The 56,147-nt window shown below is 62.8% G+C and carries 54 protein-coding genes (2 of these 54 running past the window's edge); 30 read left to right on the plus strand and 24 right to left on the minus strand.

The genetic code is table 11. The features are described from left to right. From FNU76_RS07410 to FNU76_RS07430, 5 genes are all read right to left on the minus strand, one after another. Positions 1 to 399: the 5' portion of a lytic transglycosylase domain-containing protein gene (locus FNU76_RS07410; protein ID WP_144277597.1), read on the minus strand. The gene continues 228 nt to the left of window position 1, outside the view; only the first 399 of its 627 coding nucleotides appear in the window; the start codon lies at positions 397 to 399; its stop codon lies beyond the left edge, outside the window. A gap of 17 nt (positions 400 to 416) precedes the next feature. Further along, positions 417 to 2,132, minus strand: coding sequence for a proline--tRNA ligase (locus tag FNU76_RS07415; RefSeq protein WP_144277598.1), 1,716 nt, complete (start codon positions 2,130 to 2,132; stop codon positions 417 to 419). A 96-nt stretch (positions 2,133 to 2,228) separates the two neighbouring features. Then, positions 2,229 to 3,314, minus strand: a complete 1,086-nt coding sequence (locus FNU76_RS07420) for a hypothetical protein (protein ID WP_144277599.1) — start codon at positions 3,312 to 3,314, stop codon at positions 2,229 to 2,231. A 3-nt stretch (positions 3,315 to 3,317) separates the two neighbouring features. Beyond that, positions 3,318 to 3,755 carry a DNA polymerase III subunit chi gene (locus tag FNU76_RS07425; RefSeq protein WP_144277600.1) on the minus strand — a complete coding sequence of 146 codons (438 nt, stop codon included), beginning with the start codon at positions 3,753 to 3,755 and terminating at the stop codon, positions 3,318 to 3,320. 1 nt (position 3,756) lies between these two features. Then, entirely contained in the window at positions 3,757 to 5,445 is a 1,689-nt protein-coding gene (locus tag FNU76_RS07430) for a leucyl aminopeptidase (RefSeq protein ID WP_144277601.1), read from the minus strand. 184 nt (positions 5,446 to 5,629) lie between these two features. On the opposite strand from FNU76_RS07430, the gene lptF reads away from it, so the two are divergent. Then, on the plus strand, positions 5,630 to 6,721 hold the full coding sequence (lptF, locus tag FNU76_RS07435) for an LPS export ABC transporter permease LptF (protein ID WP_179958386.1): 1,092 nt from the start codon (positions 5,630 to 5,632) through the stop codon (positions 6,719 to 6,721). Then, positions 6,718 to 7,794, plus strand: coding sequence for an LPS export ABC transporter permease LptG (lptG, locus tag FNU76_RS07440; protein WP_144277603.1), 1,077 nt, complete (start codon positions 6,718 to 6,720; stop codon positions 7,792 to 7,794). Before lptF ends, lptG begins: the two co-directional genes overlap by 4 nt. 4 nt (positions 7,795 to 7,798) lie before the next feature. Here lptG and FNU76_RS07445 read toward each other — a convergent pair whose 3' ends face one another. The 5 genes from FNU76_RS07445 to FNU76_RS07465 form a co-directional block, all read right to left on the minus strand. Further along, positions 7,799 to 8,287 carry a DUF456 domain-containing protein gene (locus FNU76_RS07445; protein WP_144277604.1) on the minus strand — a complete coding sequence of 163 codons (489 nt, stop codon included), beginning with the start codon at positions 8,285 to 8,287 and terminating at the stop codon, positions 7,799 to 7,801. 179 nt (positions 8,288 to 8,466) lie between these two features. Further along, a complete protein-coding gene (locus FNU76_RS07450; RefSeq protein ID WP_144277605.1) occupies positions 8,467 to 8,664 on the minus strand; it encodes a hypothetical protein in 198 nt (65 codons plus the stop codon). Positions 8,665 to 8,769: 105 nt separating this feature from the next. Continuing rightward, positions 8,770 to 9,075 carry an MGMT family protein gene (locus tag FNU76_RS07455; protein WP_144277606.1) on the minus strand — a complete coding sequence of 102 codons (306 nt, stop codon included), beginning with the start codon at positions 9,073 to 9,075 and terminating at the stop codon, positions 8,770 to 8,772. Positions 9,076 to 9,094: 19 nt separating this feature from the next. Then, the gene (gene ilvD, locus FNU76_RS07460) at positions 9,095 to 10,948 is read right to left on the minus strand and encodes a dihydroxy-acid dehydratase (RefSeq protein WP_144277607.1); all 1,854 of its coding nucleotides are present in this window, start codon (positions 10,946 to 10,948) and stop codon (positions 9,095 to 9,097) included. A 250-nt stretch (positions 10,949 to 11,198) separates the two neighbouring features. Next, a complete protein-coding gene (locus FNU76_RS07465) occupies positions 11,199 to 12,095 on the minus strand; it encodes a LysR family transcriptional regulator (RefSeq protein WP_144277608.1) in 897 nt (298 codons plus the stop codon). A 128-nt stretch (positions 12,096 to 12,223) separates the two neighbouring features. On the opposite strand from FNU76_RS07465, the gene FNU76_RS07470 reads away from it, so the two are divergent. Together FNU76_RS07470 and lgt are read left to right on the plus strand one after the other, a co-directional pair. Then, positions 12,224 to 12,988: an SDR family oxidoreductase gene (locus FNU76_RS07470; RefSeq protein WP_144277609.1), complete on the plus strand. Its 765-nt coding sequence runs from the start codon at positions 12,224 to 12,226 to the stop codon at positions 12,986 to 12,988. A gap of 81 nt (positions 12,989 to 13,069) precedes the next feature. Further along, entirely contained in the window at positions 13,070 to 13,855 is a 786-nt protein-coding gene (gene lgt / locus FNU76_RS07475; protein WP_144277610.1) for a prolipoprotein diacylglyceryl transferase, read from the plus strand. A gap of 4 nt (positions 13,856 to 13,859) precedes the next feature. On the opposite strand, the gene FNU76_RS07480 is transcribed toward lgt, so the two are convergent. The 3 genes from FNU76_RS07480 to FNU76_RS07490 form a co-directional block, all read right to left on the minus strand. Beyond that, on the minus strand, positions 13,860 to 14,543 hold the full coding sequence (locus tag FNU76_RS07480) for a GAF domain-containing protein (RefSeq protein WP_144277611.1): 684 nt from the start codon (positions 14,541 to 14,543) through the stop codon (positions 13,860 to 13,862). Positions 14,544 to 14,604: 61 nt separating this feature from the next. Continuing rightward, complete coding sequence (locus tag FNU76_RS07485) at positions 14,605 to 16,689, minus strand: putative bifunctional diguanylate cyclase/phosphodiesterase (protein ID WP_144277612.1); 2,085 nt, start codon at positions 16,687 to 16,689, stop codon at positions 14,605 to 14,607. A gap of 124 nt (positions 16,690 to 16,813) precedes the next feature. Further along, on the minus strand, positions 16,814 to 17,419 hold the full coding sequence (locus FNU76_RS07490) for an arylesterase (protein WP_223879260.1): 606 nt from the start codon (positions 17,417 to 17,419) through the stop codon (positions 16,814 to 16,816). Between FNU76_RS07490 and FNU76_RS07495 the strand changes: the two genes are divergently transcribed. Both FNU76_RS07495 and FNU76_RS07500 read left to right on the plus strand, forming a co-directional pair. Then, a complete protein-coding gene (locus tag FNU76_RS07495) occupies positions 17,409 to 18,134 on the plus strand; it encodes an ABC transporter ATP-binding protein (RefSeq protein ID WP_144277613.1) in 726 nt (241 codons plus the stop codon). The genes FNU76_RS07490 and FNU76_RS07495 overlap by 11 nt on opposite strands. Beyond that, positions 18,131 to 20,596, plus strand: a complete 2,466-nt coding sequence (locus FNU76_RS07500) for an ABC transporter permease (protein ID WP_144277614.1) — start codon at positions 18,131 to 18,133, stop codon at positions 20,594 to 20,596. Before FNU76_RS07495 ends, FNU76_RS07500 begins: the two co-directional genes overlap by 4 nt. A gap of 58 nt (positions 20,597 to 20,654) precedes the next feature. On the opposite strand, the gene FNU76_RS07505 is transcribed toward FNU76_RS07500, so the two are convergent. The 3 genes from FNU76_RS07505 to FNU76_RS07515 form a co-directional block, all read right to left on the minus strand. Beyond that, positions 20,655 to 22,526 carry a S9 family peptidase gene (locus tag FNU76_RS07505; RefSeq protein ID WP_144277615.1) on the minus strand — a complete coding sequence of 624 codons (1,872 nt, stop codon included), beginning with the start codon at positions 22,524 to 22,526 and terminating at the stop codon, positions 20,655 to 20,657. A gap of 101 nt (positions 22,527 to 22,627) precedes the next feature. Then, the gene (xth, locus tag FNU76_RS07510; protein WP_144277616.1) at positions 22,628 to 23,398 is read right to left on the minus strand and encodes an exodeoxyribonuclease III; all 771 of its coding nucleotides are present in this window, start codon (positions 23,396 to 23,398) and stop codon (positions 22,628 to 22,630) included. Positions 23,399 to 23,610: 212 nt separating this feature from the next. Next, a complete protein-coding gene (locus FNU76_RS07515) occupies positions 23,611 to 24,159 on the minus strand; it encodes a glutaredoxin family protein (RefSeq protein WP_144277617.1) in 549 nt (182 codons plus the stop codon). A gap of 223 nt (positions 24,160 to 24,382) precedes the next feature. Here FNU76_RS07515 and FNU76_RS07520 point away from each other — a divergent pair, with 223 nt between their 5' ends. Genes FNU76_RS07520 through recG form a run of 3 tightly spaced genes read left to right on the plus strand, consistent with a single transcriptional unit; the run spans position 24,383 to position 28,000 of the window. Next, positions 24,383 to 25,249, plus strand: coding sequence for a Rossmann-like and DUF2520 domain-containing protein (locus FNU76_RS07520; protein WP_144277618.1), 867 nt, complete (start codon positions 24,383 to 24,385; stop codon positions 25,247 to 25,249). Then, complete coding sequence (gene tsaA, locus FNU76_RS07525) at positions 25,246 to 25,947, plus strand: tRNA (N6-threonylcarbamoyladenosine(37)-N6)-methyltransferase TrmO (RefSeq protein ID WP_144277619.1); 702 nt, start codon at positions 25,246 to 25,248, stop codon at positions 25,945 to 25,947. The genes FNU76_RS07520 and tsaA overlap by 4 nt, the downstream gene beginning before the upstream one ends. A 22-nt stretch (positions 25,948 to 25,969) precedes the next feature. Next, positions 25,970 to 28,000, plus strand: a complete 2,031-nt coding sequence (gene recG, locus FNU76_RS07530; protein ID WP_144277620.1) for an ATP-dependent DNA helicase RecG — start codon at positions 25,970 to 25,972, stop codon at positions 27,998 to 28,000. Positions 28,001 to 28,016: 16 nt separating this feature from the next. Here recG and xseA read toward each other — a convergent pair whose 3' ends face one another. Next, positions 28,017 to 29,372: an exodeoxyribonuclease VII large subunit gene (gene xseA / locus FNU76_RS07535; RefSeq protein ID WP_144277621.1), complete on the minus strand. Its 1,356-nt coding sequence runs from the start codon at positions 29,370 to 29,372 to the stop codon at positions 28,017 to 28,019. A gap of 493 nt (positions 29,373 to 29,865) precedes the next feature. Here xseA and FNU76_RS07540 point away from each other — a divergent pair, with 493 nt between their 5' ends. The 12 genes from FNU76_RS07540 (at position 29,866) to FNU76_RS07595 (ending at position 39,174) form a co-directional block, all read left to right on the plus strand. Then, positions 29,866 to 30,903, plus strand: a complete 1,038-nt coding sequence (locus FNU76_RS07540; RefSeq protein WP_179958388.1) for a leucine-rich repeat domain-containing protein — start codon at positions 29,866 to 29,868, stop codon at positions 30,901 to 30,903. A 312-nt stretch (positions 30,904 to 31,215) separates the two neighbouring features. Continuing rightward, positions 31,216 to 31,824, plus strand: coding sequence for a MotA/TolQ/ExbB proton channel family protein (locus FNU76_RS07545; RefSeq protein ID WP_144277623.1), 609 nt, complete (start codon positions 31,216 to 31,218; stop codon positions 31,822 to 31,824). A gap of 3 nt (positions 31,825 to 31,827) precedes the next feature. Further along, complete coding sequence (locus tag FNU76_RS07550) at positions 31,828 to 32,241, plus strand: ExbD/TolR family protein (RefSeq protein WP_144277624.1); 414 nt, start codon at positions 31,828 to 31,830, stop codon at positions 32,239 to 32,241. 62 nt (positions 32,242 to 32,303) lie between these two features. Further along, positions 32,304 to 33,344 carry a tetraacyldisaccharide 4'-kinase gene (gene lpxK / locus FNU76_RS07555; RefSeq protein ID WP_144277625.1) on the plus strand — a complete coding sequence of 347 codons (1,041 nt, stop codon included), beginning with the start codon at positions 32,304 to 32,306 and terminating at the stop codon, positions 33,342 to 33,344. Then, complete coding sequence (locus FNU76_RS07560) at positions 33,325 to 33,510, plus strand: Trm112 family protein (RefSeq protein WP_144277626.1); 186 nt, start codon at positions 33,325 to 33,327, stop codon at positions 33,508 to 33,510. Before lpxK ends, FNU76_RS07560 begins: the two co-directional genes overlap by 20 nt. Further along, positions 33,507 to 34,274, plus strand: coding sequence for a 3-deoxy-manno-octulosonate cytidylyltransferase (gene kdsB, locus FNU76_RS07565; RefSeq protein WP_179958389.1), 768 nt, complete (start codon positions 33,507 to 33,509; stop codon positions 34,272 to 34,274). The genes FNU76_RS07560 and kdsB overlap by 4 nt, the downstream gene beginning before the upstream one ends. A 78-nt stretch (positions 34,275 to 34,352) precedes the next feature. After that, a complete protein-coding gene (gene adk, locus FNU76_RS07570) occupies positions 34,353 to 35,009 on the plus strand; it encodes an adenylate kinase (RefSeq protein WP_144277628.1) in 657 nt (218 codons plus the stop codon). A 110-nt stretch (positions 35,010 to 35,119) separates the two neighbouring features. Next, a complete protein-coding gene (gene trhA / locus FNU76_RS07575; RefSeq protein WP_144277629.1) occupies positions 35,120 to 35,740 on the plus strand; it encodes a PAQR family membrane homeostasis protein TrhA in 621 nt (206 codons plus the stop codon). A gap of 62 nt (positions 35,741 to 35,802) precedes the next feature. Next, positions 35,803 to 36,375, plus strand: coding sequence for an SRPBCC family protein (locus FNU76_RS07580; protein ID WP_144277630.1), 573 nt, complete (start codon positions 35,803 to 35,805; stop codon positions 36,373 to 36,375). 23 nt (positions 36,376 to 36,398) lie between these two features. Beyond that, the gene (locus FNU76_RS07585; protein ID WP_144277631.1) at positions 36,399 to 37,658 is read left to right on the plus strand and encodes a 6-phosphofructokinase; all 1,260 of its coding nucleotides are present in this window, start codon (positions 36,399 to 36,401) and stop codon (positions 37,656 to 37,658) included. Then, positions 37,655 to 38,041: a hypothetical protein gene (locus FNU76_RS07590; protein WP_144277632.1), complete on the plus strand. Its 387-nt coding sequence runs from the start codon at positions 37,655 to 37,657 to the stop codon at positions 38,039 to 38,041. The genes FNU76_RS07585 and FNU76_RS07590 overlap by 4 nt, the downstream gene beginning before the upstream one ends. A gap of 293 nt (positions 38,042 to 38,334) precedes the next feature. Further along, a complete protein-coding gene (locus FNU76_RS07595; RefSeq protein WP_144277633.1) occupies positions 38,335 to 39,174 on the plus strand; it encodes a leucine-rich repeat domain-containing protein in 840 nt (279 codons plus the stop codon). Positions 39,175 to 39,299: 125 nt separating this feature from the next. On the opposite strand, the gene FNU76_RS07600 is transcribed toward FNU76_RS07595, so the two are convergent. The 4 genes from FNU76_RS07600 to mutL form a co-directional block, all read right to left on the minus strand. After that, positions 39,300 to 41,123 carry a phosphoenolpyruvate carboxykinase (GTP) gene (locus FNU76_RS07600; RefSeq protein WP_144277634.1) on the minus strand — a complete coding sequence of 608 codons (1,824 nt, stop codon included), beginning with the start codon at positions 41,121 to 41,123 and terminating at the stop codon, positions 39,300 to 39,302. 377 nt (positions 41,124 to 41,500) lie between these two features. Continuing rightward, on the minus strand, positions 41,501 to 42,445 hold the full coding sequence (miaA, locus tag FNU76_RS07605) for a tRNA (adenosine(37)-N6)-dimethylallyltransferase MiaA (protein WP_144277635.1): 945 nt from the start codon (positions 42,443 to 42,445) through the stop codon (positions 41,501 to 41,503). Continuing rightward, the gene (locus FNU76_RS07610) at positions 42,442 to 43,212 is read right to left on the minus strand and encodes a hypothetical protein (protein ID WP_144277636.1); all 771 of its coding nucleotides are present in this window, start codon (positions 43,210 to 43,212) and stop codon (positions 42,442 to 42,444) included. The genes miaA and FNU76_RS07610 overlap by 4 nt, the downstream gene beginning before the upstream one ends. Then, positions 43,212 to 45,068, minus strand: a complete 1,857-nt coding sequence (gene mutL, locus FNU76_RS07615; protein WP_144277637.1) for a DNA mismatch repair endonuclease MutL — start codon at positions 45,066 to 45,068, stop codon at positions 43,212 to 43,214. Before mutL ends, FNU76_RS07610 begins: the two co-directional genes overlap by 1 nt. Before the next feature lie 67 nt (positions 45,069 to 45,135). On the opposite strand from mutL, the gene FNU76_RS07620 reads away from it, so the two are divergent. Further along, positions 45,136 to 45,528, plus strand: coding sequence for a response regulator (locus FNU76_RS07620; protein WP_144277638.1), 393 nt, complete (start codon positions 45,136 to 45,138; stop codon positions 45,526 to 45,528). A 10-nt stretch (positions 45,529 to 45,538) separates the two neighbouring features. Here the strand turns inward: FNU76_RS07620 and FNU76_RS07625 are convergent, their stop codons facing one another. Continuing rightward, positions 45,539 to 46,816 carry an N-acetylmuramoyl-L-alanine amidase gene (locus FNU76_RS07625; protein WP_144277639.1) on the minus strand — a complete coding sequence of 426 codons (1,278 nt, stop codon included), beginning with the start codon at positions 46,814 to 46,816 and terminating at the stop codon, positions 45,539 to 45,541. Next, positions 46,768 to 47,265 (minus strand): tRNA (adenosine(37)-N6)-threonylcarbamoyltransferase complex ATPase subunit type 1 TsaE, encoded by a 498-nt coding sequence (gene tsaE / locus FNU76_RS07630; RefSeq protein ID WP_144277640.1) that lies wholly within the window; start codon positions 47,263 to 47,265, stop codon positions 46,768 to 46,770. The genes FNU76_RS07625 and tsaE overlap by 49 nt, the downstream gene beginning before the upstream one ends. Here tsaE and queG point away from each other — a divergent pair. From queG to FNU76_RS07660, 6 genes are all read left to right on the plus strand, one after another. Continuing rightward, positions 47,260 to 48,366, plus strand: coding sequence for a tRNA epoxyqueuosine(34) reductase QueG (gene queG, locus FNU76_RS07635; protein WP_144277641.1), 1,107 nt, complete (start codon positions 47,260 to 47,262; stop codon positions 48,364 to 48,366). The genes tsaE and queG overlap by 6 nt on opposite strands. A gap of 48 nt (positions 48,367 to 48,414) precedes the next feature. Further along, on the plus strand, positions 48,415 to 49,230 hold the full coding sequence (gene murI / locus FNU76_RS07640; protein ID WP_144277642.1) for a glutamate racemase: 816 nt from the start codon (positions 48,415 to 48,417) through the stop codon (positions 49,228 to 49,230). Between the two features lie 92 nt (positions 49,231 to 49,322). Then, complete coding sequence (locus FNU76_RS07645; protein ID WP_144277643.1) at positions 49,323 to 49,838, plus strand: hypothetical protein; 516 nt, start codon at positions 49,323 to 49,325, stop codon at positions 49,836 to 49,838. 170 nt (positions 49,839 to 50,008) lie between these two features. Further along, complete coding sequence (purB, locus tag FNU76_RS07650; RefSeq protein WP_144277644.1) at positions 50,009 to 51,382, plus strand: adenylosuccinate lyase; 1,374 nt, start codon at positions 50,009 to 50,011, stop codon at positions 51,380 to 51,382. A gap of 88 nt (positions 51,383 to 51,470) precedes the next feature. Continuing rightward, a complete protein-coding gene (locus tag FNU76_RS07655) occupies positions 51,471 to 52,085 on the plus strand; it encodes a PEP-CTERM sorting domain-containing protein (protein ID WP_223879261.1) in 615 nt (204 codons plus the stop codon). Positions 52,086 to 52,172: 87 nt separating this feature from the next. After that, complete coding sequence (locus FNU76_RS07660; RefSeq protein ID WP_179958390.1) at positions 52,173 to 53,669, plus strand: YdgA family protein; 1,497 nt, start codon at positions 52,173 to 52,175, stop codon at positions 53,667 to 53,669. 64 nt (positions 53,670 to 53,733) lie between these two features. Here FNU76_RS07660 and rsmD read toward each other — a convergent pair whose 3' ends face one another. Next, a complete protein-coding gene (gene rsmD, locus FNU76_RS07665; protein ID WP_144277646.1) occupies positions 53,734 to 54,306 on the minus strand; it encodes a 16S rRNA (guanine(966)-N(2))-methyltransferase RsmD in 573 nt (190 codons plus the stop codon). Positions 54,307 to 54,499: 193 nt separating this feature from the next. Between rsmD and ftsY the strand changes: the two genes are divergently transcribed. Both ftsY and ftsE read left to right on the plus strand, forming a co-directional pair. Then, complete coding sequence (gene ftsY, locus FNU76_RS07670) at positions 54,500 to 55,681, plus strand: signal recognition particle-docking protein FtsY (protein ID WP_223879262.1); 1,182 nt, start codon at positions 54,500 to 54,502, stop codon at positions 55,679 to 55,681. Between the two features lie 33 nt (positions 55,682 to 55,714). After that, on the plus strand, positions 55,715 to 56,147 hold the 5' portion of the coding sequence (ftsE, locus tag FNU76_RS07675) for a cell division ATP-binding protein FtsE (protein ID WP_144277647.1). It continues 218 nt past the right edge of the window; 433 of the gene's 651 nt are visible here — the first part of the coding sequence; the start codon lies at positions 55,715 to 55,717; its stop codon lies off the right edge, out of view.

Genomic DNA, 56,147 nt, shown 5'->3' on the forward strand with positions numbered 1-56,147 from the left:
GGTACCGATACTGCGCTGCCAGAACGGCATGACCTGCATCAGGCCGCGTGCGCCCACCGAAGAGATCGCGTATTTCTTGAAGCCGCTTTCCACCTGGATCAGGCCCATCACCATCTGCGGATCCAGCCCGGCCCGGGTGGCTTCGTAGTGGATGGCGGTCAGCAGTTTTTCCCGCATGAAGTCGTCGGGGATCTTCTTCTTCATCCGTGCCGACATCTCGGCCAACCACGCCGTGCCTTCATTCGCGTTGGCGAATACCAGCCTGGGCGCGGTGCTATCGTTGATCGAGCGCTGCATGGCGGTGGCCACCGACAAGGACAGCTCTTCTTCCTTTTGCGCGCCGGCCTGGGCCGGCAGCGCGGCAAGAAATCCCAACAGAACAATGACTAAGCGTTTCATGGGCGCGATTGTGCCGTTTAAGCAGCCAGTTTGCCAAGCAATAATGCCACGATGGCTTGCTGCTCGACCAGCTCGGTGGTGCCGTCGCGGCGTGCGACGTATTCGACCTTGCCGTCGGCCAGGGACTTGTCGCCGATGGTGACCCGATGGGGAATGCCGATCAGCTCCATATCGGCGAACAATACGCCAGGCCGTTCATTGCGGTCGTCCAGCAGCACATCGACGCCTCGGCTGGCCAATTCGGCATACAGGGCATCGGCGGCGGCCTTGACCGCTTCCGAGCGCTGGTAGCCGACCGGCACCACGGCTACCGTGAACGGCGCCATGGCGGCGGGGAAGCGGATGCCCTTCTCGTCGAAATTCTGCTCGATGGCGGCGCCGACGATGCGGCTCACGCCAATACCGTAACAACCCATTTCCATCGGCTTGAGCACGCCTTCGGCATCCAGGTAGGTGCAATTGAGCGCTTCCGAGTACTTGGTGCGCAACTGGAAGATATGGCCCACTTCGATACCGCGGCAGATTTCCAGCACGCCCTTGCCGTCCGGCGAACCATCGCCATCGACGACATTACGGATATCGGCGACCACATCGGCTTCGGCCAGGTCGCGGCCCCAGTTCACGCCGGCCAGGTGGAACTTGGGCTTGTTGGCGCCCACCACGAAGTCGCTCATGGCGGCCACGGTACGGTCGGCGATCAGGCGTACCTTCGCGCGATCGATGCCGACCGGTCCCAGGAAGCCCGGTGGGCAGTTGAAGAAGGCGCGGATTTCCTCCTCGGTGGCGAAGCGGAATTCGGCCAGGCCGGCCAGCTTGCCGACCTTGACCTCATTGAGGCTATGGTCGCCGCGCAGCAGCATGATATGCAGCTGCTCGTTCGCTACCAGGGCGATCAGCTTGACCGTGCGCTGCAAGGGGATATCGAGCAATTGGGCAACCGCTTCGCAGGTGGTCTGCTTGGGCGTCTCCACGTCGCGCATGGCCTCGGCGGGGGCAGCACGCGGTGCGGCGGGCGCAACGGCCTCGGCCAATTCGACATTGGCGGCAAAGTCGGAAGTGGGGCAATAGGCCAGTGCATCCTCGCCCGAATCGGCCAGCACATGGAATTCATGCGAACCGTCTCCACCGATGGCGCCGGTATCGGCCGCCACGGCACGGAAGCGCAAGCCCAGCCGGGTGAAGACGTTCGAGTAGGCTTGATACATGCCCGCGTAGGTCTTGGCCAGGGCGGCGGCATCGACGTCGAAGGAATAGGCATCCTTCATGACGAACTCGCGGGCGCGCATCACACCGAAACGGGGCCGGATCTCATCGCGGAACTTGGTCTGCACCTGGTAGAAATTCAGCGGCAGCTGCTTGTAGCTCTTGATCTCGCTACGGGCGATATCGGTGATCACTTCTTCGTGGGTCGGCCCGAAGCAGAAATCGCGCTGGTGGCGATCCTTCATCTTCAGCATCTGCGGACCGAACTGCGCCCAGCGGCCGGACTCCTGCCACAGCTCGGCCGGCTGGATGGCGGGCATCAGCATTTCCATGGCGCCGGCACGATTCATTTCATCGCGCACCACCGCTTCGACCTTGCGCAGCACGCGTAGACCCAGGGGCATCCAGGTGTAGAGGCCCGAACCGAGCTTCTTGATCAGCCCGGCGCGCAACATCAGCTTGTGGCTGGGCAACTCGGCCTCGTTCGGCGCTTCTTTGAGGGTAGACAGGAAAAATTGCGAGGTGCGCATCGGCAAGAGCTCGGTAATCGGTTGAAAGAACGCGATTTTACCGCAGCCCGGCCTTCGCCGTAACGCCGATATGGGCGGCCACCGCCGCAATCCGCCTTACATTCTTTGCTTGAGCGCTTCTTCCACTTTGGCGGTGATCAATTTATCCAGCTGCGGTTGCAGCGAACCCAGGGTCCGCTTGAGCGCCTCGACATACAGCGTGGTGACCTGCCGCTTCAGCTCGGCATTGACCAGCTTCTCGATATCGGGCCGCAAATTGCCCATCAGCTCGGCCACGATGACGGCCGGATCGATCGGGGCGGCCTGTACCGCAGCTACCGCCGCTGCCTCGGCCTGGGCCAGGGCCAGGGCATCGTCCAGTTCGATGCTCAAGTCGGGAAATTCATCCGAGACCAAGACCAGGGTGCTGGGCCGCGCCATTGCTTCCCGCTCGGCTTCCACGACGGCACGCGGTATGGGGGGCGCGGCCATCGCGGCGGCAAGCAAGGCCATCTGGTCGTTGAGCGGCGGCGAGACCGGGGCAGCCGGTGTCACAGGTGCAGCCGCAATCGGTGCGGGCACGGGCGCCATGGCAGGTGCTGGCGCTGGGACGGGAACCGGCGCGGCAACGGGAACCATCGCGGCGCTGCCGGGCGCTAGGGATTTGTCTTCAGGCGGCGGGGCGAAGTCGAAATTAAGCGACAACTCCGGCATCAAGGGACCGTCGGACAAAGGCGACGGCGGGTTGATCGCCACCGGTTTCACTTCGGCCGGCTTGAGCGTGGGTATGCTCAGTTCGGGGAAATCCAGGCTGCTCACCACGCCAGGCTTGGGCTCGACAGGTTTCGCCGGAACGGGGGGGGCTACCATGGCGGGCGCCGGGACGGGCGGCGGCGGCACGCTCACCGCCGCTTGCCTGGCCGGAGCGCCCAATGGCGGGGTACGGGCCGGGGCCAGGCTTTCCAGCGCGGAAGGCGGATCGTTGCGAATCTCTTCCGGGGTGAACATCAAGTCATCGTCACCACCGGCAATATGGGTCAGCACCGGGATATCGCCGACGGCGCCATGGGCGTCCAGATCGGTCAGCACCGGCACGTTCGGATCCAGGCCACTGCCACGATGGCGGGCAATCAGGGCATCCATCTTACCCAGCAGGGCGGGCGGCTCGTTATCGGGATCCAGCGAGAAAAATGGCTCAGCCATGCGTCAAACCTTTCCCAGCGTGGCCATGTCGGTGAACTCCACCTGATAGCCAGCGCGTTTGTAATGGGCCAGCCGCTCGCGGGCAAGCTGTCGCAGCGCCATATCATCGTGCGGCACAATCTCGACGATACGCCCAATGCCCAAATCGGTGGGCAACATATGCGCCGTCCAATTGAACACCACCTCACGTGGTAGCAAGGCATTGATGCGATGGTCGATCAAAGCGAGGGTATCGGGCGCCAGGACATCGCTCGCCAGGCAGTGGGGGATGAAGCCGGTAGGCGGCACCTCCCACAGCAGGCGGCTGATGACCTGGCTGGCCATTTCGGAATCGGTGACGATGCCGGTGGCGAGCTTGCGCTTCACAGCCTTGCCGACAAGCTGGCAAAGCGCCTGCTCGCGGTTCGCCACATTGAAGTAAAAGCTCGCCAACAGCGTCATGTCACTTCTTCTTCGCGGCGGGTTTGGCGGCAGCTTTGACAGCCGGCTTGGCGGCTGGTTTCGCTGCCGGCGCGGCCTTCTCGGCCGGCTTCACCGCTGCCTTGGCCGCCGGTTTTTCCGCCGGCTTGGCCACTGCCTTTGCTGCCTTCGCAGCCGGCTTGGCTGCCGCCGCCTTGGCGGCTGGCTTGGCCTTGGCAGCCGGCGCGGCTGCGACCTTGGCGGCCACCACCTTGGCCGGCGCAGCCGCGGCGCGAGCGCGCAGGAATTGCGTCAGCAAAGGTACCGGACGGCCGCTTGCGCCCTTGGCCGGACCGGATTTCCAGGCGGTGCCGGCGATATCCAGATGCGCCCAGTCGTATTTCTTGGCGAAGCGCGACAGGAAGCAGGCGGCGGTGATCGAACCACCCGGCCGGCCGGCGATATTGCCCATATCGGCGAAGTTCGACTTGAGCCCTTCCTGGTACTCGTCCCACAGCGGCATATGCCAGGCGCGGTCGCCCATGGTTTCGCCGGCGGCGATCAGTTCGGCGGCCAGCGCATCCTTGTTGGCATACAGGCCGGTGGCGATATGGCCCAGCGCGATCACGCAGGCACCGGTCAGGGTAGCGACGTCCACCACGGCGGCCGGATCGAAGCGTTCGGCGTAGGTGAGGGCATCGCACAGGATCAGGCGGCCTTCGGCATCGGTATTGAGGATCTCGACCGTCAGCCCTGCCATGGTAGTGACCACGTCGCCAGGCTTGCAGGCGTTGCCGGCAGGCATGTTTTCGCAGGTCGGTACCACGGCGATCACGTTCAGCGGCAGCTTCATGCGGCCCACGGCATGCATGGTCGCCAGTACCGAGCCGGCACCCATCATGTCGTACTTCATCTCGTCCATGCCCTCGCCCGGCTTGAGGCTGATGCCCCCCGAGTCGAAGGTGATGCCCTTGCCGACCAGCACCACCGGCTTGTCGCCCTTGGCGCCGCCGTCATGCTTGAGGACGATCAACTTCATCGGCTCGCTGCTGCCCTTGCCGACCGCCACGAACGAGCCCATGCCGAGCTTTTCGATGTCGGCGCGTTCCAGCACGTCGAGCTTCATGCCGAAGCGCTTGGCGATCTCGCCGGCTTGCGTGGCCAGGTAGGTAGGGGTGCAGAAATTGGGTGGCAGATTGCCCAGGTCCTTACCGAAGTTGACCGCTTCGCCGATGGCTGCGCCGGCGGCCAAAGCGGTGGTGACGGCGGCTTCGTCGCTCTTGCCGACCAGCACGGTCACCTTCTTCAAGCCTGGCTTTTCGTCCTTCTTGGACTTGGTGGTATCGAACTTATAGCTGGCATCGTAGGCCGCCACGGCGATCTCTTCCGCGGCCCAGGCCGTCGCGCGGCCTTCAAAGGCAATGGCCAGTTCACCACCTGCCGTGTGGGCGGCCTTGACGGCGGCGCGCGCGGCATCGCGGAAATCCTTGTCGCTGCTGCCCATGCTGACCAGCAATACCCGCTCGGCCGCTACGCCCGGTACCTTATGCAGCAAGATGGCGCTGCCGGCTTTCGCGTCCAGGTCGCCCAGCTTGAGGATGGCAGCGAGATGCCCACCGGCAGCCTTGTCAACCGCTTGCGCTGCCGCGCCCAACTTACCGTCGGCAACGGACAAGGCCAGCACGGCGGCTTTGTGTTTTTCAGGGCTTACGGCCTTGGCAATGATTTCCACGGAGGACTCCTGTAATATCGCGGCTCGGCCGCTGTCCGATATGGGCAGCGCACCCCGCTAGGTTTTGCAAGGCATGGTTGCTTGTGGCAACCATGCAAACATCTGGAAAATTGTGCCAATTTTCCGAACTCAACCGGCAAAAGTCAAAGTTCAACCCGTGCCGTCCTCTTCTTCCCGCCCTTCAATGCTGCATTTTTGCCTGCCGTCCGAGCGATTGTTCGAGCGCGCCATGCTGCGCGAGTTCGCCAGTATGGGGGCCGGGGTGTTCATTGTGCTACTTACCATCATGGTGGTAACCACCGGCGCCAAGCTGCTCAGCTGGGCTGCCAGCGGCGTGGTCAGCTCCGAGGCGATTGCAGCCCTGCTCGGTTTCACGCTGCTGGGCATTGTCCCCTGGCTGCTGTCGATGACAGTCTTTATCACGGTGCTGTGGAGCTTGACCCGCGCCTGGCGCGATCATGAAATGGCGGTGTGGTTTTCGTCCGGACAAGCGCTCACCGCCTGGATCCGGCCGGTGCTGATCTTCGCCCTGCCACTGGCCCTGGTAGTCGCCATGCTCAGCCTCGGGCTCAGCCCCTGGGCCAAGCAGAAGAGCACCGAATATAGAGAGCAACTGGCCACCCGCGACGATATGTCGGCACTGGCGCCTGGCATGTTCAAGGAAGCGCAGCTGACCGACCGGGTATATTTCATCGAGAATTTCTCCGGCAAGAACGGGGCGGCCCGCAATATCTTCGTCCAGGCCACCCAGAAGGATGGCGCGCAAAGCATCACCGTGGCGGCGGAAGGTTATCTGCTCAGCATGCCGGATGGCGAGCGCATCCTGGTCCTACAAAACGGTCGCCGCTATGAAGGCATGGTAGGCCAACCCAACTACCGCATCGTCGAATTCGGCGAAGCCCGCATCCGGGTACAGGAGCCCGACCGCCGCGAAGCCAACAGCAAGAGCGAGGCCATGCCCACGCTAGCCCTGCTCGGCAGCCGGAACCTGGAAGAAAAAGGCGAACTGGCGAGGCGGATCGCCAGCCCCATCACGACTTTGCTGTTGGCCTTGCTGGCTATTCCGCTGGCCTACGTCAATCCGCGCGTGGGGCGCGGTTTTAATCTGATGGTGGCTATCCTGCTGTTTTCCATTTATCTCAACCTGGTCAATGTCGCGCAAAGCTGGATCGCCGCCGGGCGACTGCCCAGCCTGATCGGCATGTGGCCGGTCCATGCGGCCATGGCCCTGATCGTCTGGGGCCTGTTCCGCTGGCGAGCCAAGCCACGCTCATGAAATCGCTTTCCCGCTACCTGATCGCCGAAGTCGTCCGCAACAGCTTGTTTGTGTTGGCGGGCTTATTGGGCCTATTCCTGTTCTTCGACCTGATCGGCGAATTGCGCGACGTCGGCCACGGCAACTACACCTTTCTCAAATTGCTGGGCTATGTGCTGTTGCTGGTACCGGGACATGCCTACGAGCTGATGCCCATCGCCGTATTGATCGGCGGCATGATGGGTATTTCCCTGCTCAACCAGCACTCCGAATTGACCGTCATGCGGGTGGGCGGGCTGTCCGTCACCCGCCTGTTGGGCATCCTGTCCGTGGCGGGACTGGGCTTTTCCCTGCTCACCCTGGCCGCCGGCGAATTCGTGGCTCCGCGCGCCGAACGGGCCGCCAAGCAATTGCAGCTGGCGGCCAAGGGGCAGCTGGTGGGCCAGGACTACCGCTCTGGCGTGTGGATGAAGGACGATGGCAATTTCGTCAATGTCCGCGAGGTCCTGCCGGACCAGACATTGCGTTTCGTCAACGTCTACCAATTCGACAGCTCCCGTCATATGAGTACCTATGGCCACGCCCAACGCGGCGTCTGGCAGCCGGAGCAGAGCGCCTGGAAGCTGACCGATGTGACCCTGACCTTCTTCGAAGCCGGCCAGGTGCGGGTGCAGAAGCTGGCCGAATACCAATGGCGCTCGGTGCTGACGCCCAATATGTTGTCGGTGCTGATGGTATTGCCGGAACAGATGTCGGTGATGACCCTGGTCGACTATATCGAGCACCTGCGCCATAACCAGCAGAAGACCAACCGTTTCGATATCGCGCTATGGACCAAGCTGGTCTATCCATTCGCCTGCCTGGCCATGCTGCTGATCGCCCTGCCCTTTGCCCAGACGCAGCGGCGCGGCGGTGGCGTGGGTATGAAACTGTTCGTGGGCATCATGCTGGGGCTGGGATTCTACTTTGTGAACAAGCTGGTCAGTCAGCTTGGCATCCTCTACGGCTGGTCGCCGTTATTGGCGGCCATGCTGCCGTCCGGACTTTTCCTGCTGCTGGCGCTGTTTCTATTGTGGCGGCAAGAACGCCGCTGAAATTTCACCACCAGTAGGCCAGGGCGAACAATCCCACCATCAGCAGGCTCAAGCTCAGCTTGAAAACCGTTCCCAGCAGAATGCCCAGCCAGGTACCCAGGCCCACCTTGCCGGCGTGCAGGGCATCATTCCGCACGGTCAGCTCGCCCAGGACCGCCCCGACAAAGGGGCCGAAGATCAGGCCGGGAATACCGAACAGGATGCCCACCAGCGTCCCCAGGGTGGCCCCCAGTACGGCCTGGCGGCTGGCGCCCACCTTGCCGGCGCCCCAGGCGCCGGCGACCAGGTCGACCAGCATCATCAGCACGCCTATCAGCCCCAGCGCCGCCAGCCACGCCCAGCCTACCCGTTCAAAATCATCCAGCCAGGCGCCAAGCAGACACCCCGCCAGCAACAAGGGCACGGCGGGCAGGAGGGGGAGCAGGTTACCGGCAAAACCGGCCAGCATCAGCAGGATGGCCAACGCCCAGCCAGCCAGATAGGGATAGTCCATAAGCAGCCTAGATAGGTTGAACAGACCGTAATCTATCCAGCCATGGCCCTTACGTCACCTTCGTTGTGCGGGGATAGCGCCAAACACAAAGGCGACCCTGCTTCAGGTCGCCTTTTCTTTGCTGGCTCGGCCTTATCGGCGGGAGCCATTTGGACGCTAGCGCGCGTCGCTGATGCGGGCTATGAGAACGCACCCGCCAGAATTGCATAATCGCTGTTACGACGGCCGAAGGAACCGCGTTGTTCACTTCCGACCAGCGCGAGATTCAGTATGCGCCAATCGCGGTCTTCCAGATCCATAGGGGTACGACGTTCCTGCAGTCGCCGTTCCTGGCCCAAGTAAGCAGACATGGTTGTCAGATAGGACTGTTCTTGCATCCGGCCTCCTCTCCTTGACGCGGCTTGACTGCTCGCCGCCTTGAGATGTCACTTTAGTCCTCTCGGCGGGTTTTTGCCTAGCCGTTCGTCGTGAAAAAATTTCAACTACCCCCAAGCGAAGCGGCGCAGGTCGATGCGCCCCTCGGCGGAAAACTGCACGCCCTCGTGTTGCAACAACACCCGCTGCAGATCGTCCGAGCCATCCAGCCCCCGGGCACTGATCCGCCCTTCGCCGCTGACCACCCGCCACCATGGCGCCTCCTCGCCCTCCGGCAACTGCTTGAGCGCCACCCCCACACGCCGGGCGTGGCGCGGCAAGCCCGCCGCCCGGGCTACTTGTCCGTAGCTCATGACCCAGCCGGGCGGGATCGTCCGGACAATGGCAATAAATGCGGCATGCTGGGGATTCATCACGACCGGGCCGATGGTTTCAGCGTTCGATCTGGCTAACGTCGCGCACGGCGCCGGTATCGGCCGAGGTAGTCATGGCCGCGTAGGCGCGCAAGGCGGGCGACACCAAACGCTCCCGATTCATTGGTTTAAAGGCCTGGGCGCCGCGGGCCAGCATGGCCGCTCTGCGGCGCGCCAATTCCTCCTCGCTCACCGCCAGGTGGATACGGCGCTGCGGGATATCGATCTCGATGCGATCCCCTTCTTCGGCCAAGCCGATCAAGCCGCCTTCGGCCGCTTCCGGCGAGACATGCCCGATGCTGAGCCCGGAGGTGCCGCCCGAGAAGCGTCCGTCGGTGAGCAAGGCGCAAGCCTTGCCCAAGCCCTTGGACTTCAGGTACGAGGTGGGATAAAGCATCTCCTGCATGCCGGGACCGCCTTTCGGACCCTCATAGCGGATCAGCACCAGATCGCCCGCGACGATACGGTCGGCCAGGATGGCTTCCACCGCCGCGTCCTGGCTCTCGAAGATCCGCGCCCGCCCGGTAAAGCACAGGATGGAGTCATCCACGCCGGCGGTTTTGACGATGCAGCCCCGTTCGGCGATATTGCCGTAGAGCACGGCCAGTCCGCCATCCTGCGAATAGGCATGGGCCTTGGAACGGATGCAGCCGTTCTCCCTGTCCGTATCCAGCGTGGGGTAGCGCATGGATTGCGAGAAGGCGATCGTGGTGGCCACGCCACCGGGTGCGGCACGGTAGAAGGTATGCGCCGCCGAGTCGGGTGCCTGCTGCATCACGTCCCAACTGGCCAGCGCGGCAGCCAGGCTGGGCGAGTGGACGGTCGGCACGTCGCGGTGCAGCAGGCCGGCACGGTCCAGCTCGGCCAGGATGGCCACCACTCCGCCAGCTCGGTGTACATCTTCCATATGGTATTTCTGGGTAGCCGGCGCAACCTTGGCCAGGCAGGGCACGCGACGCGAGACCCGGTCGATATCGGCCATCTTGAAATCGACGCCCGCCTCGCTGGCCGCCGCCAGCAGATGCAGCACGGTATTGGTGGACCCCCCCATGGCCACGTCCAGGCTCATGGCGTTTTCGAACGCTTCCCGGCTGGCGATATGGCGTGGCAATGCGGTCGCGTCGTCGCCTTCGTAATAGCGCTTGGCCAGCTCGACAATCAGCCGCCCGGCTCTCAGGAACAATTCCTTGCGGTCGCCATGGGTGGCCAGCAGCGAGCCATTGCCGGGCAGGCTCAGGCCCAGCGCCTCGGTCAGGCAGTTCATGGAATTGGCGGTGAACATGCCGGAACAGGAACCGCAGGTCGGGCAGGCGCTGCGCTCCACCGCGGCCACCTCGGCGTCGCTGACCTGGTCATTGGCCGCCTCGACCATGGCATCCACCAGATCCAGTTTGCGCGTCTCCCCATTCCAATTGACCTTGCCCGCCTCCATCGGTCCGCCCGATACGAACACCACCGGGATATTCAGGCGCAAGGCAGCCATCAGCATGCCCGGGGTGATCTTGTCGCAATTGGAGATGCACACCAGCGCATCGGCGCAGTGGGCATTCACCATGTATTCGACCGAATCGGCGATCAGCTCGCGGCTGGGCAAGGAATACAGCATGCCGCCATGGCCCATGGCGATACCGTCATCGACGGCGATGGTATTGAATTCCTTGGCCACCCCACCGGACCGCTCGATCTCGCGGGCGACCAGCTGTCCCAGATTCTGCAGGTGCACATGGCCCGGTACGAACTGGGTGAAGGAATTGCAGACGGCGATGATGGGCTTGTCGAAGTCGCCATCCTTCATGCCGGTGGCGCGCCAAAGGGCACGGGCGCCGGCCATATTGCGGCCGTGGGTGGTGGTACGGGAACGATAGACGGGCATGCTCGGAATCCTTGGCGCGGGCGGCGCGCCGATTTGTTCGACAGTCGCGGTTCAACCGGGAGTCAGGAAAAGATCGTCGGATCGACACCCGCTGATACGGGAAGGAAACGGGTCGCGGGGCGGGGTCTGTGAACGCTTGCTGCGCGGCCGCGCCGGGGGTGGTTGGCGCTGCATTTCCGATGTCCGGATGGCGATTCTAGCCTGAAATGCCCTTGAACATACTTACCCCAGCCAAGCGGCGACAATCCATCTAACGCGCGGCAGTAAGCAGTTCCGCCATCCAATCAACAAAAGCCTGCACCCGGCGGGAAAGATGGCGCCGATGCGGATAGCACACCGATATCGGCATCGGCGGCGCCGTCCATTCCGGCAAGACTTCCTGCAACTCGCCCGCCGCCACATGCGCATGCATATCGTGGCGCGGTACCTGGATCAAACCCTGGCCGGCGATGGCGCAAGCGATATAGGTCTCGGCATGGTTGGCGGCTACCCGTCCATTCATGGCCAGCGTCTTGCGCATGCCCTCCTCCAGGTATTCCCATTCGAGCACCCTGCCATTGGCCGGCGAAATGTAGTGGACCGCCAGATGCGCGGAAAGGTCCGTCAACCGCTTTGGCGTGCCATACCGGGCCAGGTAGGCCGGGCTGGCGTAATTGCCCTGTTCCAACAGGCCCAGCCGGCGGGCGACCAGGCCGGAGTCATGCAACTCCCCCACCCGCACGACGCAATCCACCCCTTCCCGCACCAAGTCCACCGGCCGGTCGCTGACGCCCAGTTCCAGGCTGATATCCGGATAGCGGGCAAAGAACCCGGGCAATGCCGGCGCGATCAGCAAGCGGCCGATACGGCCGGGCACATCGACGCGCAATCGTCCCGCCGGCATCCGGCCCGCTTGTCGAAACAGTGCCTCGGTCTCTTCGAAGTCGCCCAGCAGCCGCTGACAGCGCTCCAGATAGGCCGTGCCATCCTGCGTCAGCTGTACTCGCCGGGTGGTGCGTTGCAGTAGCCGCACACCCAATTGCGCTTCCAACTGCTGGACGGCCATCGACACCGTGGCGCGGGGTAATTGCAGCAGATCGGCGGCGCGGGTGAAGCCGCCGCTTTCGGCTACCCGCACAAAAATCTGCATGGCGTGAATGCGATCCATATCTTCTTGATTAGCGCGTATTTATGAAAAGTGTAGCCATATATAAGCCATTTATCCGAACCAGGCCAACAAACATACTGCACTCACTTCGCCGCATGGCAGGCGACAACCCGAGCAGGAGCAATATCATGAACACGACTTTCAACAACAAAGTGGCCTTGGTTATCGGCGCATCGCGCAATATGGGCCGCGCCTTTGCCGAGATGCTGGCGCAGGAAGGCGCGCGGGTGGCCGTCCACTACCATAGCGCCGGCTCCCGGACCGGTGCGGAAGAAGCCGTCGCCACCATCGGCGCGGCAGGCGGCCAGGCGCTGGCCTTGCAGGCCGATATCCGCCGCGTGGCCGATATCCAGCGTTTGTTCGATGCGGTGGAGGAACACTTTGGCGGCATCGATATCGTGATCAATACGGCCGGCCAAATGTTGAAGAAGCCGGTAATCGAGGTCGGCGAGGATGAGTTCGACGATATCTTCGCGCTGAACTGCAAGGCGGCCTTCTTTATCATGCAGGAAGCAGGCAAGCGCCTGCGCGACAATGGCCGCATCCTCAATATCGGCACTTCCTTGTTGGCCGCTACCGTCGCGGGCTATGCCGCCTATGCCGCCTATGCCGGCAGCAAAGCCCCGCTGGAAGACTTCAGCCGCGCCCTGGCCAAGGAGGTGGGTGCCCGCGGCATCACCGTCAATACGCTTTGTCCCGGTCCGATGGATACCGAGTTCTTCCACGCAGCCGAAACCCCGGAAGCCGTCGCCTATCTGAAGCGCGCCAGCATCAACGGCCAGCTGGGCCAGGTCGGCGATCTGCTGCCGGTGGTGAAGATGCTGGTTTCGCCGGAGAACAACTGGATCACGGCCCAGGCCATCTTCGCCAACGGCGGCTTTGTGGCCCGCTAGGGTTTTCAGGGCCCTCCCCGGCCGCAGCTACGCGTGGGCCGGCTATAATGCGGCCCTTCGTCCAATCGTCCGAGCCATGCCATGCTGACACACCCGCAAATCGACCCGGTGGCCATCCACCTGGGGCCGCTGTCCATCCGCTGGTATGGCTTGATGTATCTGGTGGGCTTCGTGCTGTTTCTCGCCCTGGGCCACTACCGCATCCGCCGCAACCCGGAAAAGGGATGGACCAGCCAGCAATTGGACGATCTGCTGTTCTACGGTGTGCTGGGGGTGATACTGGGCGGCCGGCTGGGCTATATCCTGTTCTACAAGCCGGCTTTCTACCTGAGCCACCCGCTGGATATATTCAAGATCTGGGAAGGCGGCATGGCCTTCCATGGCGGCTTTCTCGGCGTACTGGTGGCGATGTGGCTATTCGGCCGTAAAACCCGACGCAGCTTTTTCGAAGTAACCGACTTTATTGCGCCGCTGGTTCCGCTTGGCCTGGCCGCCGGTCGCCTGGGCAACTTCATCAATGGCGAACTATGGGGCCGGATCACCAGCGGCGATGCCTGGTGGGCCATGCGCTTTCCCTTGGTGGACCAGCAGCCGCGCCATGCTTCCCAGCTTTACCAGTTCGCCCTGGAAGGCTTGCTGCTGTTTATCGTACTGTGGGTGTTCTCCAGCAAGCCGCGCCGCACCGGCCAGGTTTCGGCGCTCTTCCTGCTCGGCTACGGCTTGGCCCGCTTTATCGCCGAATTCGCCCGTGAGCCGGACAACTTCCTGGGTATCCTGGCCCTCGGCTTTACCATGGGCCAGTGGCTCAGCCTGCCGATGATCGCGATCGGCGGCGTGTTGCTGTTCCGCAGCTATCGCAAGGTGTGATGGTTCAACGGGGCAGGTGCGTCGGGGCCAGCAGGCATAGTGCCACCAGGCTGGCCAGCACCTCGCCCTGGAAGAAATCGCGGCGGGCATCTTCGGCATCGATGATGCCCACTACCGTCCCGGCCTGGTCGAACAGCGGCAGGCAGGCTTCGCTCTGTACTTCCGCGTCGCAGGTGTAATACGCCCCGCCTTCCGCCACATAGCTATCGACATGGGCGATCAGTTTGCCGCGGCCGGACAAGCCGACCGTGCTGTTATTGGAGTGGCGGGCAAAATCGGCGGTGAGCGGGAATTCGGCGCGGCTGGGCTTGCCCCGATAGGCCAACTTGACCAAGGCCGGACCACTCGGCAGTTCACGCGTCTGGTAAACCCCCAGCCAACCGCAGGCGCTATCCGCCACCAGTCGATCGACCACCCCCTGCAGCCTCGCCAGGTTGGCGCTGGTCTCTTCCCGTACCCCTCCCAGCGTGGCCGCCAGGTCATAAGGCGCCTCGGCCAATTGGTCCGGCAGCGAGCATGCGCCGTTTTCACCCAGTTCAGGCACGCGATAGCGATATAGGGTGGTGGGATCGGCCGGTATGGAGACGGTAGCCGCAAGGGCTTCCAGTGCTTTCAAGCGCGTGGTCACCAGTTCGTGGTCGATGACGGCATCGAGTCCGGCAAGCGCGAGGTATTCGGCGGGTGTCATGGCTGGCTTCCTGTGTGGGAGCGCCATTCTATGTCAAACGATCTGGTCGTCGGCCAGCTGCTCAAATCTGATAATGATCCGCCGGTGTATTGGTGGCGCCACCCAGTTCATTGGCCGGCATGGGCTTACCCAGGTGAAAACCTTGCAGGGCATCGCAGCCCAGGTGGGCGAGGAACTCCCGCTGCGCCTGGGTTTCCACGCCTTCCGCCACGACGGTGAGCCCCAGGGCGCGTGCCAGGGCGATGATGGCGCCGACGATGGCGGCATCATCGGTATGGGGCGCCAGATCAGCGACGAAGCTGCGATCTATCTTCAGCTCCTTGGCCGGCAGGCGCTTCAGATACGCAAGGCTGGAATAACCCGTGCCGAAATCGTCGATGGACAAGGACACCCCCATATCGGCCAGTGCCTCTAATTGCCTGAGGCTGGCTTCGGCGTCGTCCATGGCGGTGGTTTCGGTGATTTCCAGCGTCAGACAGGTGGCCGGCACACCATGGCGCGCCAAGGTGTCGCGCACCATGTCCACCAACAGTGGATGGCGGAACTGCACCGGCGACAGATTGACCGCCACCTTCCAATCTACATAGCCGAGGTCCAGCCAGGCGCGCATCTGGGCGCAAGCAGCATTCAGGACCCAGGCACCGATCGGTACGATCAGGCCGTTCTTCTCGGCCAGGCCGATAAAGGCCATGGGTGCGACGGTGCCGCGGGTGGGGCTGTACCAGCGTATCAGGGCTTCCACACCCAGCATGCGGCCGCTGACGGCGTCGAATTTGGGCTGGTAATGCAGGCGGAATTCTTCGCGGGCGATTGCCTGGTGCAATTCGTTCTGCAGCAGCAATTGGTCGCGTACATTGTGATTCATGGAGCTTTCGAAAAAGCGGAAGCCATTGCGGCCGGACTGCTTGGCGGCATACATCGCGGCATCGGCATTGGTCAGCAGGGTACGGCCATCTTCGCCATCCAGGGGGTGCAGCGCCACCCCGATGCTGGCCGAAACCCGGATATCGTGCAGACCGATCCGGTAGGGCTGCCCCACTGCCATCACCAAACGCTCGCACAATTCGGCCACGCTGGCCGCCTCCTCCATGCCTTCGGCGACCACCACGAACTCGTCGCCGCCGATGCGCGCCAGGGTGTCCTGCGGGCGCAGGCTGTCGGCCAGCCGCATGGCGACTTCGATCAGCAGCAGATCGCCGATGTGGTGCCCGAGCGAATCATTGACCGCCTTGAAACCGTCGAGGTCGGCAAATAGCACGGCATAGTGGCTATCGCCGCGCTCCGCCTTCTTCTCCGCCTGGTTGAGCCGGTCTTCGAGCAGGATACGGTTGGGCAGCTTGGTCAGATTGTCGTGCAGGGCCAGCAGGGTCAGCTCGGCATTGGCCTTGGCCAGGGAATCGGCCAACAGGGCGGTGCGCGATGCCATGCTGGCATCCAGGACCGAAATACTCAGCGCGATGCCCAGGACCGCCGCGCTGGTGACCACCACCAGGACGGTCAGCAGATCGGGATTGAGGCCGCCGATGGCGGCCGTGCAAACGCTGCCCAAGGGGAAGTTGGCCGCGCCCATGCCGGTATAGTGCATACCGACAATGGCCAGCCCCATGATGCCGGCGGCGCCAGCCCGCCACAGCCGCACCCGGGGCGCCTCGAACTTGAGCCGGAACGCTATCCACAGGGCAGCGCCGGCGGCAGCGATGGCAATCGCCACCGATGCGGTGAACCAGGCCGGGTCCCAGCGAATCGCCGGCATCATCCGCATGGCCGCCATGCCGGTGTAGTGCATGCCGCAGATACCCAAACCCATCAGGATGGCGCCGCGCGTCAGGCGCAGGGTGGGCAATTCCGCGTGATTGATCTGTTCAAGCGCGAACCAGGAAACGGCGATGGCGATCAGCAGGGACAGCAGGGTCAGCGAAAAGTCATAACCCAGTGGAATGGGCAGGGTAAAGGCCAGCATGCCGACAAAATGCATGGACCAGATACCCACGCCCATGGCAAAGGCGCCGCCGGCCAGCCACCAGGATCTGGCGACACCGCGGCTGCAGGCCATTCTGGCAGCCATATCAAGCGCGGTGTAGGACGCCACGATGGCAACCAGCAACGAGATCAAAACCAGCAGAGGTTGGTACGAACCGGTCAGCATGCTTGTCATTCGCCCGAATGCTAGCTGCAAGCATAGAGGGGACAAGTTGGCTCTGCCAACGCGGCACGCGCCCGGCCGGCAATATATTTTATTTGAATCGCTATCGCCGATCCATGCAGGACGGCTATTTGACCAGTGGCGCGACGACCGGCCAGACATTCGCCAGCAGACGCGGCTGCGCTGCGGCGATAGGATGCAATTGGTCGGATTGGAACATATTCGGCTGATCGGCGATGCCGTCGAACAGGAAGGGCGGCTCGGCCAGCTTGTATTGCTTGGCCAGCTCGCCGTACATGGCATCGAACTTGGCGGTGTAGGGCCCGCCGAAGTTCGGCGGCAGGCGGATGGCGATCAGCGCGACTTTTGCCCCGGCACGACGGGATTGTTCGATGATGGCGGCCAGGTTCTGCCGGGCAGTCTCGACCGGCAGGCCGCGCAGCCCGTCGTTGGCGCCCAGCTCCACCAGCACCACGGCCGGCTTATGCCGTTGCAGGGCCGCCGGCAAGCGGGTCAGGCCGCCTGCGGTGGTTTCGCCCGACTGGCTGGCATTGATTACTCGCCAGCCCGCCCCAAGCTTCTGCTGTAGCAGGCTGGGCCAGGCTTGTTCCATTCGCAGGCCGTAGCCGGCCGAGAGGCTGTCACCGAATACCATGATGGTCTTGGCATCAGCCGCCGCGGCGGATCCAAGCAAACCGAAAAACATACTCAAGAACAGAACAATGCGCGCCACGCCGGATTTCCTTAAAGATGTCGCCAAGACGGAAGACAAGCCCATTCTCGTGGTCGAAGGGCTTGGCAAGCAAGTCGGATTCGACCATGAGCTATTGACCATCCTGGATCAGGTGAGTTTCCAGCTGTCGGCCGGGCACACCTTGGCCATCGTGGGCGCATCGGGTTCCGGCAAATCCACCTTGCTGGGCCTGCTGGCCGGGCTCGACTCGCCCTCGCATGGCAAGGTCACCCTGGCTGGCCAGGATCTGGCCGGACTGGACGAAGATGGCCGAGCACGCCTGCGGGCGGAGCAGGTCGGGTTCGTGTTCCAGTCCTTTCAACTGCTACCGGCATTGAGCGCCCTCGACAATGTCGCCCTGCCGCTGGAACTGAGCGGCAGGCGCGATGCAAGACGCGAGGCGCAGGCGCTGCTGGAGCGGGTGGGCCTGGGCAACCGGGTACAACACCGTCCGAAGGAGCTGTCCGGCGGCGAGCAGCAGCGCGTGGCCCTGGCCCGCGCCTTTGTTACCCGGCCCAAGCTGCTGTTCGCCGACGAGCCTACCGGCAATCTCGATACCCAGACCGGCGAGCGCATCATCGATCTGCTGTTCACCCTCAATGCCGAGGCAGGCACCACCCTGGTCCTGGTGACCCATGACGAGCGCCTGGCGGCGCGATGTGGCGCGCGCTTGCGCCTGGCCGCCGGCAAGGTGCTGGCGCGGGAGGGGGTATGAAGGGCTGGTCCTTGGCCTGGCGCTGGCTCAAGCGCGACCTGGCGGGAGGCGAGCTGACCGTGATGGCGATCGCCCTGGTCGTGGCCATCGCCGCCATGAGCAGCGTCGGCTTTCTTACCGACAGGGTGAAGCAGGTCCTGCAAAGCCAGGCCGACCAGTTGCTGGCAGCCGATCTGGTCATCAACTCCAGCCAGGCGATACCGGACGAGTTCATCCGGGAAGCGGACCGGCGCGGCCTGCGCCGTGGGGCCACGACCATCTTCCCCAGCATGGCGCAGACCGAAAGCCGCGCGCAGATGATCACCGCCAAGGCGGTCTCCGACAGCTACCCGCTGCGCGGCCAGGTCAAGTTGCGGCAAGGTGCGGTGGAAATACCGGCCAGTCACATCCCCCGGCCGGGCACCGCCTGGGCCGATCAAAGGTTGTACGACACGCTGGGCCTGCAAGCCGGCGCGACGCTGCAACTGGGTGAAAGAAAGCTGGTTCTGGCCGGTGTGCTGGCGCGCGAACCGGACGGCGCCATGGATCTGTACAACTTTGTCCCCAGACTGATGTTCAACGAAGCAGATCTACCGGCCACCCAGCTGATCCGGCCCGGCAGCCGGATACGCTACCGCCTGTTGCTGGCGGGCGCGCCGGCCGAGATCGCCGCCATGCGCGACTGGTTGAAACCACGCCTGAAATTGGGCCAGCGGCTGGAAAGCGTGCAAGAGGCCAGGCCCGAGATCAAGGCGTCGTTGGACCGGGCCGAGCGCTTCCTGCGGCTATCGGCCCTGATCAGCGTCTTCCTGGCGGCGGCTGCCATCGCCCTGGCGGCGCGGCGCTATGTCGAGCGCCACCTCGATGCGGTCGCCTTGCTGCGCACCCTGGGCCAGACCCAGCGCGATATCGTCGCCTTGTTCCTGCGCCAGTACGCCCTATTGGCGCTGGTCTCGATCAGCATCGGGGTAGCCGCCGGCTGGCTGGCCCAATTCGCCCTGGCCCATCTGCTGGCCGGCTTCTTCGACAGCGCCTTGCCGCCCGCCGGTCCCCTGCCGGCCCTGGCGGGCGCCGGCGTGGGCATCACGCTGCTGTTCGGCTTCTGCCTGCCGCCGCTGCTGCGCTTGCGTGGCATCTCGCCCCTGCGGGTGATCCGGCGTGATGCAACCCCGCCCGGCAATGCGCCGCTGGCAACCCTGCTCGGCGTCGCCACGCTCGCCGGGCTGATCAGTTGGCAAGCCGGCGAAACCACCCTCGCGCTACTGGCGCTGGGCGGTCTGGCCGGCACGGTCGGCCTGGCCGCGCTGGCGGCCTGGTGCCTGGTATGGATCACGCCGCGACTGCCGCTGCCCGCCAGTGTCGGCTGGCGTTTCGGCCTGGCCAACGTGGCGAGGCGGCGGGGTTTGAGCGTGGCCCAAATCGTGGCCCTGTCGCTGGGACTGATGGCCATGATGCTGTTGACCGTGGTGCGCAACGATTTGCTGGCCGCCTGGAATAGCTCGCTCCCGGCCGATGCGCCAAACCGCTTTATCATCAATATCCAGCCGGAGCAGCGCGCCGCCCTGGCCGCAGGATTCCAGGCGGACGGCCTGCCCGCGCACAGTTTCGCACCCATGATACGGGCCAGGCTCACCGCCATCGCCGGCAAGCCGCTCGATCCGTCGAAGTACCGCGACGAGCAGGCCAAGCGCTTGGCGGAACGGGAGTTCAACCTGTCCTGGGGAGAAAGCCTCCGCAGCGACAACCGTATGGTGGCAGGCACCGCATTGCGCGACGACCAGCCCGGCTGGTCGGTGGAAGAAGGACTGGCGAAATCGCTGGGCATCAAATTGGGCGATCAGCTCAGCTTCGATATCGCCGGCACCGGCTATACCGCGCCGGTCCGCAATTTGCGCAAGGTCGGCTGGGACTCGTTCCGGGTCAATTTCTTCGTGGTCGGCAGCAGCTCGCTGTTACGTGATCAGCCGGCCAGCTATGTCACCAGCTTCTACCTGCCGGAAAACCGGGCCCAGTTCGCCACCGGCCTATCGCGGCAGTTTCCCAACCTGACCGTGGTCGATGTCTCGGTCATCCTGGCGGAAGTCCGCAGCGTGCTGGATCGGGTGTTGGCAGCCGTCGAGGTGGTGTTCGTCTTCAGCCTGGCGGCGGGGGTGGCGGTGCTGTACGCGGCCACCTTGGCTACCCACGACGAGCGCAAGCAGGAAGTCGCCATCTTGCGCACGCTGGGCGCATCGCGCCGCATGATAGGGCAAGCGGTCAGTGCCGAGCTGCTGCTGGTCGGCGGACTGGCGGGATTGCTGGCGGCGGCCGCGGCACTGGCGATGGGCGCCCTGGCGGCCACGCAGCTGTTCTCGCTACCGGCCACCATTAGCTGGTGGTTGTTGCCCGGCGGTTTGGTCATGGGTGCTTTGGCCGCTCGCTTCGCTGCGGCGCCCTTGCTCAACCGGGTGCTGCGTACGCCACCTTTGCGGGCATTGCGCTGATCCCACCGCGTGCAGGAAAGAAACAGCCGGCAAGTTTGCCGGCTGTTTCTCGTTCCAACTAAGTACCCAGGTGCTTTTTGAAGAACTTCTCCATCGCCTCATACGCTTCAAAACGATTTTCCTGGTTGCGGAAGCCGTGGCCCTCGTTTTCCTTGACGATGTATTCCACGTCCACGCCACGTTGCTTGAGTGCAGCCACGATCTGATCGGATTCGGCGATATTCACGCGCGGATCCTTGGCGCCCTGCAAGACCAATAGAGGCGCTTTGATCTTGTCCACATGGAAGACCGGCGAAGCCGCTTCCATCTGTGCCTTGTCCTTTTCCGGGTCGCCCACCATTTCGTGCACCTGCTCGAGGTAGTGTTTCCAGTATGGCGGAATGGTCTTCATGAAGGTAAACAGGTTGCTGACGCCGACATTGTCCACCGCGCATGCGTACAGGTCCGGGGTAAAGGCCACGCCGGCCAAAGTGGCATAGCCGCCGTAGCTGCTGCCGTAGATGCAGATCCGTTTCGGATCGGCGGTACCTTGCTTGACGAGGTAATCGACGCCATCGCTAACATCGTCCTGCATGGCCTTGCCCCACTGCTTGAACGATGCCTGCCAGAAAGCCTTGCCGTAGCCGGTGGAGCCACGGAAGTTCATCTGCAATACCGCATAGCCGCGATTGGCCAGGAATTGCACTTCCGGATTGAAGCCCCAGCTATCGCGGGCCCACGGTCCGCCATGGGGATTGACGATAACGGGCAGGTTCTTGCTCTCGCGGCCGGACGGTACGGTCAAATAGCCATGGATGGTGAGGCCGTCGCGGCTCTTGTATTCAATAGGCTGCACCTTGGCCATCTGCGCTTCGGGCAGCCAGGGTGTCACCTCCGCCAGCTTTTCCAGGCGGCCGGTCTTGCTCTCGTAGAAGTAACGCGCGCCGCGGGTGCGGTCATTCCAGGTGGAAACGATCCAGTTCTGCTCACTCTTGTCGCTTTCCAGGCGGATCTCATAGCCGGGCAGTTTGGCCTGCAGCTTTTCCACCATGGCCTTGGTCTGCGCATCGAAGAAGTGCGTCTGCTCCTTCCAGGTTTCGAAGGTCGAGCTGGTCAACACCTTGCGCTTTTCCGAGTAGGCCAGCTTATCCACATCCACGTCGTCCCGTTGGAACACCACCTTCACTTCCTTACCGGTGCGTGGGTCCAGTTCGACGATGGCCTGCTTGTCGCGATTGAGATTCGACGCAACGTAGAGACGTTTATTGTCGAAGGTGAACAGCAGGGGTTCCAGCTGCTCCTTGAAACTGGTGGTCAGCACCACCTTGAAGGGCGATTTTTCGTCGGTGCGATACAGCAGCGAGCTGTTCACGCCATCGGTACTGACCGCCGCCCGGATGCGCCCCAGGTGATCGGTGGTCCATTGGGTGATATTGCCGGGGTTTTCCGCCACCATTTTCAATTTGCCGGTCTTGATATTCAGCCGATAGGCATCGAAGACCTCCGGATTGCGCTTGTTCAGGCCAATCAAGACATCGGTCGGATGGTCGTCCAGCTCATCGATGATTTCGGCCCGTACCTTGCCGAACGGCGTCATGTCGCGGGTCGTCTTGCCCTCGCGGTCCACCACATAGAGGTGGAAATTCTCGTCGCCGCCGTTGTCCTTCACGTACAGCAGATGATCGTTGCCCTTCCAGCCGTAATTGCGGATATCGCGATCCGTCACCGATGTCACCCGCTTCGCCTCGCCACCTGGCTTCATCACATGCACATTGAGGCGGTTCTCGAACGGCTGGGTAAACGAAATGAACTTGCCGTTGGGCGAAATCCTGAAATTGGTCTTTTCCGGATTCTTGAAGAAATCCTGCAGCGGGATGTGCGGCGATTCGGCGGCATAGGCCGGCATCAGGGCAAATGCACCGGCTACGGCGGCGGCGAGCATGCTTTTCATGGGTTCTCCAGAGTGGGCACCATCTTGGCGGTGATGCCCCACTATAAACATACCAATTGGTATGTTCAAATTACCAAAGACCTGCTGTGGTGCCGATGCTGCTAAGTACGCAGGGTCGCCACGACCGGCGCATGGTCGCTGGGCCGCTCGTGGCGGCGTGGTTCGAGATCGATCTCGCAGGCGCTGCAGATCGCCGCAAGGGGTGCCGACAGCAGGACATGGTCGATGCGCAGACCGGCATTGCGCCGGAAGCCCGCCGCACGGTAATCCCACCAGCTGAACAGCTTTTCCGGCTGTTCGAACAGACGGAAACTATCCACCAGCCCCAAGCCAAGCAGTTGCTGGAAGCGCTCGCGCTCCGGTGGGCTGACCAACACATCGCCGGCCCATTTGGCCGGATCGTGGACATCCCGGTCATCCGGCGCGATGTTGTAGTCGCCGACCAGGGCCAGGCGAGGATGGCGGGCCAGCTCTTCGCCCACCCAGGCGATCAGGGCGTCCAGCCAGGCCAGCTTGTACGGATACTTTTCCGAATCGAGCGCCTGCCCATTCACCACATAGGCGCCAATCACCCGTACGCCGTCCACCGTGGCGGCGATCACGCGTTTTTGTGGATCGGTGAAATTGGGCAAGTTGAGTTGCACATCGGACAGCGGCGAGCGCGCTATCAAGGCCACGCCGTTATAGGTTTTCTGGCCGGTGAAGGCGACATGGAAACCGGCTGCCTCGATCTCGGCGCGCGGAAAGGCGTGGTCTTCCTGCTTGGTCTCCTGCAGCGCCAGCACCGTCACTTCCGGCCTGGCCGCCAGCCAGTCGAGTACCTGCGGCAGGCGAACCTTGAGGGAATTGACGTTCCAGGTGGCAATTTGCATGACGTGACTTATCCGGTTGGTGTTTGAGCCCGAATGCGGGCGCGCCCGGCCAGGCAAGCGCAGGGCGGGCATTTGGGCAATTTTGTCTGATTTCCGGGAAGACGCCAGCGGTGATGCCGAAAAAATTACGCACGGCGCCCAGCGGGGACAAACGGACGAGCCATGCAAAAACGGCGGGGTGAGCCGCCGTTCAGGTGAGGTCAGACCATCGCTCAGGGCTTCTTGGCGGCGGGCTGCGGAGCTGTCCCGGCCGGCGCAGGCGCTGCGGCGGCAGCGGGTTGCTGGCCCTTCAGGGTGGGATCGCCAGACTTGGCATAACCGCCCGAATCCAGCGCAGCTGCCCAAGCCGACTCGCTAAAGCCCTTGAGCGTGCTCTCGCCGACTTGCAGCGACGGCACCATGGCTTCGCCGGTCAGCTTTTTCAACTGGTCGTAATCGGCCGTGCTGGCTTGTGGATTGCGCAGCGAATACGGCACGCCGCGCTTGGCCAACATGGTGCGGGCGCTGTCGCAAGCATCGCCGCAGTTATTGATCCAAAGGGTGACCGGGTTCTTGCGGACGGCTTCGCGGGTAATGAAATTCCCCCCGCTGGTTTGCACCACATTGCCTTTGACATCTTTCACATCGGCCTTTTGACCGGGCTGCGGCTGGTCGGAAAACACGACGTTGCCGCTCGCGTCTTTCCATGAATAGACCTTGGCGGCATGGGCCATGGGCAACGCCAAGGCCAAGCCCAGGGTGATAAGTGCGGACAGCTTCATAAGTGACTCCGAAAATGCGTAACGGCGATGACGTTGGAATTATATGCGAAGGCTACAGCGGGTGTGAGGCCTTTCGTAAACAGCCACTTCCAAGGGGGCACGGTGGTCGCCGAAGCAGGCGAAGCGGACTTATCCACAGCAGGAACACGCTCGGCGCGCGGGTTACCGCGGCAGGCTCTGTCCTGCATGCGATAATCCGCTGTCGTCTTTGGTTCCCGCCCTTATGCTCCTCCCCAGTCTCAATCTGATTGGCCCCGGCCGCCTTGGCCGCAGCCTCGCCCGGCTTTGGCACGATGCCGGGCTACTGCGCATTGCCGGCGTGGTCGCCCGCCAAGCCGGCTCCGCGCAAGACGCCATTGCCTTTATCGGCGCAGGGCAGGCCATGACGCTGGCTGAACTGCCGCCCGCCGACTTTACGCTGATCGCCACCCCGGACGATAAATTAGCGGAAATCGTGACCGCGCTAAGCAGGCACTCCCTCATCGGCGGCGGCGATGTGGTGTTCCATGCCAGCGGCGCGCTGAGCAGCGAACTGCTGGCGCCGCTGCGGACGCGATCGCAACTGCTGGCCAGCATTCACCCGCTCAAATCGTTCGCGCAACCGGCCCACGCCATCACCGATTTTGCCGGTACCTATTGCGGCTGCGAAGGCAACGCCGAGGCGGTGAGCAAGCTGGTCGCGCTATTCGAAGGTATAGCCGGGCAATGTTTCAGCCTCAAGGCCGAAAACAAGACGCTGTACCATGCCGGCGCCGTGCTGGCGTGCAACGATCTGGTCGCCCTGATGGAAACCGCACTGCGCTGCATGAGCATGGCCGGGCTGACGCGCGAACAGGCTTGGCGGGCGTTGCGCCCGCTGGTGGATGGCAGCCTGGCCAATCTCGACCGCCTGCCCACCGACGCAGCACTGACCGGTCCGATCGCCCGAGGCGACACCGGCACCGTGGCCCGTCAATTGGCCGCCGTCCGCCAGTTCGACCCGGCGGTCGCCGATACCTACCTGGCCTTGGGCCGGGTGGCGCTGCAACTCGCCGCCCTGGACGAAACACAGCGGAGCCGGTTGGCCGCGCTATTGGAGACCTCGCCATGAACAGCTGGTCCATGCAGCCCATCGGTGTGGTCGAAAGCTGCTTCAAGGAAAAATTCGCCATTCCCCGCCAACCCGGCCTTTGTCCTTCGGCCGAAGCCAGCGTGCTGCTGCTGCCACCCTATGACCAGTCCGACGCCGTACGCGGGCTGGAACAATTCAGCCATGTCTGGCTCTTGTTCGCCTTCCATCAGACTGCCGCGCAAGGCTGGCGGCCCACGGTGCGGCCTCCCAAGCTGGGCGGCAATCAGCGCCTGGGGGTATTCGCCAGCCGCTCCACGTTCCGGCCCAATCCCATCGGCCTGTCGGTGGCCAAGCTGGTCCGCATCGATACCGACCAGGGGGTGCGCATACACGTGGGCGGCGCCGACCTGCTGGATGGCACGCCCATCTTCGATATCAAGCCCTACCTGGCCTATGCGGATGCGATCGGCGACGCCTCCAACGGTTACGCCGACGCCGGCACGCAACCGTTGCGCGTCAGCTTCTCGGCGGCGGCGGAGGCCGCCCTGCAGGCAGCGGCAGCGCGCTATCCGCGCTTGCGGGCGCTGATCGAAGAGGTATTGGCGCAAGACCCGCGCCCTGGCTATGCCGACGATCCGGAACGGGAATACGGCATGACACTCTATGAGTTCAATATCCGCTGGCGCTGCGCGGCCCATTCGGCAAGCGTGGACAGCATCACGGCGACCCATTTATGACCTTCGCCGGATAAGGGAGCCCATGAAGCTCGATTTTGCCACCCTGCCCAAAGCCACCCTCGCCCGGTTCGCCAAGCTGGGCCTGCAACGGCCGTTCGACCTGGTACTGCACCTGCCCTTGCGCTACGAGGACGAGACGCATCTTTTCACCATCGCCGATGCACCGCTGGGCTCGCCCGTGCTGGTGGAAGGCGAGGTGGTACATGCCGAGGTCACCTTCCGCCCCCGCCGCCAGCTGGTGGCGCGGATCGAGGACGGCAGCGGCGAATTGTTCGTACGCCTGATCAATTTCTATCCCAACCAGCAGCAACAGCTGGCGCTGGGCCGGCGGGTGCGGCTGCTGGGCGAAATCCGGCGCGGCTATTTCGGCGACGAGATGGTGCATCCCAAGGTCCGCAATGTAGGTGACAACAGTGCCTTGGCCGAATCGCTGACACCGGTCTATTCCACCGTGAGCGGACTGAATCAACCCGCCCTGCGCAAGCTGATCGGCCAAGCCCTGCAGCAATGCGACCTGAGCGATACCCTACCGGCGCCCTTATTGCGCGACCTGGCCCTGATGCCGTTCGGCGCCGCCGTGCAATTGCTCCACCACCCCACCCCGGATATCGCTCAGCAACAGCTCAGCGAACGTATCCATCCCGCCTGGCTAAGGCTTAAATTCGACGAACTGCTGGCCCAGCAGCTCTCCATGCGGCTGGCCTACCGGCGCCGGCGCGAGCAGACTGCACCGGTACTGCGCGTGGCCGGGGAAATGGCCGGCCGCCTGACCGACAGCCTGCCCTTCGGCCTGACCGGTGCGCAGCAGCGGGTATTGGCCGAGATACGCCACGACATGGCGTCGCCCCATCCGATGCAGCGCTTGCTGCAAGGCGATGTGGGCGCCGGCAAGACCATCGTGGCGGCGCTGGCCGCCTTGGATGCCATCGAAGCAGGCTACCAGGCGGCGTTGATGGCCCCCACCGAAATCCTGGCCGAGCAGCACTACAAGAAGCTCTCTACCTGGCTGGCGCCCTTGGGCATCGAAGTCGCCTGGCTGGCGGGCTCGCTGCGCCCCAAGGCCAAATTGGCCGCCATTGCCCAGGTGGAAAGCGGTGCGGCCCGCTTGGCGGTGGGTACCCATGCCCTGTTCCAGGAGTCGGTCGCATTTGCCCAGTTGGGCTTGGCCATCGTCGATGAACAGCACCGCTTCGGTGTTCACCAACGCCTGGCGCTGCGCGGCAAGGGCGGATCGCCGCATCAGCTGATGATGTCCGCCACACCGATTCCACGCACCCTGGCCATGAGTTTCTACGCCGACCTGGATGTCAGCGTGATCGATGAATTGCCGCCCGGACGCAGCCCGATCAAGACCCGCCTGGTCAGCGAGGCCCGCCGCGACGAAATGGTCGAGTTTGTCCGCAAGGTGGCGAGCGAGGGGCACCAGGCCTATTGGGTCTGCCCCCTGATCGAAGAATCGGAAACCCTGCAGCTGCAAACCGCCATCGATACCCATGCGGCGCTGTCGGAGGCGCTGCCGGAATTTCAGGTGGGACTGGTGCATGGACGCCTGAAACCCGCCGAAAAGGCCGAGATCATGGCGGCTTTCAGCCGCAACGATCTGCAGGTGCTGGTGGCCACCACCGTGATCGAGGTGGGGGTGGATGTCGCCAATGCCAGCCTGATGGTGATCGAGCACGCCGAGCGCATGGGGCTGGCGCAATTGCATCAATTGCGCGGCCGCGTGGGTCGCGGCGCGTTGGAGTCGAGCTGCGTGCTGCTCTACAACGGCCCGCTGGGCGAAGACGCCAAACAGCGGCTGAAGGTGATCTATGAAAGCACCGACGGCTTTGTCATCGCCCGCGAAGACCTGCGCATACGCGGTCCGGGCGAGTTCCTGGGCAGCCGCCAGTCGGGCGTGCCCATGCTGCGTTTCGCCGATCTGGAACGCGATACGGCATTGCTGGAGCAAGCGCGCGAGGTAGCCGTCCAGCTGCTGGAGCATTCTCCCCATGTGGCGGAAGCACACATGGCGCGCTGGCTGGCCGGCCGCGAGGAACTACTCAAGGCATAAGCCAATCCCCGCCCTGTTAGAAGAGATCACCTTGCTCTACGGGCGCATCGCTGACCACCGCGGCCGCCTCTCCCCGGGCAAAGCGCAAGCGCAAGCGCTGCCCCATCCGCAGTTCGGCGGCATCGCGCACCAGTGAGCCATCCGCGGTTTCCACCAGGCTATAACCACGCGCCAGCACGGCGCTCGGGTCCAAGGCGCCGAAGCGCCCGGCCAGCACGGCCAGATTGGCGGCGGCACGCTCCTGGCCGCGCCGAACCGCCAAGCGCATACGTTGCCGCAGCGCCGCCAACTCCATCAACCGCATGGCCGGCAGCGGCCGCGCCGCACGGTAGCGCTGGCGCAGATGCGCCAGGCGCCAGGTCGAGTCCTGCAGGCGGCGCTGGGCAGCGCGCCTTAAAGCCTGCTCGGCGCGGGCGATGCTTTCGCGCTGGCGCCGCAAGCGTTCGCCCGGATGCACCAGGCGGCGGCCAAGGAAGTCCAGGCGTTGCATCCTGGTCTGCAACACGCGCGTGAAGCCGCGCAGTAGCCCTGCCTGCAATTGCAGCAGGCGGGCTTGCTGCGCCGCGCGGTCGGGCGACACCAGCTCGGCCGCCGCCGTGGGTGTGGCGGCCCGCAGGTCGGCGACAAAATCGGCGATGGTGAAATCGGTCTCATGCCCTACGCCGCACACGACCGGAATCCGGCTGGCGGCGATGGCGCGCGCGAGCACTTCCTCGTTGAAGGCCCACAGATCCTCGATACTGCCGCCCCCCCGGCAGAGGATCAGCACATCCACGTCGGCGCGGTCATTGGCGCGCGCCAGCATGGCCGCGATCCGCTCGGCAGCGCCCTCGCCTTGCACCGGCACCGGATACAGCACGACAGGCAGATGCGGCGCCCGACGGCGCAGGGTGGTAAGCACATCGCGCAAGGCCGCCGCCCTGGGCGAGGTGATCAGGCCGATGGCACGAGGCTGGGTAGGCAAACCGCGTTTGCGCCCCGCATCGAACAGCCCTTCGGCGGCGAGTTTGGACTTCAGCTTTTCGAAAGCTTCGAACAGCGCCCCCAATCCGGCTGGGCGCATCGCTTCGATATTCAGCTGGTAGTCGCCGCGCGCCTCGTACAGCGTCACGGCGGCGCGCGCCTCGACCTTCATGCCTTCACGCGGCTTGAAGGGCAACAGCACGGCACGGTTGCGGAACATCACGCAACGCACCTGCGCACCGTTGTCCTTCAAGGAGAAATAACAGTGCCCGCTGGCCGCCACGGTAAGGTTGGAAATCTCGCCGCTTACCCACAACAGAGGCAGCTCGCGCTCCAACAAGCCCTTGACGGCCCGGTTCAATTCGCTCACCGACCATACCGGGGCCGGGCTTGACAGGAGTTCGTTCATTTGGTCTCGACAGCGGTTCATCCACATTTGTCCGCGGCACGGTAGCACGGCCGGGCAAATTTGACACCTCTGTTACAGCAAACACTTAAATTGTTGATTTAAAAGAAGATAAATTTTTAGCCGGTTTTTTGAGCAGGCCAATGGAAGGCTTGCCCAATGGGCTTTCGCAGACAAATCCACCGCCTTACCCACAAAGTTATCCACAGGCAATGTGCACAAGTGGGGATTCCCCTAGCTGGACCTGCGACAGCGGCTTCCGCAGCCCTCTCCGGCTCGTCCACCGCAGCCAATTCATGCCGGCAGCCAGTGGAAAAGTAGAAAGCATAAGGCGAATCCCTTTCGGGCAAAGCCGGTCATTGTAAAGAATCCATAATCTTGGATTTTTGCTAGAAGACTAAAATCAGTAAAAGGTAATTCACTTACGGAGCGAAGCGGACGTCCCATGAGTCCTCGCAGACCAATCATCCACACCCTCGATCCGGAGGAACAAAATATGAATATTAAAGTATTGAACAGACAAGAATTCGTAGCCAGGCAGCGGATAGAGATATTTCAAGCAGCAGATGGGGACATAATCACGCTAGAAGAAGGCAGCGAAAAATATATCATCAAGCAAATCCCTTCTTCGACTGCGCATGGTGAGGGTCGGGAGAGGCAAACCAAGCCGGTTTTTACTGTCACGCGCGATTACTCTGACATCTCCTGGCAAAAATATGCCTTGCTGTCGATCAAGGAATTTTTCACCCATCGAGGTGGCGTGCCATGGCGGCCAAGCAATGCGAAATTATTCGCCGAAATATTGAATAAAAATCCTCCCCTACCTATGCAGAATACCGGGGTGGCGCAGGCGCGACCTTATAAAATTCGACTTGAAAACGTGTTGAACAAACTGCGTGACGGCAAGCGCCTCGTCACGATCGACCTCAGCGGGGCGGAGCTGGACCAAACAGACGCCATATCTCTCGCCGATACGCTGTCCACACATCACTGCAGCAGTTTGCAGAAGCTTGTTTTAAATGACAACCCAATCGGTGACAAAGGCATCGAATACCTTGCCGGCGCCCTGAAGAAATACCCGAACCTGCACGCGCTGGAATTGCGCAATCAAAATATAAGCGGCAGCTGCTGCGCGGCATTGGCCGGGCTCTTGAAAAACAACCTTAACCTTAAAGTACTGGATCTAGCCGGCAATGGAATCGATACCGCAGGGGCAAGTGAATTAAAATCCGCCATTGGGAACCGACGCACCGCCAACACGGCCACGAAATTCGCGCTTAAGCTCGGAGGGAACAATATTGAGCACGCCGGCGTAAAGCCATTGGCAAAGGCCGTGAGCAGCGGGACAGTCGTACCGAGCGAACCGGGCCTGAAAATGCACCCGCTTGCTGCGATACCGCCGCTTGCGCCGACCAGGAAAGCGCGGGATCCAGCCATGAGGCAAGCATCGGCGCTGCGCAATGCCATCGGCGTCCAGCCGCATCAAGCGCAAACCGCCTCGATGCCGCATTCGACCTCGTTTAGGCTTTCCTAGGACCTGCATCCAGGATGCATGACAGGGTTTACCGGCCTGTCCTCACGCATTCCTTTGGCGCGGCCTGGCAGTGATCCGCCCAGATTCGCCACCTTGCCGTACGCCCGGTGCCACTCCCCCGCCTGCCGGAACCGATATCGGCTACATGGGTCCACACCCCATTCCAAGCCGAGCGATTCCGACCGGATCAGGCCGAACTTCGGCAAATGGGAATGATTACGTAGCCGTATTTACGCAGTCCGCTTGCCGGCCACCCCGCGCACGGCTAAAGTTATGCGGTTTTTTGCACACCTGCCAGGACAAGCTCCCCTTATGCTCGCCATTATCCAGGCTGCCGGTTGGCCGATCTATACGATCATCTTTGCCTCTATCGTCGCCCTTGCCATTATTATCGAACGCCTGGTCAGCCTGCGCCGCTCGCAAGTCCTGCCCGACAGACTCCTTGCCCTGACCGTGCAGGAACTGAAACAGAGCGGCGTCACCACCGACATGCTGTCGCGTTTGCAAGCGAATTCTCCCCTGGGCCGGGTACTGGCCGCCGGGCTCAAGAATGTCAAAAGCTCGCGCGAGATCATGAAGGAATCCATCGAGGAAAGCGGCCGCGCCGTGGCGCACGACCTCGAACGCTTCTTGACCACGCTGGGCACCATCGCCACCGCGGCGCCCTTGCTCGGCCTGTTGGGCACGGTGATCGGCATGATCGAAATCTTCGGTTCGCAATCGCCCAGCGGCAGCGCCAACCCGGCCGTCCTGGCGCACGGCATCTCCGTCGCACTGTACAACACGGCCCTGGGCATTATCGTGGCCGTGCCGGCCTTGGTGTTCTACCGCCACTTCCGTTCCAGCGTGGACAGCTTTATCGTCGAAATGGAACAGCAAGCGATCAAGCTGGTGGAAGTCATCCACGGCGAACGGGGCTAAGCGATGAATTTCCGTCGCGGCCGGCAGCGTGAAGAGCCGGAAATCAACTTTATTCCGCTTATCGACGTGATGTTGGTGATCCTTATCTTTTTGATGGCGACCACCACCTATTCCAAGTTCGCCGAGCTGAAGATCAATCTGCCCACCGCTACTTCCGAGAAGCAGGAGAGCAAACCGCTCGAAATCGAAGTCGCCATCACCAGCGGCGGCGGCTACGCCCTCAACGGCCAGCGCATCAATTACACCGGCCCGGAAAACCTGGCGGCGGAGTTGCGCAAGCTGGCCAATGGCCAGGAGCCGGTGGTGGTAATCAATGCCGACGGCAACAGCAATCACCAATCGGTGATCAATGTGATGGAAGCAGCCCGGATGGCGGGCTATGGTCGCCTGACCTTCGCCACCCAAACGCCGCAGTAGCCAACTCGGCAGCCTGCAAACCCATTCCCGCTCCGGCGGGAATGTTTTTTTGAGCCTCCGCCATGCAAACGCCCGCTTATTGGCAATCGCGCTTTCCCGCCTGCCTGCTACTGCCGCTGGCGGCCGTGTTCGGCCTGCTGGCAGGGCTGCGGCGGTGGCTGTACCGCGCCGGCTGGCTGCGGGCCGCAGCGCTGCCCGTACCGGTGGTGGTGATCGGCAATATCACGGCAGGCGGGGCCGGCAAGACACCCGTGGTGCGCTACCTGGCCGAGCGGCTGTTGGCGGCGGGAATCAAACCCGGCATCGTCAGCCGTGGCTACGGTGGGACGATCGCAGGCGTCGCCGAAGTCCCTGCCGGCGGCAGTGCCGCCGAATTCGGCGATGAACCGCTGCTGCTGGCCCACAGCCTGGCCTGCCCGGTCTTTGTCGGGCGCGACCGTGCCGCTGCCGGCCGGGCCTTGCTGGCCGCCCATCCCGCTACCCAGGTCTTGCTCTGCGACGATGGCCTGCAGCACTACCGCCTGGCCCGCCAGCTGGAAATCGTGGTGATCGACGGCAACCGCGGCATGCAAAACGGCTGGCTGCTGCCGGCCGGCCCGCTTCGCGAACCTACCGGCCGTCTTTTCAGCAGCGACGCCCTGGTGATCAATGGCAAGGGCCCATACCACCCGCCTGCCCACCCAGCCTGCTTCCGGATGCAACTGGAACCCGGCGACGCCTGGAACCTGGCCGATAGCGGGCAGCGCAGGCCGCTGGCGAGCTTCGCCGGGCAGGATCTGGCAGCGCTGGCCGGCATCGGCCATCCTGCCCGCTTCTTTGCCACCCTGAAGGCCGCCGGCCTGGACTGTCGCGAATACCCCTTCCCGGACCACCATGCCTACCAGGCGGCCGACCTGCTCTCCATCCAGGCCGACTGCCTGCTGGCGACCGAAAAGGACGCGGTCAAATTGCGCGCCCTTTTGTCTGCAGGGAGCCTGCCGCACAGTGGTAATATTTGGGTTGTTCCGGTCGCGGCCACGTTTGCGCCCGACCTGGCCGACTGGCTATGCCGGCGGCTCAATACCTTGATGACTGAAGATAAAGATGGACGCCAAACTGCTTGAAATCCTGGTCTGCCCGATCTGCAAGGGCCCACTGTTCCATGACAAAGCCCGTCAGGAACTGATATGCCGCGGCGACCGCGTCGCCTATCCGATCAAGGACGGTATTCCCGTCATGCTGGAAGGCGAAGCGCGCGAGCTGCCCGCGGACGAGGAAGTGGGCCAGTGAGCTTTGTCGCCCTGATCCCGGGCCGGATGGCGTCCAGCCGGCTGCCCGAAAAGCCGCTGGCGGATATCGGCGGCAAGCCGATGATCGTACGCGTGGCGGAACAGGCGCTCAAAAGCGGCGCCAGCGCGGTACATGTCGCCACCGACGATATCCGTATCTACGACAGCGTGCGTGCACACGGCCATTCGGCCCTGATGACCCGTAGCGACCATGCCTCCGGAACCGAACGCCTGGCCGAAGCGGTCGACCTGCTGGGCCTGCCCGACGAAGCCGCGATCGTGAACGTACAGGGCGACGAACCCTTGATCCTGCCCGCCCTGATCGACTCGGTGGCCGCCATGTTGCAGCGCGACAACAGTCTGCCCATGACCACCGCGTGCCACGCCATTACTGGCGCGGAGGACATGTTCAACCCCAATGTCGTCAAGCTGGTACTTGACCAGGCCAGCCGCGCCCTCTACTTTAGCCGGGCGCCGATTCCCTATGCCCGCGACGCCTTCACCCAATCGCGGGAAGCATTGCCGGACGGCCTACCGGTTTTCCGGCATATCGGCATCTACGGCTATCGCGCCGGTTTTTTACGCCGCTACCGCACGCTTGCCCCCTGTGCCCTCGAACAGTTCGAAGCGTTGGAACAACTGCGCGTACTTTGGCACGGCTTTCCCATCGGCGTCAGCCAGGTTTCCCATGCGCCCGAAGCGGGTGTGGATACTCCGGCCGACCTTGAACGGGTCCGCCGCCGCTGGACAGAATTGCACGGATAAGACCGCGCTGCCGGCAAGGCCGGCACGGCAGCGGCTTGTCCGTTTTAAACGAATCAACCAACACCCTGGAATCCCACGATGCGACTGATCCTGTTGGGCGCCCCCGGCGCTGGCAAAGGCACTCAAGCCAACTTCATCAAAGAGAAGTTCGGTATTCCACAAATCTCCACCGGCGACATGCTGCGCGCCGCCGTGAAGGCCGGCACCCCGCTGGGCCTGGAAGCCAAATCCATCATGGACGCCGGCGGCCTGGTGCGCGACGACATCATCATTGGACTGGTCAAGGAACGCATCGCCCAGCCCGATGCAGCCAACGGCTTTCTGTTCGACGGCTTCCCGCGCACCATCCCGCAGGCCGACGCCTTGAAGGAAGCCGGCGTGGATATCGATTTCGTCGTTGAAATCGACGTACCCGATTCGGAAATCGTCGAGCGCATCACCGGTCGCCGCGTGCACTCCGCCTCCGGCCGGGTCTACCACGTCAAGTTCAACCCGCCCAAAGTGGCCGGCAAGGACGACGAAACCGGCGACGACCTGGTCCAGCGCGATGACGACAGCGAAGCGGTGGTCACCAAGCGCCTGGGCGTCTACCACGAACAAACCGAAGTCCTGGTGGGCTATTACGGCCAGCTGGCCCAGTCGGGCAATGCCAAGGCACCCAAGTATATTAAGGTGGCGGGCGTGGGCGCGGTTGACGCCATCCGTGATCGCGTCTTCCAGGCGCTGGGCGCTTAAGGCGTACCGGCAAATGAAAACAGGCGGAATTCCCGCCTGTTTTCATTTGCGCGCGCGGAAAACTATTGCCGCGTACGTCGGTCCGAAGGGGCCTCGACAGGAAGGCAGCCATGTACCACGGTGAACGCTTCAACAGCATCAGCCATCTGATCGGCTCGATATTCAGTGTTACCGGCCTGGTGGTCCTGGTCGTCCTGGCCAGCCTGCAAGGCGATCCGTGGAAGATCGTCAGCTTCAGCATCTACGGTGCCACCCTGGTCGTGCTGTATACCGCCTCCACCGTCTATCACAGCATTCGCCAGCCGCGCGCCAAGGCGTGGCTGCGCAAGCTCGACCATAGCGCCATCTACCTGCTGATTGCCGGCAGCTACACCCCTTTCGCCTTGATCACCCTGCGCGGTACTTGGGGTTGGCTGCTGTTCGGCTTGAGTTGGGGCCTGGCCATCTTCGGCATCGCCCAGGAGCTGACCCTGGGCCGGCGCACCCGGGTGCTGTCGCTGATCCTGTATGTGGTGATGGGTTGGCTGGTACTGATCGCCATCAAGCCCTTGATGGCGGCCCTGCCGGCCGGCGGGCTGGCCTGGCTGGCGGCGGGTGGCGTGGTCTACAGCCTCGGCATCTATTTCTACCTCAACGACGAGCGGGTACGGCACTACCACGGGATCTGGCACCTGTTCGTACTGGGTGGCAGTATCTGTCAATATGTCAGTGTTCTTTTCTATGTCGCTTAGTGCGCGGCGTAAGCCCGGGTTTCCGACTACAATTCCCGGTTTCCCGACCGCTGGAGCCCGTCATGCGAAAATTGCTGCCGCTTGGCCTTGTCAGTCTGCTCGCCTTTCCGGCCCACGCGGCTGAACAGGGCATCGAATTGGCCGTCACCGTCAAGGCGCCGGTTGCCGAGGTCTGGAAGGCCTGGACGACCAGCCAGGGTATCAGCAGTTTTTTTGCGCCGGAAGCGCTGGTCGAGGCCCGGCCTGACGGTGCATTCCATATCATTATCGATCCCTACGCGCCCAGCGGCCTGCAAGGGGCGGACGATATGAAGGTGCTGGCGGTCGAACAGGAACGCATGCTGTCCTTCACCTGGAATGCGCCTCCCCATCTGCCGCAGGCCCGCCAACAACGCACCGTGGTTGTGCTGCGCTTTGCCCCGCAAGGCGAAACCACCCAGCTGACGCTCAGCCACCTGGGCTGGGGCAGCGGTGGCGAGTGGCCCAAGGCGCGCGCCTATTTCGAGAAGGCCTGGCCCAACGTGCTCAAGCAGTTGCAGACCCGTTTCGAGACCGGCAAGCCGCAGGATTGGACCGCCTGGCGCGAACAACTCAAGCAATGGCATGCCAGCGAGGCAGCCAAACCCAAACCCTGATTTCCCATCCCCCGAGACTCACCATGACCGTGAAAAACGCCTTCTACGCCCAATCGGGCGGTGTTACCGCCGTGATCAATGCGTCCGCCGCCGGCGTGATCGAGACCGCCCGCCAGCACGGCGACAAGATCGGCACCGTCTACGCCGGCCGCAACGGCATCATCGGCGCGCTGACCGAAGACCTGATCGACACCTCACTGGAATCGGCCGAGGATATCGCCCGCCTCAAGCACACCCCGTCCGGCGCCTTCGGTTCCTGCCGCTACAAGCTCAAGAGCGTGGAAAGCCATCGCGAACAGTACGAACGACTGATCGAGGTCTTCAAGGCCCACGATATCGGCTACTTCTTCTACAACGGCGGCGGCGATTCGGCCGACACCTGCTACAAGATCGCCCAGTTGTCGGAAACCATGGGCTATCCCATCCAGGCCATCCACGTGCCCAAGACGGTGGACAACGACCTGCCTATCACCGACTGCTGCCCCGGCTTCGGTTCGGTCGCCAAGTATGTCGCCACCTCCATCCGCGAAGCGGGCTACGACGTCGCCTCCATGTCCAAGACCTCGACCAAGGTCTTTATCCTGGAAGTGATGGGCCGCCACGCCGGCTGGATCACCGCTGCCTGCGGCCTGGCCGCCGAAACCGCCGGCGAGGGTCCGCATATCCTGCTGTTCCCCGAAATCGAGTTCGACGAGGAACGCTTCCTGGCCAAGGTCAAGGAAACCGTGGAGAAGTACGACCACTGCGTAATCGGCGTATCCGAGGGCATCAAGAACAAGGACGGCAAATTCCTCAGCGAAACCGGCCTGAAGGACGCCTTTGGCCATGCCCAGCTGGGCGGCGTCGCGCCGACCATCGCCAGCTTGGTCAAGGATAAGCTTGGCTATAAATACCACTGGGCCGTGGCCGACTACCTGCAGCGCGCCGCCCGCCATATCGCCAGCAAGACCGATGTGGAGCAAGCCTATGCGCTGGGCAAGGCCGCCGTCGAGATGGCCCTGGCCGGCAAGAATTCGGTCATGCCCGCCATCCGCCGCCTCAGCGACGCACCTTATCGCTGGGATATCGCCGAAGCCCCGCTGAGCCAGGTCGCCAATGTCGAGAAATTCATGCCGCGCGACTTCATCACGGCAGACGGCTTCCATATCACCGACGCCTGCCGCCGCTATCTGTCGCCGCTGATCGAAGGCGAAGACTACCCGCCGTTCCGCAATGGCCTGCCCGATTACGTGCGGCTGCAGAACGTCGCTATCCCCAAGAAACTGGCCGAGTTCAAGATTTGAAGCCAGCCGCGGATGCCGATGCGCTGCAGCAGTTCTTTATCTCGCTCGTGAACCACAGCGAGACCGCACTGACGCTGCAGTCCTTCCATGCCTCCGCGGGCTGCGGCTGGGTACAGGAACCCGTCGCCGGCGATCTGATTGCCGCCGGCGACGAACGGGTCTGGTGCGGCATGCCGTGGGATCTGGCCTGCCCGGTCGAGGTCGATCTGGATTTGGGCGTGCAGGGTGGCGGTGCGATCCGTATCCGGTTCAGCCGCCGCTACCCGGCGCCCGCCGATGGCAGCCTGCAGCTGGACGCGGCGCACTTGCTGGGTAGCGCCGAACTGCAGCGGGCTGAATCCAGCAGTCCCTTCTTGATGACCATCGTTCGACAGGCGTTTTAGAACGACTGATTATAAGCCTGGCTTTTTCAGTCACTTCCTTACAGCCTGCTTGTTTTTACGCTCTACAAAACGCAACAATTTCACGTTATAGACAAAAGCATGAAAAATATTTTCAGGTGAAAATGAATCTGCGTTGTTATTAACAGGTGAAATTATTGAATAAATACCAGCAAAACCCAGCCTTGCACACCAACGAATATCTGTGTGCTTAGCGCATTGAAATTACTTACTACCCAAACCACATCAACACAAAAAGCACCTATAGTTTTTTATTATAATACTCAAGGAAACACATGCTTAATTCCCCCGTCACTCACCATTCTTCCTTATCATCCCCGAGCCATTCAAATCAACACCCGACTTCCCGCACCGCACTGTTCTCAGCAATTAACCTTTTAAATGCCAACGACACCACGCTAACCAGGCTTTTCCTAGTCAGCGAGCAAATCAATAGCGGGGATATAAAGCTACTGGCCGCAGCGCTTGCCAACAATACGCACCTCACATCAATTTTCTTACAAAGCAATGATATCGGCGACGAAGGCGCGAGAGCGCTTGCCGATGCGCTTGGTAAGAACGGCTCCGTTACTCACCTCAACCTGGGCTACAACAACATCGGTGCAGCAGGTGCAGAAGCGTTAGCGGATGTAATATGCCTAGCCAAGCATCCTGTTAGCCTTGACTTGACTGGCAATAAAATTGGCCCGCAAGGCGCGAGGGCGTTCGCCAAGGTGCTTGAGCAAAATGCACCGCTTGATTATCTCAATCTGAACCGGTGCGAAATCGGTGACGTAGGTGCCACAGCGCTGGCCTTGGCACTGCCAAAAAACAACCAGCTCACCACCCTTTCGCTTGATTCCAATCAGATCGAAACGCTGCCAGCCGTAGAATTGGGTATAGCACTCCATAAGAATAACACGCTTAATCATCTCAGCATGTTCGACAACTGCATCGACGACCCTGGCGCCAAAGCGCTAGCGGCAGGCTTGGGGAAAAATAAAAGCAAGCCGTTTCCTAATTCGCTTCAACTATCCAGAAATACCATAAGCGAGAACGGCCAGGACGCGCTACAGCAAACCCGGACAGACCGCTCCTTCTATGTCAACATTTTATTTGGGGGCCAGCGTCCGTAAAAATCAAGAAGGGTGAACTGAAAGATTGGTCCTGCGCTGAACTCGCTTCCCTACCCATCATTTACAGGCAAGGGCCGGGTCGTTTACATGCCGGCCGCGGGGTGGCCGGCATGTAGCGAACCCGATCAGTTCGCCAGCGTCTCGCTCAGCTGCGCCCGCTTGGCAGCCAGCGCGGCCGGCAGGCGATCGGTCAGCTTGGCCAGCCATTCGCCGTGCAGCACCAGCTCGCTGCGCCAGGCATCGGTGTCCAGTGCCATCAGCTTGGCGAATTGGTCGGGCGTGACTTCGTCCAGGCCGCGCCAATCCATATCGGCGTAGTCCGGCATCCAGCCCAGCACGGTTTCGCGCGCGCTCGCCTTGCCCTGCACGCGGCCGACCATCCATTCCAGCACGCGCATATTCTCGCCGAAACCTGGCCACAGGAACTTGCCGTCTTCGTCCAAACGGAACCAGTTCACGCAGAAAATACGCGGTGCATGTTCGGCACGCTCGCCGATTTCCAGCCAATGCTTGAAGTAATCGCCCATGTGATAGCCGCAAAACGGCAGCATGGCGAACGGATCGCGGCGGGTCTGGCCCTGCGCGCCCATGGCGGCGGCGGTGGTTTCCGAGCCCATGGTGGCGGCCATATACACACCTTCGTCCCAGCCGGCAGCTTCGAATACCAGCGGTACGGTGCTGGAACGACGGCCACCGAAGATAAAGGCCGAGATCGGCACGCCATTGGCATCGTCCCAGGCGGCATCCAGCGAGGGGCACTGGGTGGCCGATACGGTGAAGCGCGAATTCGGATGGGCGGCCTTGCGACCGGTTTCGCGGCCGATTTCCGGCGTCCAGTCCTTGCCCTGCCAGTCGATCAGATGCGCCGGGGCATCCTTGCTCATGCCTTCCCACCATACATCGCCGTCATCGGTCAGGGCGACATTGGTGAAGATGACGTTCTGCTGCAGCATCGCCATGGCATTCGGATTGGACTTCACCGAGGTGCCGGGCGCCACGCCGAAGTAGCCGTTTTCCGGATTGATGGCATACAGGCGGCCGTCGGCGCCGGGCTTGATCCAGGCGATATCGTCGCCCACCGTGGTGATCTTCCAGCCCTGGTAGGTGGCCGGCGGAATCAGCATGGCGAAATTGGTCTTGCCACAGGCGCTGGGGAAAGCAGCTGCCACGTAGGATTTGTCGCCGGCCGGGCTTTCCACGCCCAGAATCAGCATATGTTCGGCCAGCCAGCCCTGGTCACGGCCCATGGTCGAAGCGATGCGCAAGGCAAAGCATTTCTTGCCCAGCAGCGCATTGCCGCCGTAGCCGGAACCGTAGGACCAGATCTCACGGGTTTCCGGGAAATGGACGATGTACTTGGTGTCCTTGTTGCACGGCCACGCCACATCGGCCTGGCCCGCCGTCAGCGGTGCGCCCACGGTGTGCACGCAGGGGACGAAGTCGCCATCGCTGCCCAGCACGTCATAGACAGCCCGGCCCATGCGGGTCATCACGCGCATGGAGGCCACGACGTAAGGGGAGTCGGTGATTTCGATACCGACGTGGGCGATATGCGAACCCAGCGGACCCATGCTGAACGGAATCACATACATGGTACGGCCGGCCATGCAGCCGTCGAACAGCTGGTCCAAGGTGCCGCGCATTTCTGCCGGGGCCATCCAGTTGTTGTTCGGACCGGCGTCGTCCTTGTGCTCGGCACAGACGAAAGTGCGGTCTTCCACGCGCGCCACGTCCGACGGATCGGAGAACGCGGCATAGCTGTTGGGACGCTTGGCCGGATTAAGCTTCACCAGCGTGCCGGCTGCCACCATTTGCGCCAGCAGCGACTCGTTCTCTTCAGCCGAACCATCGACCCAGTGGATCGCGGCAGGCTTGGTAAGGGCGGCCACCTTGGCGACCCAGGCGAGCAGGGCTTGGTGTTTGATATAAGCGGGGGGCGCAAACTGCATGAAAAACCTCGTCGAGAGTAGCAAGAACTGGCCGCACTACGCTTGCGGTGGCGTGCACGGAAGAAATCAAGGGCGTAATTCTCGCAAATTCAGCGGCGTTAGTCGCAACTAAATTGTAGCAAGCAGTTGCTTGACTACGGAAAATGGCGGGTGATGCAGCGAATTTTGACCGCAAGAGATTCGCGAATTGGGTGCTTTGCATCGATAAGCGCACTGCCCAACAAAGTAGACGGACACACCAATAAGCAATACGTTCATTAAAAATCAAATAGATAACGGGATGCCGCGCTTACTTCCAGTCAACACATCACAGTTTCGCTGCCGTTGCCGCGGCAAAGTGGGAAATCCTGTAGTCCATAGGACTTCCCCACCCGGCACTACGGCAGCGTTGCCTCGATACAAGCCAACACCGCCGCCTCCAAATCCGGCCGCAGGCAATCGAAGGCCTGCGTATCGTCCATGCCGCGCAACCAGGTAATCTGGCGTTTGGCCAACTGGCGGGTGGCGGCGATGCCAGTCTCGCGCAGGCCGGCCATGTCGATATAGCCTTCCAGGTATTGCCAGGCCTGCCGATAGCCGACGCAGCGCATGGACGGCATATCGGGATCGAGCGGGTAGTGGCGCCGCAGCGCCTCCAATTCATCGAGCAGGCCGTCCGCCAGCATCTGCTCGAAGCGCAGCGCGATACGGTCATGCAGCACGGCCCGCTGCTCGGCCAGCAGGGCGATCTTGCAAAGCCGGTAGGGCAAGGCCGCGTTGCTCTGTTCCGCCAGCCACTGCGACATGGGCTTGCCCGAGACCAGCACCACTTCCAGGGCCCGGCCGATCCGCTGGCTGTCGTTGGCGCTTAAGCGGGCAGCGGTAGGCGGGTCGAGTTGCGCCAGCCGCGCATGCATGGCCGGCCAGCCCGACTCGGCCGCGTCCGCCTCCAGTTGGGCGCGCATCGATGGATCGGCGCGCGGCAGATCGTGCAAGCCATATTGGAGGGCGTTGAAGTACAGCATGGTGCCGCCGACCAGTAGCGGAATCTTGCCGCGCGCGCTGATATCGGCCATCAGCGGCAAGGCATCGTCGCAAAAACGCGCGGCCGAATAGCTTTCGGTCGGGTCGATCAGGTCGATCAGATGATGGGGCGCCTCCGCCAGGGTAGCCGCATCGGGCTTGGCAGTGCCGATATCCATATCGCGGTAGACCAGGGCGGAATCGACCGAGATCAGCTCCACCGGCAGTTGCCGCAACAGGCTGACCGCCAGCGCGGTCTTGCCGCTGGCGGTGGGGCCCATCAGAAAGATGGCCGGCGGCAGTACACCGTGGGCGCTCATGATGCCCTCCCCGCCAGGCGGGTAGCCACCAGGCCCACCAACAGGCCGGCGACCAGCGCCGGTGCGAAGGCCCAGCCACCCAGCGCGTCCGCGCTATGCCCCAACACCATGAAGAACACCGCAAATCCCATCAGTCCGGTCAGAAAACCGCGCAGGGCCAATAACAAGGCATCGCGGCCGGCATTGGCGAAGGTAAAGGCCGGGATCACCGTCGCCGCGACCGGCGCGCCTGTGAAGATACCGGTCAGGGTCGGACCGAACAGGCTGGCGGCCGCGGTCAGCGACAGCACCAGCGTAGCGGCCGCCAGCATGCGCGTCACCAATTCGATGCGCGGCAAGCGGGCCGGCGGCGGTGCTGCCTGGGGCTTGGGCAGGCATCGGGTCGCCGCCAGCCATAGGCCGGGCAAGACCGCCAAACCCAGCAGGGCGGAATGGGACAGTCCGGTGAAATCAAGCGCCAGGCCGGCCGTGACATAGCCGGCCCAACCGATCGGAATGGCGATATACCAACGCCACCGGGCACTGGCATAGCCGACCAGCAGCATATAGACGATATTGGCCCACACACCGACCGGCGCGGCCCGGGCCACCTCGATCGCGTACGGACTGCCCTGGCTCAGCCACAGCGCCAATACCACCGGTCCACCCACCAGCGGCAGGCCGCCCATCAGGCCGGCCACATTGGGCCCCCAACGCTTGCCGGCCAAACTGGCGAGGCCGATCAGCGCCGGCGCGGCAAATATCTTGACCAATAGCGCGGTACTCATCACTGGCCCCGCATGAATAGTTTGTCCAACTCGTTCATCGACAGCCTGAACCAGGTGGGCCGGCCGTGGTTGCACTGACCGGACCGTTCGGTCGCTTCCATCTCGCGCAGCAGCGCGTTCATTTCCGGCAAGGTGAGGCTACGATTGGCGCGCACCGCGCCGTGGCAGGCCATGCTGGCCAACAGCTCGTCGCGTTTTTCGGTCAGTACGCGGCTGGCGCCCACCTCGCGGATATCGGCCAGGACCGAGCGGGCCAGTTCGACCGGATCGGCATCGCGCAACAACATGGGAATCGAGCGCACCGCCAGTTGATTCGGGCCCAGTACCGCCATCTCGAAACCCAGTTGGGCCAGCGCCTCGCCGTGCTCCTCCACCGTCGCCACATCGAGCCGGTCGGCCGGGAAAGCCAATGGAATAAGCATGGGCTGGGTTGGTAGGCTATCGGTATCGAGCGCAGTTTTTAGCTTTTCGTATACCACCCGCTCATGGGCAGCATGCATATCCACCACGATCAAGCCGTCGCGGATCTGGGCCAGTACATAGACGCCATGCAATTGCGCCAGCGCGAAACCCAGCGGCGGGAAATCGTCTTCGCTCGCAGGCAGTCCGTTGCGCGCGGCAACCGGACTGAACGATGGCGGTGCGCTACAGGCCGGCGCTTTCCGCTCGGCCTCGCGCACCCCGCTGAACAGGGTGCCGTAGAAGTCTCCAGCGCCCTCGGTACGGGACGCCAGCGGCATGCGGATCTGCTGGAAACTCGGTGCCGCGTAGGGTGCCGGTGCCGCTGCTTGCGCAAAGGGCGACGTCTCGGCGTCCGCCGGCACGCCATCGGTCAGTGCCGTCGCACCGACAGCCGGCAAGGCGCCGGCACGGGTACTCGCCAAGGCCTTGTTGAGCGAATGGAACAGAAAGCGGTGGATGGCTTGCGATTCGCGGAACCGTACCTCGGTCTTGGTGGGATGGACATTCACGTCGACCCCTTCCGGATCCAGCTCGATAAACAGCACATAGAGCGGTTGGCGATCCAGGTGCAGTACATCGCGGTAGGCTTCGCGCACCGCGTGCAGCACCACCTTGTCGCGCACAAAACGGCCATTCACGAACACGAACTGGGCATCGCGGCCCGAGCGTGAAATGGTCGGCGAGCCGGCGAACCCGCGCAGGCGCAGCGGACCGGCGGCTTCGTCGATGGCCAGCATGCTGTCGGCGAATTCGTTGCCCAGTACCGCGCGCATGCGCTCGGCCGGGCTCTCCATCTTGAGACGCCACTGCACCTTGCCATTGTGGGTCATCATCAAGGCCAGATCGGGCCGGGACAGCGCGATGCGTTTGAATACATCCTCGCAGTGGGCGTACTCGGTACTGGCAGTCTTCAGGAATTTACGGCGGGCCGGCACATTGAAATACAGATCGCGCACTTCGATGGTGGTGCCCGCCGCCAACGCGGCCGGCTCGGCCTCGTGGATCTGGCCATTATCGGCAGCCACCCGCCAGGCTTGGTCCCCGCCGGCCAGGCGGCTGCTCAGCAGCAGTTGCGAGACCGAGGCGATACTGGCCAGGCCCTCGCCCCGAAAACCGAGGGTACTGACCCGGTGCAGGTCTTCCAGGCTGGCGATCTTGCTGGTGGCATGGCGGCTGAGCGCCAAGGCCAACTCCTCGCGCGCGATGCCGCCGCCGTCATCGCTGACCCGTATCAGTTTGCATCCCCCTTCGGCGAGGTCTACGCTGACAGCGCCGGCCCCCGCATCCAGACTGTTTTCCAGCAACTCCTTCAATGCAGAAGCCGGCCGCTCCACGACCTCGCCGGCAGCGATCTGATTGACTAGGTGGTCGGGCAAGGGGCGGATTTTGGACATCTGGCAACACTAGCGGCAAGGAGAGCCGGCAGTATAACAGCCGGCCCGGCACCGCCCGGGAGAAGGAATGATGGGGGAAAAACCAAGCTTTTACGTCATTGATGACGATAGCGTACTGCGCTCGCTGATCCGCGGCATCCTGTCCGATGCCGGTTTTCTTTATGCCGGTTCAGCCGTGAATGGCGAGGAGGGCTTGAAGGGCTGCCAGGACAAATCCCCGACCATCGTGCTGCTCGACATCAATCTTCCCGGCTCGGACGGCATCGACGTGCTGGCCGCGCTGCGGCGCATGCGCCGCCCCCCACGGGTCGTCATGGTCAGCGGCGAAGCGACCTTGCCGCGGGTCAAATCGGCGATGAGCCTGGGCGCCTGCGGTTTTGTCGTGAAACCCTTCACCGCCGCCAAATTGATCACCGCCGTGGAAAACTCCCTGCGGCAGCGCGATTCGCCGATCTCGTAGAAGCGATCGTCTAAACGAGCTTATTGCGCGCCAGCGGCGGGTTCTTCGCCAGGTAGCGCTTCAAGCCATTCAGCAAGGCATCGGCCATCTTGTCCTGGTAGTTTTCGTCCGCCAGCTTTTTCTCTTCTTCCGGATTGGAGATAAAGGCCGTCTCCACCAGGATGGAAGGGATATCCGGCGCCTTTAGCACGGCAAAGGCCGCCTGCTCGACCTGGCCGCGATGCAGCCGGTTGATTTCACCGATTTGCGACAGCATGGCCTTGGCCAGCTTGAGGCTGTCGTTGATGGTGGCGGTCTGGGTCAGATCCAACAGGGTTTGCGCCAGGTGCGGATCGCGCACATTCATCTTCACCCCGCCGATCAGATCCGATTCGTTCTGCGTTTGCGCGAGCCACTTGGCGGCGGTACTGGTCGCTCCGCGCTCACTCAGGGTGAAGACGGAAGAGCCGCGCGCATCGGGCTTGACGAAGGCATCCGCATGGATGGACATAAACAGGTCGGCGCCGACCTTGCGCGCCTTCACCACCCGCTGGCCCAGGGGCACGAAGTAGTCGTCGTCGCGCGTCAACACCGCCCGCATGTTCGGCTGCTTGTCGATCATGGCCTTGAGCTTCTTGCCGATGGCAAGCGTGACCGTTTTCTCATAGGTCCCGCCCTGCCCGACCGCACCGGGGTCTTCGCCGCCGTGGCCGGGATCGATGGCGACGGTCACCAGCCGGCTGATATCCAGCTTGTCGCGTTGCTCCGCCGGATCGGACGCAGGCTTGCCCGGCCCCTTCTCCGGCTTGCCGGCCGGCATGTTCTTACCGTCGTCCAGCAAGGCCAATAGCGGGTCCTCCGGCTTGGCCGGATAGAGGTCGATCACCAAGCGGTGCTGATACTCGCCGAAGGGCTCCAGGGTGAAGACCTGCGGCTTGATTTCGGCCTTCAGGTCCAATACCACCCGCACGGTGCCGGGCTTGTAGCGGCCAGCCCGCAGTTGCTTGACGTAGGGATCCTCGCTGCCGATGCGCTGGCCGATGCTGGCCAGTTCATTGCCCCAGTCGGCGCCCTCCAGATCGACCACCAGCCGATCCGGATCGGGCACCATGAACTGGTTGAACTTCAGCGGCGCGGTCGATTCGACCGTGATACGGGTATAGGCGTGGGAAGGCCAGACGCGAACGGCCACCACCCCGCTGCCGGCGAAGGCGCGGGGGGCAATGCCAAAAAGCAGCCCCGCCACCGCGCCCTGCAGCATCAAGCGGCGGGTGGGGTCGGGGCGGAAGCGGTCAAGGTTGCGAGACATGCAGCTCCGTTGGGTGTGCTGGCGACGAGCCGGAAAGCGCGTCCTTGGGCTTGCGGAAGAAGATCGACGGTCCAGTCCGGTTGCGGCAGCAGATCCGCCGCCTTGTCCGGCCATTCCACCAGGCAGACGCTGGCCGGATTGAACATCTCCCGGAAACCGGCGTCCTCCCACTCAAGCTGATCAGCAAACCTATATAAATCAAAGTGATGGAAGTATAAGTTAGAAACTACGTAAGGTTCAACCAATGTATAGGTAGGGCTTTTCACCCTCCCCACGTAACCCAGGCCGCGCAATATACCGCGCGTCAGGGTGGTCTTGCCCGCTCCCAGGTCGCCCTGCAGGAAAATTACCAAACCGCCGCGCAGCGCTTGCGCGAGCACTTCGCCCATGGCCAGCGTCGCGGCTTCGTCTGGCAGGAAGGCGCTCAGGGTATGATCTTGGCTATGCATGAAGTCACTCAATCCGATGCTGAACGAGACTGGGCCGCCCTGGCCGCCGATATCAAGCGCTGGGCGGCCGAGCTGGGTTTCGACGCGGCCGTGATCGGCGACGCCGACCTGGGCCCGGCGGCAGAGCAAAATCTGCAAGCCTGGCTGGCCGCCGGCAATCACGGCGAGATGGATTATATGGCGGCGCACGGCACCAAGCGCGCCCGTCCCGCCGAATTGGTACCCGGCACCCGCCGGCTGATCTCGCTGCGCATGAATTACCGACCGCCCAAGGCCCGCGATAGCGAGGCCGTACTGGCCGACGGCGAAGCTGCCTTCGTCTCGCGTTATGCACTGGGTCGCGATTATCACAAGGTGCTGCGTAATCGCCTACAGAAACTGGCAGAACGTATCGAAAAAGCAGTCGGCACATTCGGCTATCGCCCCTTTGTCGATTCGGCACCGGTCATGGAAGTGGAGGCCGCCGTGCGTGCCGGGCTGGGTTGGCGCGGCAAGCACAGCTTGCTATTGAACCGCGAGCACGGCTCGTTTTTCTTCCTGGGCGAGCTGTTTACCGACCTGCCACTGCCCTTGGACCCGCCCTTGCCGCAGGAACACTGCGGCCGCTGCACCAAGTGCATCGATATCTGCCCCACCCAAGCCATCGTCGCGCCTTACCGGGTCGACGCCCGCCGCTGCGTGTCCTATCTGACCATCGAGCTGAAGGGCGCCATACCCGTCGAATTCCGTCCCTTGATCGGCAATCGCGTCTACGGCTGCGACGATTGCCAACTGGTTTGCCCGTGGAACCGTTTCGCGGTGGACGCAACGGAAAGCGATTTCGCCGTACGCAATGGCCTGGATGACGTCAGCCTGGCCGAGGTCTTCGGCTGGACCGAGGCGGAATTCATGCAAAAACTGGCCGGCACCGCCATCTACCGCATCGGCTATGAGCGCTGGCTGCGCAATATCGCCGTCGGCCTGGGCAATGCACCCGGCACCCCCGCCGTGCTGGCGGCCCTGCACGCACGGCGCGACGATCCTTCCGATCTGGTACGCGAGCATGTCGCCTGGGCATTGGCCCAACACGCGGAGCGGACACGCCCGGCACCAAACAAGTAAAATCGAATACCCGCGACACCACGCCGCCCCTTCTCCAGAGTTCCCGCCATGCCATTAGCACGCGCCTCCCGCCCCATCGGGGTTTTCGACTCCGGCATCGGTGGCCTGACCGTCACCCGCGCGCTGATGGAACGGCTGCCTTTCGAAGATATCGTTTATTTCGGCGATACCGCGCGGGTGCCGTATGGGGTGAAATCCGTCAGCACCATCGAGCAATTCACCCACCAGATCGTCGATTTCCTGCTGCAGCATGAGGTCAAGCTGCTGGTGATCGCCTGCAACACCATGGCCGCCGTCGCCGCCGATTCCGTACGCAGACGGGTCTCGGTACCGGTGCTGGATGTCATCGATGCCGGCGCCCGCAATGCGGTCGCCACTACCCGCAGCGGCCATATCGGCGTCATCGCCACCCCGACCACGGTCAACTCCAATGCCTACGCCCGCGGCGTGCATGCCTTGAATCCGGAGGCGCGCGTCTATTCGCAAGCCTGTCCGCTGCTGGTGCCCCTGGTCGAGGAAGGCTGGCTTGACCACCAGGTGACCCGCTTGACCGCGCAAGAGTATCTGCGGCCGGTACTCGCCGAAAACATCGACACCCTGGTCCTGGGCTGTACCCACTACCCGCTACTGAAACCGTTGCTGGCACAGGAAGCAGGCCCCACCGTGCGGCTGGTCGATTCGGCCGTCAGCGTGGCCGAGCAAGTGGCCGGTACCCTGATCGAACTGGATCTCGCCAATCCACAGCGCGGCGAACCGAACTATCGTTACTACGTTACCGATATCCCCTTGCGCTTTCAGACCATGGGCGAGCGTTTCCTGGGCCGAAGTCTCAAGCATCTGGAGATGGTGCATTTGGGCAATTGACTAGCGAGCGCTTGGTTTGACGTGCCATCATTCGCCATGCGCCGCGAAGCTCGCTTTGTAATCTTTCCTAATTAAAATCCGGAGACATCACCATGAAACACCTTTCCGCCCTCGGTCTCGCCTTGGCCCTCTCGCTGCTGGCGGGCTGCGCCAGCGCCCCCGTCGAGCCTGCTGCTCCAGCGAAGCTGCCAAGGCCGCCCAAGCCGGTGGAACAGCTGAAACCCGCCGAATCCGTCCGCCCCGTGCCCGCCGCCCAGCCGATCGCCCAAGCAGCAGCCACAGCATCCGCCACCCCCTTGGTGGGCCGCTGGGAAGGCAAATGGACCATCGACAGCATGGGCTACGAAGGCAAGACCGTGATCGAGATCGAGCAGCTCAACGGCGACAACGTGATCGGCAAGGCCACCATGTTCGACACCCCCTATGGCGACCTGAGCGAGCCCTTCGCGCCCGGCACCTTCAACAGCGGCAAGCTGGTGGTCAAGCACCAGAACGCCAACTACACCCTGACGCTGGGCGAAAAGGACGGCAAGCTGCGCCTGACCGGCCCCATGACCTACAACAGCGACGCCGGCAGCTATAACGGCAATATCCGCGTCAGCAAGTAATGCTGAAAGGCCCGTCGCCCCGGTAAAAACCGGCGCGGCGGGCTTTATTTCATCGCCCCTTCGGCAAAATTACCGCACTGCCGTCCGGCCGCTTTTTTCTTGCACGCGCGTGGGCCCATAGCCGTCCGTGCTAAAATCCCGCGCTTGTTTTGACTGGATTTTTGCCCGCGATGACGCTCTCTACCCTTACCGCCCTTTCCCCGCTCGACGGCCGTTACCACAAGCAGGTCAACGCCCTGCGCGACTGCTTCAGCGAATACGCGCTGATCAAGCATCGGGTTCGCGTGGAGGTGGAGTGGCTCAAGGCACTCGCCAGCGAGCCGGGCATCATCGAAGTGCCGGCTTTTTCCGCCGCCACCATCACCGAACTGGACGAGCTGGTCAGTCAGTTCACCGAGGCGCATGCGCAAGAGGTGAAGGCGATCGAAAGCCGCACCAACCACGACGTCAAGGCCATCGAGTACTGGCTGAAGGAGCGCTTGTCGGGGAATCCCGAAATCGGCCCGGTCAGCGAATTCCTGCATTTCGCCTGCACCTCCGAAGACATCAATAACCTGTCGCACGCGCTGATGCTGAAGGCCGGCCGCGAACAGGCCATGCTGCCGCAGCTGACCGCCATCGTCGACCGGCTCAAGGCCATCGCGCAGGAATTGGCCGACAAGCCCATGATGTCGCGCACCCACGGCCAGCCCGCCACCCCGACCACCATGGGCAAGGAATTCGCCAATGTCGCCTATCGGCTGGAACGCCAGCTCAAGCGCATCGGCGAAGTCGAACTATTGGGCAAGATCAATGGCGCGGTCGGCAACTACAACGCCCACCAGGTCGCCTACCCCGAAGTGGACTGGCCCGCTTTCGCCCAGCGCTTCGTCGAATCGCTGGGTATTGCGTTCAATCCCTACACCATCCAGATCGAACCGCACGATTACATGAGCGAGTTGTTCGACGCCTTTGCCCGCGCCAACACCATCCTTATCGATATGAACCGCGATATCTGGGGCTATATCTCGCTGGGTTTCTTCAAGCAGAAGGTCAAGGAAGGCGAAGTCGGCAGCTCGACCATGCCGCACAAGGTCAATCCCATCGACTTCGAGAATTCCGAAGGCAATCTGGGCATGGCCAACGCCATGCTGACCCATCTCAGCCAGAAGCTACCGATCTCGCGCTGGCAGCGCGACCTGACCGACTCGACCGTGCTGCGCAATATGGGCGTCGCCTTGGGCTACACCCTGCTTGGCTATGCCTCGGCCATCAAGGGCCTGGACAAGCTGCAGGCCAATCCGGACGCCATGGCGCGTGACCTGGATGCCAATTGGGAAGTGCTGGCCGAGCCAATCCAGACCGTGATGCGCCGCTACGCCGTGCCGAACGCCTACGAGCAGTTGAAGGACCTTACCCGCGGCAAGGCAGGCATCAACCGCGACACCCTGCACGCCTTCATCAAGACCCTGGCTATACCCGATGAAGAGAAAAACCGGCTGCTGCAACTCACTCCGGCCGGCTATATTGGCTACGCCACGGAACTGGCGAAGCAAATCAACTGAGCCACGCACGGCGCCGCGGCGGTCTTTCGGCTGCCGTGGCGCCCTGCCGGCCATACATACGCAAACTGCACTTCAAGGAGCATCACGCATGAGATCCTCGTTACTGGCATTGGGTTTGATGGCCGCGGCATTTTCCGCCTCCGCGCAGGCCGATCTGAATTACTCGTTCGATACCGATGCGCAAGGCTGGACCGCCACCGATGGTGTACTCAGCCATGTCGCCAGCGGCGGTAATAGCGGTGGTTTTCTGTCCATCCATGATGGCAACGATGCCAGCATGCTGGCCATCGCGCCCGGCTCCGCGCTGGGCAGCTGGTCCAGCTACCTGGGCGGCACGCTCTCCTTTGACGGCCTCAACCTCAGCGCCGAATCGGCCGACTGGGACGGGTTCGGCGAAGTGACCATCTTCGGCAGCGCCGGCTCGGTCACGCTCAAGGTCGCACCGCCCGCCTCGCCCTCCCAGGATGGCCAATGGCATCGCTATTCCGCCCTACTCTCGCCGACCCTGTGGGGCAGCAATCTGGCAGCGGTATTGAACAATGTCACCGGCGTCACCATCCAGACCGAATTCCATAACGGCGTCTCCGAAACGGCCGGTCTCGATAATTTCAAGGTAGCTGCGGTACCAGAACCTGAAACCTATGCCCTGTTGCTGGCCGGCCTGGGCCTGGTCGGTTTGGCTGCCCGCCGCCGTCGCGGTTAAGATCGCATCCATGTGCCGGTGCGGTACTGTCCGCCCGGCACCCGCTTTTCCACCCCGCAATCCGTACATCACAAGGTCTGTCACCCCGTGAAGCAAAAGCCCCTACTCATTGCCCTCGCCGCCATTGGCAGCGCCGCGCTTGCCTACACCGGCGCCAGCTGGTGGGCCGGCAAGCAAGCCGAGATCACCCTGGCCAAGCAACATCAACTGGTGGCCGACCTGCCCTACTTCGTCGTCAAGTCGCGCCAATACACGCGCGGCATCTTCAGCTCGCAAGAGCGCACCACCATTGCGCTCAGCCCGAACCTGATCAAGCCCTACCATATCCTGATGCTGGAAGGCCTGGGCAAGATCAAGCCGGAAATGACCTATACCCAGACCATCAAGCATGGTCCGCTGCCCCTGCTGCTGTCGGGCAATTTTTCGCCCTTCAAGGCCGTGGTCACCACCGACATCGAATTCACGGCAGAAACCCAAGCTTTCCTGAAGAAATTCTTCGGCGAGCAAAAGCCGCTGCAGATCGAAAACCGCATCCGTTTCGACGACGATGGCGTCGTGCTGGTCAAGATCCCCAGCTTCAACCATGAAGAAGCCCTATCCAAGGTCAAGGCGGTCTGGCAAGGCATGGATGCCTCGATCAGCTATGGCGGCGATTTCAACAGCATCGCCATCTCCGCCGTTGCGCCCGGCCTGCACTTTGAAGCCAACGACAAGGTCACCCTGGACGTGAAGGAGCTGCGCTTCGAATCGAGCAATACCCGTGGCGCGGCCGGCATCATGCTGGGCGAAGGCAAGATGACGCTTGCTTCGGCAGCCTTTACCCAGCTCGAAAAAGACCATCCCATGGATGTAAAGATGGATGGCTTGAGCTACCAGGTCCGCACCAGCGCCGAGGGAGAGTTCATCAATTCGGGTGGCGATATCGACCTGAAGACGCTGGCCCTCAATGGCAAAAATTATGGTCCAGCCGCCCTGTCGGTCTCGGCCAACCATCTGCACGGCCCCACCCTGTTCAAGCTGAGCAAGGCCATGGCACAGGTACAGCGCGAAGTCGCCGACCCGGCCGAGCAAGCCGGCAAGATGCTCAAGGTGTTCCGCAACGAAGGCTTGCCGCTGCTGCGCAATGATCCTTCGCTGGCCATCAAGCGGCTGTCGGTAAAACTGCCCGAAGGCGAAGTCTCGCTGCAGGCCGCCCTGTCCTTGAAGGGCTTCGAGGACAAGGATCTGGACAATCCGATCAAGCTGCTGGAAAAGCTGCAAGCCAAGGCCGACCTGAAGGTACCTAAGCAAGTTGTCGAGACCGTCGTGCTGTGGAAGGCGCGTGGCGCCATCGCCATCGACACCGAAGAAGGCGAACAGCCGGATACCGAAGAGCTGGATAACCTGGCGCGCAATCTGATGGAAAGCAATATCCGCAAGCTGACCGAGCAGAACCTGATCCGCGCCGACGGCGATATGCTGAGCAGCAGCGCCCAATGGCTGGGCGGTAGCCTGACCGTCAACGGCACCCCGATCCCGCTGCCTTGGCAGATGGGTCTACCGGCCGCGGCTGCGACAGTACCGCCAGCCGAACCTGCCAACTAAGCGACATCGGCACTGGCAGCCCCCTTGACGCCTGTCAGGGGGGCTACTCAACCACCTTCTCCCGCTACGCTCTGGCCAACAAGCCGTACTTCACCGCTCCGGCTTTCCCTTCCCGCAGCAAAGTCCAGCCCGTCAATTCAGGCCAGTCAGCCGTCTCGATATACACCTGCGCCCCCTCCGCCAATACGCCCGGCAAAGCGGCCAGCACACGCGGCAGCAGATCGCTGGCGAAGGGTGGGTCAAGAAACACCACGTCGAACTGCTCTCGGCATTGCGCCAACCAGCTGACCGCATCAGCCGCCACCACATCGATGGCCGCTGCCTTCAAAAGCTGCTGGTTGTCGCGCAGCGACTGGATGGCCGGCCTGGCCTGCTCCACCATCACCACCCGCGCGGCGCCACGCGAGGCCGCTTCGAAGCCCAAGGCGCCGGAGCCGGCGAAGAGATCCAGGCAGCGCCAGCCATGCAACTCCTGGCCCAGCCAGTTGAACAGGGTTTCGCGCACCCGGTCCGGCGTGGGACGCAAGCCCTCGCCATCGGGAAAGGGTAGGATGCGGCGGCGGTATTCACCGCCGATGATGCGCAGTTGATTGCGGCCGCGCACCGGCGCGGTGGTTTTAGGAACAAGTTTCGGCATGGGCAGGGTCGATATCGGGCTGGCAAGTAAAGGCTCCCCCGCCGCCGATCGGCCTGTGGTGCGGCTTGCCGGACCATGCGGCATGGCCGCGAGGCCAGGCCGGCAAAGCCCAGGCTTGGGCTGGCGGGGTGGAAAGGCTAGAATCCTACCCCAACTCGTCTTATCACCCCGATTCGGAAGAAATCCCCACACGATGTCAGACAGCCAGACCCCGCAAGATTCGCAAGCCGGTTGGGGCAAAAAGCTCTGGAAGGCGCTCAATACGGACGTCGGCAGCTTGGTCGGCGGCAGCGCCCCGGCGCCGGCCGCACCGGTGGCGCCGCCCGCGCCGGCAGCCGCACCGGAACCCGCCCCCCTTGCCACGGCCAACGCGCCCGTCGTGGAAGAAAAATCCTTCTGGCAAAAAACCGTCGAGGTGCTCAATACCGATGTCACGGTATTGGCCAAGGATGTCGCCCAAGCTTCCAAGGAAGTCTGGCAGTACAAGCTGAAGGCCGGCCTGGCCAAGACCCGCGACAAGCTGGGCAAGGAACTGGCTGCCCTGTTCGGCGGCGGCCAGATCGACGAAGACCTGTACGAAGAGCTGGAAACCGTGCTGCTGACCGCCGACATGGGCGTGGACGCCACCGTGCACCTGCTCAAGGATGTACGCCAACGCGTTAGCCTGGCAGGGTTGAAGGATGCCAGCGAACTGCGCGGCGCGCTCAAGGGTGCCCTGACCGATCTGATCGCGCCCCTGGAAAAACCTTTGGTGGTCGAGGGCCACAAACCCTTCATCATCATGGTGGCGGGCGTCAACGGCGCCGGCAAGACCACCAGTATCGGCAAGTTGGCCAAGTACTTCCAGGGCCAGGGCAAGAGCGTGCTGCTGGCCGCCGGCGATACCTTCCGTGCCGCCGCGCGCGAGCAGCTGGCTGCCTGGGGCGAGCGTAACAACGTTACGGTCATCGCCCAGGACGGCGGCGATTCGGCGGCGGTCTGCTTCGACGCCATCAATGCCGCCCGTGCCCGTGGCATCGATATCGTCCTGGCCGACACCGCCGGCCGTCTGCCCACGCAATTGCACCTGATGGATGAAATCGCCAAGGTCAAACGGGTTATCGCCAAGGCAGACCCGACCGGCCCGCACGAAATCCTGCTGGTACTGGACGCCAACACCGGCCAGAACGCGTTGCAGCAGGTCAAGGCGTTCGACGACGCCCTGGGCCTGACCGGCCTGGTATTGACCAAGCTGGACGGCACGGCCAAGGGCGGCGTGATCGCCGGCATCGCCAAGCAAAAGGCCATCCCACTACGCTTTATCGGCGTGGGCGAAGGCATAGACGACCTGCGTCCATTCGAAGCAGCCGACTATGTCGACGCGCTGATCGAATAGCACGCTCCCACACCCTGCAATGGACGGCGCCCCGTGATTCAATTCAACCAGGTCGGCAAACGCTACCCAGGTGGCTACGAAGCCCTGAAAAACCTCAGCTTCCAGATCGAGACCGGCGAACTGGTGTTCCTGGCCGGCCATTCCGGCGCCGGCAAGTCCACCCTGCTCAAGCTGATCGCCGGCATCGAGCGCCCCACCAGTGGCTCGGTGGTGGTCAACGGCCAGAACCTGGCCGCCATCCGTTCAGGCGCCGTACCGTTCCTGCGCCGCCATCTGGGACTGATCTTCCAGGACCATAAAATCCTGTTCGACCGCAGCGTGTTCGACAATGTCATGCTGCCGCTGGACATTGTCGGCTATGACCGCCGCGAAGCCGCCCGCCGAGCCCGCGCCGCACTGGACAAGGTCGGTCTGCTGGGGCGGGAAAAAACCAACCCGATTTCGCTGTCCGGCGGCGAACAGCAGC

This window comes from Chitinimonas arctica (assembly GCF_007431345.1).
GTDB classification, from domain to species: domain Bacteria; phylum Pseudomonadota; class Gammaproteobacteria; order Burkholderiales; family Chitinimonadaceae; genus Chitinimonas; species Chitinimonas arctica.

Excerpts from the sequence above, each read along its gene's own strand:
- FNU76_RS07645 (WP_144277643.1), top strand. The coding sequence starts at position 49,323 with ATGAAACACCTTTCCGCCCTCGGTCTCGCCTTGGCCCTCTCGCTGCTG.
- recG (WP_144277620.1), top strand. The coding sequence starts at position 25,970 with ATGAAGCTCGATTTTGCCACCCTGCCCAAAGCCACCCTCGCCCGGTTC.
- FNU76_RS07610 (WP_144277636.1), bottom strand. The coding sequence starts at position 43,212 with ATGAGTACCGCGCTATTGGTCAAGATATTTGCCGCGCCGGCGCTGATC.
- FNU76_RS07425 (WP_144277600.1), bottom strand. The coding sequence starts at position 3,755 with ATGACGCTGTTGGCGAGCTTTTACTTCAATGTGGCGAACCGCGAGCAG.
- FNU76_RS07595 (WP_144277633.1), top strand. The coding sequence starts at position 38,335 with ATGCTTAATTCCCCCGTCACTCACCATTCTTCCTTATCATCCCCGAGC.
- FNU76_RS07500 (WP_144277614.1), top strand. The coding sequence starts at position 18,131 with ATGAAGGGCTGGTCCTTGGCCTGGCGCTGGCTCAAGCGCGACCTGGCG.
- FNU76_RS07545 (WP_144277623.1), top strand. The coding sequence starts at position 31,216 with ATGCTCGCCATTATCCAGGCTGCCGGTTGGCCGATCTATACGATCATC.
- FNU76_RS07620 (WP_144277638.1), top strand. The coding sequence starts at position 45,136 with ATGATGGGGGAAAAACCAAGCTTTTACGTCATTGATGACGATAGCGTA.
- lpxK (WP_144277625.1), top strand. The coding sequence starts at position 32,304 with ATGCAAACGCCCGCTTATTGGCAATCGCGCTTTCCCGCCTGCCTGCTA.
- FNU76_RS07540 (WP_179958388.1), top strand. The coding sequence starts at position 29,866 with ATGAATATTAAAGTATTGAACAGACAAGAATTCGTAGCCAGGCAGCGG.
- xth (WP_144277616.1), bottom strand. The coding sequence starts at position 23,398 with ATGCAAATTGCCACCTGGAACGTCAATTCCCTCAAGGTTCGCCTGCCG.
- FNU76_RS07580 (WP_144277630.1), top strand. The coding sequence starts at position 35,803 with ATGCGAAAATTGCTGCCGCTTGGCCTTGTCAGTCTGCTCGCCTTTCCG.
- FNU76_RS07600 (WP_144277634.1), bottom strand. The coding sequence starts at position 41,123 with ATGCAGTTTGCGCCCCCCGCTTATATCAAACACCAAGCCCTGCTCGCC.
- FNU76_RS07655 (WP_223879261.1), top strand. The coding sequence starts at position 51,471 with ATGAGATCCTCGTTACTGGCATTGGGTTTGATGGCCGCGGCATTTTCC.
- rsmD (WP_144277646.1), bottom strand. The coding sequence starts at position 54,306 with ATGCCGAAACTTGTTCCTAAAACCACCGCGCCGGTGCGCGGCCGCAAT.
- FNU76_RS07560 (WP_144277626.1), top strand. The coding sequence starts at position 33,325 with ATGGACGCCAAACTGCTTGAAATCCTGGTCTGCCCGATCTGCAAGGGC.
- purB (WP_144277644.1), top strand. The coding sequence starts at position 50,009 with ATGACGCTCTCTACCCTTACCGCCCTTTCCCCGCTCGACGGCCGTTAC.
- FNU76_RS07455 (WP_144277606.1), bottom strand. The coding sequence starts at position 9,075 with ATGAATCCCCAGCATGCCGCATTTATTGCCATTGTCCGGACGATCCCG.
- FNU76_RS07505 (WP_144277615.1), bottom strand. The coding sequence starts at position 22,526 with ATGAAAAGCATGCTCGCCGCCGCCGTAGCCGGTGCATTTGCCCTGATG.
- adk (WP_144277628.1), top strand. The coding sequence starts at position 34,353 with ATGCGACTGATCCTGTTGGGCGCCCCCGGCGCTGGCAAAGGCACTCAA.
- FNU76_RS07470 (WP_144277609.1), top strand. The coding sequence starts at position 12,224 with ATGAACACGACTTTCAACAACAAAGTGGCCTTGGTTATCGGCGCATCG.
- FNU76_RS07485 (WP_144277612.1), bottom strand. The coding sequence starts at position 16,689 with ATGCTGACCGGTTCGTACCAACCTCTGCTGGTTTTGATCTCGTTGCTG.
- lptG (WP_144277603.1), top strand. The coding sequence starts at position 6,718 with ATGAAATCGCTTTCCCGCTACCTGATCGCCGAAGTCGTCCGCAACAGC.
- FNU76_RS07520 (WP_144277618.1), top strand. The coding sequence starts at position 24,383 with ATGCTCCTCCCCAGTCTCAATCTGATTGGCCCCGGCCGCCTTGGCCGC.
- FNU76_RS07585 (WP_144277631.1), top strand. The coding sequence starts at position 36,399 with ATGACCGTGAAAAACGCCTTCTACGCCCAATCGGGCGGTGTTACCGCC.
- ftsY (WP_223879262.1), top strand. The coding sequence starts at position 54,500 with ATGTCAGACAGCCAGACCCCGCAAGATTCGCAAGCCGGTTGGGGCAAA.
- FNU76_RS07415 (WP_144277598.1), bottom strand. The coding sequence starts at position 2,132 with ATGCGCACCTCGCAATTTTTCCTGTCTACCCTCAAAGAAGCGCCGAAC.
- FNU76_RS07450 (WP_144277605.1), bottom strand. The coding sequence starts at position 8,664 with ATGCAAGAACAGTCCTATCTGACAACCATGTCTGCTTACTTGGGCCAG.
- FNU76_RS07465 (WP_144277608.1), bottom strand. The coding sequence starts at position 12,095 with ATGGATCGCATTCACGCCATGCAGATTTTTGTGCGGGTAGCCGAAAGC.
- FNU76_RS07480 (WP_144277611.1), bottom strand. The coding sequence starts at position 14,543 with ATGACACCCGCCGAATACCTCGCGCTTGCCGGACTCGATGCCGTCATC.
- tsaA (WP_144277619.1), top strand. The coding sequence starts at position 25,246 with ATGAACAGCTGGTCCATGCAGCCCATCGGTGTGGTCGAAAGCTGCTTC.
- lptF (WP_179958386.1), top strand. The coding sequence starts at position 5,630 with ATGCTGCATTTTTGCCTGCCGTCCGAGCGATTGTTCGAGCGCGCCATG.
- tsaE (WP_144277640.1), bottom strand. The coding sequence starts at position 47,265 with ATGCATAGCCAAGATCATACCCTGAGCGCCTTCCTGCCAGACGAAGCC.
- ilvD (WP_144277607.1), bottom strand. The coding sequence starts at position 10,948 with ATGCCCGTCTATCGTTCCCGTACCACCACCCACGGCCGCAATATGGCC.
- FNU76_RS07420 (WP_144277599.1), bottom strand. The coding sequence starts at position 3,314 with ATGGCTGAGCCATTTTTCTCGCTGGATCCCGATAACGAGCCGCCCGCC.
- xseA (WP_144277621.1), bottom strand. The coding sequence starts at position 29,372 with ATGAACGAACTCCTGTCAAGCCCGGCCCCGGTATGGTCGGTGAGCGAA.
- FNU76_RS07625 (WP_144277639.1), bottom strand. The coding sequence starts at position 46,816 with ATGTCTCGCAACCTTGACCGCTTCCGCCCCGACCCCACCCGCCGCTTG.
- FNU76_RS07515 (WP_144277617.1), bottom strand. The coding sequence starts at position 24,159 with ATGAAGCTGTCCGCACTTATCACCCTGGGCTTGGCCTTGGCGTTGCCC.
- FNU76_RS07495 (WP_144277613.1), top strand. The coding sequence starts at position 17,409 with ATGCGCGCCACGCCGGATTTCCTTAAAGATGTCGCCAAGACGGAAGAC.
- miaA (WP_144277635.1), bottom strand. The coding sequence starts at position 42,445 with ATGAGCGCCCACGGTGTACTGCCGCCGGCCATCTTTCTGATGGGCCCC.
- lgt (WP_144277610.1), top strand. The coding sequence starts at position 13,070 with ATGCTGACACACCCGCAAATCGACCCGGTGGCCATCCACCTGGGGCCG.
- mutL (WP_144277637.1), bottom strand. The coding sequence starts at position 45,068 with ATGTCCAAAATCCGCCCCTTGCCCGACCACCTAGTCAATCAGATCGCT.
- trhA (WP_144277629.1), top strand. The coding sequence starts at position 35,120 with ATGTACCACGGTGAACGCTTCAACAGCATCAGCCATCTGATCGGCTCG.
- FNU76_RS07445 (WP_144277604.1), bottom strand. The coding sequence starts at position 8,287 with ATGGACTATCCCTATCTGGCTGGCTGGGCGTTGGCCATCCTGCTGATG.
- murI (WP_144277642.1), top strand. The coding sequence starts at position 48,415 with ATGCCATTAGCACGCGCCTCCCGCCCCATCGGGGTTTTCGACTCCGGC.
- FNU76_RS07550 (WP_144277624.1), top strand. The coding sequence starts at position 31,828 with ATGAATTTCCGTCGCGGCCGGCAGCGTGAAGAGCCGGAAATCAACTTT.
- queG (WP_144277641.1), top strand. The coding sequence starts at position 47,260 with ATGCATGAAGTCACTCAATCCGATGCTGAACGAGACTGGGCCGCCCTG.